The 56,606-nt window shown below is 70.5% G+C and carries 52 protein-coding genes, 2 tRNA genes and 2 pseudogenes (1 of these 56 running past the window's edge); 24 read left to right on the forward strand and 32 right to left on the reverse strand.

Features of this window, described 5'->3' with window-relative positions; genetic code table 11:
* A pseudogene (locus ABD908_RS10610) lies at positions 1-201 on the reverse strand (hypothetical protein); the annotation flags it as partial.
* Positions 198-596: a GntR family transcriptional regulator gene (locus tag ABD908_RS10615; RefSeq protein WP_344994908.1), complete on the reverse strand. Its 399-nt coding sequence runs from the start codon at positions 594-596 to the stop codon at positions 198-200. The gene ABD908_RS10615 and the pseudogene ABD908_RS10610, both read right to left, overlap by 4 nt.
* A gap of 79 nt (positions 597-675) precedes the next feature.
* Between ABD908_RS10615 and ABD908_RS10620 the strand changes: the two genes are divergently transcribed.
* The 3 genes from ABD908_RS10620 (at position 676) to ABD908_RS10630 (ending at position 2,755) form a co-directional block, all read left to right on the forward strand.
* Entirely contained in the window at positions 676-1,113 is a 438-nt protein-coding gene (locus tag ABD908_RS10620) for a nitroreductase family deazaflavin-dependent oxidoreductase (RefSeq protein ID WP_344994911.1), read from the forward strand.
* An 89-nt stretch (positions 1,114-1,202) separates the two neighbouring features.
* Positions 1,203-2,057: a TIGR02569 family protein gene (locus ABD908_RS10625; protein ID WP_344994914.1), complete on the forward strand. Its 855-nt coding sequence runs from the start codon at positions 1,203-1,205 to the stop codon at positions 2,055-2,057.
* A gap of 32 nt (positions 2,058-2,089) precedes the next feature.
* Positions 2,090-2,755, forward strand: a complete 666-nt coding sequence (locus ABD908_RS10630) for a sirohydrochlorin chelatase (RefSeq protein WP_344994917.1) — start codon at positions 2,090-2,092, stop codon at positions 2,753-2,755.
* Here ABD908_RS10630 and ABD908_RS10635 read toward each other — a convergent pair.
* Positions 2,721-3,026 carry an MGMT family protein gene (locus ABD908_RS10635; protein ID WP_344994920.1) on the reverse strand — a complete coding sequence of 102 codons (306 nt, stop codon included), beginning with the start codon at positions 3,024-3,026 and terminating at the stop codon, positions 2,721-2,723. The genes ABD908_RS10630 and ABD908_RS10635 overlap by 35 nt on opposite strands.
* 24 nt (positions 3,027-3,050) lie before the next feature.
* Between ABD908_RS10635 and ABD908_RS10640 the strand changes: the two genes are divergently transcribed.
* Positions 3,051-4,028 (forward strand): o-succinylbenzoate synthase, encoded by a 978-nt coding sequence (locus tag ABD908_RS10640; RefSeq protein ID WP_344994923.1) that lies wholly within the window; start codon positions 3,051-3,053, stop codon positions 4,026-4,028.
* Here ABD908_RS10640 and ABD908_RS10645 read toward each other — a convergent pair.
* From ABD908_RS10645 to ABD908_RS10670, 6 genes and pseudogenes are all read right to left on the reverse strand, one after another.
* Positions 4,007-4,645: a TetR family transcriptional regulator gene (locus ABD908_RS10645; RefSeq protein ID WP_344994926.1), complete on the reverse strand. Its 639-nt coding sequence runs from the start codon at positions 4,643-4,645 to the stop codon at positions 4,007-4,009. The genes ABD908_RS10640 and ABD908_RS10645 overlap by 22 nt on opposite strands.
* Positions 4,635-5,369, reverse strand: a complete 735-nt coding sequence (locus tag ABD908_RS10650) for an enoyl-CoA hydratase (protein WP_344994928.1) — start codon at positions 5,367-5,369, stop codon at positions 4,635-4,637. Before ABD908_RS10650 ends, ABD908_RS10645 begins: the two co-directional genes overlap by 11 nt.
* A gap of 33 nt (positions 5,370-5,402) precedes the next feature.
* Positions 5,403-6,329, reverse strand: a pseudogene (locus ABD908_RS10655) (oxygenase MpaB family protein).
* Positions 6,330-6,391: 62 nt separating this feature from the next.
* A complete protein-coding gene (locus ABD908_RS10660) occupies positions 6,392-7,648 on the reverse strand; it encodes an amidohydrolase (RefSeq protein WP_344994931.1) in 1,257 nt (418 codons plus the stop codon).
* Positions 7,645-8,421, reverse strand: coding sequence for an alpha/beta fold hydrolase (locus ABD908_RS10665; protein WP_344994933.1), 777 nt, complete (start codon positions 8,419-8,421; stop codon positions 7,645-7,647). The genes ABD908_RS10660 and ABD908_RS10665 overlap by 4 nt, the downstream gene beginning before the upstream one ends.
* Positions 8,422-8,787: 366 nt before the next feature.
* Positions 8,788-9,006 carry a hypothetical protein gene (locus tag ABD908_RS10670; protein WP_344994935.1) on the reverse strand — a complete coding sequence of 73 codons (219 nt, stop codon included), beginning with the start codon at positions 9,004-9,006 and terminating at the stop codon, positions 8,788-8,790.
* A 38-nt stretch (positions 9,007-9,044) separates the two neighbouring features.
* Here ABD908_RS10670 and ABD908_RS10675 point away from each other — a divergent pair, with 38 nt between their 5' ends.
* Positions 9,045-9,446, forward strand: a complete 402-nt coding sequence (locus ABD908_RS10675; protein WP_344994938.1) for an antibiotic biosynthesis monooxygenase family protein — start codon at positions 9,045-9,047, stop codon at positions 9,444-9,446.
* A gap of 47 nt (positions 9,447-9,493) precedes the next feature.
* Here ABD908_RS10675 and ABD908_RS10680 read toward each other — a convergent pair whose 3' ends face one another.
* Together ABD908_RS10680 and ABD908_RS10685 are read right to left on the reverse strand one after the other, a co-directional pair.
* Positions 9,494-10,663, reverse strand: a complete 1,170-nt coding sequence (locus tag ABD908_RS10680) for a beta-ketoacyl synthase N-terminal-like domain-containing protein (RefSeq protein ID WP_344994940.1) — start codon at positions 10,661-10,663, stop codon at positions 9,494-9,496.
* A 209-nt stretch (positions 10,664-10,872) separates the two neighbouring features.
* Positions 10,873-12,870 (reverse strand): sensor domain-containing protein, encoded by a 1,998-nt coding sequence (locus tag ABD908_RS10685; RefSeq protein WP_344995047.1) that lies wholly within the window; start codon positions 12,868-12,870, stop codon positions 10,873-10,875.
* Positions 12,871-13,524: 654 nt separating this feature from the next.
* Here ABD908_RS10685 and ABD908_RS10690 point away from each other — a divergent pair.
* Complete coding sequence (locus tag ABD908_RS10690; RefSeq protein WP_344994943.1) at positions 13,525-16,833, forward strand: ATP-dependent helicase; 3,309 nt, start codon at positions 13,525-13,527, stop codon at positions 16,831-16,833.
* Positions 16,826-20,206 carry an ATP-dependent helicase gene (locus tag ABD908_RS10695; protein WP_344994945.1) on the forward strand — a complete coding sequence of 1,127 codons (3,381 nt, stop codon included), beginning with the start codon at positions 16,826-16,828 and terminating at the stop codon, positions 20,204-20,206. Before ABD908_RS10690 ends, ABD908_RS10695 begins: the two co-directional genes overlap by 8 nt.
* Before the next feature lie 19 nt (positions 20,207-20,225).
* On the opposite strand, the gene ABD908_RS10700 is transcribed toward ABD908_RS10695, so the two are convergent.
* Entirely contained in the window at positions 20,226-20,615 is a 390-nt protein-coding gene (locus ABD908_RS10700) for a DoxX family protein (RefSeq protein ID WP_344994948.1), read from the reverse strand.
* Positions 20,616-20,716: 101 nt separating this feature from the next.
* On the opposite strand from ABD908_RS10700, the gene ABD908_RS10705 reads away from it, so the two are divergent.
* Positions 20,717-21,775 (forward strand): potassium channel family protein, encoded by a 1,059-nt coding sequence (locus ABD908_RS10705; protein ID WP_344994950.1) that lies wholly within the window; start codon positions 20,717-20,719, stop codon positions 21,773-21,775.
* A 35-nt stretch (positions 21,776-21,810) separates the two neighbouring features.
* Here ABD908_RS10705 and ABD908_RS10710 read toward each other — a convergent pair whose 3' ends face one another.
* Both ABD908_RS10710 and ABD908_RS10715 read right to left on the reverse strand, forming a co-directional pair.
* A complete protein-coding gene (locus ABD908_RS10710; RefSeq protein ID WP_344994953.1) occupies positions 21,811-22,323 on the reverse strand; it encodes a GntR family transcriptional regulator in 513 nt (170 codons plus the stop codon).
* Complete coding sequence (locus ABD908_RS10715; RefSeq protein ID WP_344994956.1) at positions 22,271-22,762, reverse strand: winged helix-turn-helix domain-containing protein; 492 nt, start codon at positions 22,760-22,762, stop codon at positions 22,271-22,273. The genes ABD908_RS10710 and ABD908_RS10715 overlap by 53 nt, the downstream gene beginning before the upstream one ends.
* 101 nt (positions 22,763-22,863) lie before the next feature.
* On the opposite strand from ABD908_RS10715, the gene nudC reads away from it, so the two are divergent.
* Entirely contained in the window at positions 22,864-23,781 is a 918-nt protein-coding gene (nudC, locus tag ABD908_RS10720; RefSeq protein ID WP_425584368.1) for an NAD(+) diphosphatase, read from the forward strand.
* Positions 23,782-24,290: 509 nt separating this feature from the next.
* On the opposite strand, the gene ABD908_RS10725 is transcribed toward nudC, so the two are convergent.
* The 4 genes from ABD908_RS10725 to ABD908_RS10740 all read right to left on the reverse strand — a co-directional run bounded on the left by ABD908_RS10725 (position 24,291) and on the right by ABD908_RS10740 (position 27,481).
* Positions 24,291-24,479: a hypothetical protein gene (locus ABD908_RS10725; protein ID WP_344994962.1), complete on the reverse strand. Its 189-nt coding sequence runs from the start codon at positions 24,477-24,479 to the stop codon at positions 24,291-24,293.
* A gap of 283 nt (positions 24,480-24,762) precedes the next feature.
* Entirely contained in the window at positions 24,763-26,001 is a 1,239-nt protein-coding gene (locus tag ABD908_RS10730) for a cytochrome P450 (protein ID WP_344994964.1), read from the reverse strand.
* Between the two features lie 14 nt (positions 26,002-26,015).
* A complete protein-coding gene (locus ABD908_RS10735) occupies positions 26,016-27,284 on the reverse strand; it encodes an NAD(P)/FAD-dependent oxidoreductase (RefSeq protein WP_344994966.1) in 1,269 nt (422 codons plus the stop codon).
* Complete coding sequence (locus ABD908_RS10740; protein WP_344994969.1) at positions 27,281-27,481, reverse strand: ferredoxin; 201 nt, start codon at positions 27,479-27,481, stop codon at positions 27,281-27,283. The genes ABD908_RS10735 and ABD908_RS10740 overlap by 4 nt, the downstream gene beginning before the upstream one ends.
* A gap of 143 nt (positions 27,482-27,624) precedes the next feature.
* Here ABD908_RS10740 and ABD908_RS10745 point away from each other — a divergent pair, with 143 nt between their 5' ends.
* The 3 genes from ABD908_RS10745 to ABD908_RS10755 are packed head-to-tail and all read left to right on the forward strand — an operon-like array spanning position 27,625 to position 30,082.
* Positions 27,625-28,209, forward strand: coding sequence for a hypothetical protein (locus tag ABD908_RS10745; protein WP_344994972.1), 585 nt, complete (start codon positions 27,625-27,627; stop codon positions 28,207-28,209).
* 29 nt (positions 28,210-28,238) lie between these two features.
* A complete protein-coding gene (locus tag ABD908_RS10750) occupies positions 28,239-29,420 on the forward strand; it encodes a sensor histidine kinase (RefSeq protein WP_344994974.1) in 1,182 nt (393 codons plus the stop codon).
* The gene (locus ABD908_RS10755; RefSeq protein ID WP_344994977.1) at positions 29,417-30,082 is read left to right on the forward strand and encodes a response regulator; all 666 of its coding nucleotides are present in this window, start codon (positions 29,417-29,419) and stop codon (positions 30,080-30,082) included. Before ABD908_RS10750 ends, ABD908_RS10755 begins: the two co-directional genes overlap by 4 nt.
* A gap of 3 nt (positions 30,083-30,085) precedes the next feature.
* Here the strand turns inward: ABD908_RS10755 and ABD908_RS10760 are convergent, their stop codons facing one another.
* Positions 30,086-30,313, reverse strand: a complete 228-nt coding sequence (locus ABD908_RS10760) for a mycoredoxin (protein ID WP_385924420.1) — start codon at positions 30,311-30,313, stop codon at positions 30,086-30,088.
* Positions 30,314-30,425: 112 nt separating this feature from the next.
* On the opposite strand from ABD908_RS10760, the gene ABD908_RS10765 reads away from it, so the two are divergent.
* From ABD908_RS10765 to ABD908_RS10785, 5 genes are all read left to right on the forward strand, one after another.
* Entirely contained in the window at positions 30,426-32,123 is a 1,698-nt protein-coding gene (locus ABD908_RS10765; RefSeq protein ID WP_344994981.1) for a GmrSD restriction endonuclease domain-containing protein, read from the forward strand.
* Positions 32,120-33,334 (forward strand): type II toxin-antitoxin system HipA family toxin, encoded by a 1,215-nt coding sequence (locus ABD908_RS10770; RefSeq protein ID WP_344994984.1) that lies wholly within the window; start codon positions 32,120-32,122, stop codon positions 33,332-33,334. The genes ABD908_RS10765 and ABD908_RS10770 overlap by 4 nt, the downstream gene beginning before the upstream one ends.
* Positions 33,335-33,368: 34 nt before the next feature.
* Positions 33,369-35,474 (forward strand): ATP-dependent DNA helicase UvrD2, encoded by a 2,106-nt coding sequence (locus tag ABD908_RS10775; protein WP_344994987.1) that lies wholly within the window; start codon positions 33,369-33,371, stop codon positions 35,472-35,474.
* Between the two features lie 151 nt (positions 35,475-35,625).
* On the forward strand, positions 35,626-35,829 hold the full coding sequence (locus tag ABD908_RS10780) for a hypothetical protein (RefSeq protein WP_344994989.1): 204 nt from the start codon (positions 35,626-35,628) through the stop codon (positions 35,827-35,829).
* A gap of 221 nt (positions 35,830-36,050) precedes the next feature.
* On the forward strand, positions 36,051-36,335 hold the full coding sequence (locus tag ABD908_RS10785) for a WhiB family transcriptional regulator (protein WP_344994992.1): 285 nt from the start codon (positions 36,051-36,053) through the stop codon (positions 36,333-36,335).
* Between the two features lie 69 nt (positions 36,336-36,404).
* Here the strand turns inward: ABD908_RS10785 and ABD908_RS10790 are convergent, their stop codons facing one another.
* From ABD908_RS10790 to ABD908_RS10800, 3 genes are all read right to left on the reverse strand, one after another.
* Positions 36,405-37,715, reverse strand: a complete 1,311-nt coding sequence (locus tag ABD908_RS10790; protein WP_344994995.1) for an ABC1 kinase family protein — start codon at positions 37,713-37,715, stop codon at positions 36,405-36,407.
* Between the two features lie 54 nt (positions 37,716-37,769).
* Complete coding sequence (locus tag ABD908_RS10795) at positions 37,770-38,732, reverse strand: hypothetical protein (RefSeq protein WP_344994997.1); 963 nt, start codon at positions 38,730-38,732, stop codon at positions 37,770-37,772.
* Between the two features lie 85 nt (positions 38,733-38,817).
* Positions 38,818-40,269 (reverse strand): zinc-dependent metalloprotease, encoded by a 1,452-nt coding sequence (locus ABD908_RS10800; RefSeq protein ID WP_344995000.1) that lies wholly within the window; start codon positions 40,267-40,269, stop codon positions 38,818-38,820.
* A 134-nt stretch (positions 40,270-40,403) separates the two neighbouring features.
* On the opposite strand from ABD908_RS10800, the gene ABD908_RS10805 reads away from it, so the two are divergent.
* On the forward strand, positions 40,404-41,429 hold the full coding sequence (locus ABD908_RS10805) for a YlbL family protein (protein WP_344995003.1): 1,026 nt from the start codon (positions 40,404-40,406) through the stop codon (positions 41,427-41,429).
* A gap of 40 nt (positions 41,430-41,469) precedes the next feature.
* Here ABD908_RS10805 and ABD908_RS10810 read toward each other — a convergent pair whose 3' ends face one another.
* A complete protein-coding gene (locus tag ABD908_RS10810; protein WP_344995006.1) occupies positions 41,470-42,090 on the reverse strand; it encodes a PPA1309 family protein in 621 nt (206 codons plus the stop codon).
* 153 nt (positions 42,091-42,243) lie between these two features.
* On the opposite strand from ABD908_RS10810, the gene ABD908_RS10815 reads away from it, so the two are divergent.
* The 3 genes from ABD908_RS10815 to ABD908_RS10825 all read left to right on the forward strand — a co-directional run bounded on the left by ABD908_RS10815 (position 42,244) and on the right by ABD908_RS10825 (position 45,912).
* Positions 42,244-45,234, forward strand: coding sequence for a UPF0182 family membrane protein (locus tag ABD908_RS10815; RefSeq protein ID WP_344995009.1), 2,991 nt, complete (start codon positions 42,244-42,246; stop codon positions 45,232-45,234).
* Positions 45,235-45,353: 119 nt separating this feature from the next.
* Positions 45,354-45,430: transfer RNA gene (locus tag ABD908_RS10820), tRNA-Met, on the forward strand.
* An 80-nt stretch (positions 45,431-45,510) separates the two neighbouring features.
* Positions 45,511-45,912 carry an acyl-CoA thioesterase gene (locus ABD908_RS10825; RefSeq protein ID WP_344995012.1) on the forward strand — a complete coding sequence of 134 codons (402 nt, stop codon included), beginning with the start codon at positions 45,511-45,513 and terminating at the stop codon, positions 45,910-45,912.
* Positions 45,913-45,979: 67 nt separating this feature from the next.
* Here the strand turns inward: ABD908_RS10825 and ABD908_RS10830 are convergent, their stop codons facing one another.
* On the reverse strand, positions 45,980-46,750 hold the full coding sequence (locus ABD908_RS10830) for an enoyl-CoA hydratase/isomerase family protein (RefSeq protein ID WP_344995015.1): 771 nt from the start codon (positions 46,748-46,750) through the stop codon (positions 45,980-45,982).
* Positions 46,751-46,856: 106 nt separating this feature from the next.
* Between ABD908_RS10830 and ABD908_RS10835 the strand changes: the two genes are divergently transcribed.
* Positions 46,857-46,930, forward strand: a tRNA-Met gene (locus ABD908_RS10835).
* 82 nt (positions 46,931-47,012) lie between these two features.
* Here the strand turns inward: ABD908_RS10835 and ABD908_RS10840 are convergent.
* From ABD908_RS10840 to ABD908_RS10860, 5 genes are all read right to left on the reverse strand, one after another.
* Positions 47,013-47,528 carry an O-acetyl-ADP-ribose deacetylase gene (locus ABD908_RS10840; protein WP_344995018.1) on the reverse strand — a complete coding sequence of 172 codons (516 nt, stop codon included), beginning with the start codon at positions 47,526-47,528 and terminating at the stop codon, positions 47,013-47,015.
* Positions 47,525-49,111, reverse strand: a complete 1,587-nt coding sequence (locus ABD908_RS10845) for an ATP-dependent DNA ligase (protein WP_344995021.1) — start codon at positions 49,109-49,111, stop codon at positions 47,525-47,527. The genes ABD908_RS10840 and ABD908_RS10845 overlap by 4 nt, the downstream gene beginning before the upstream one ends.
* Positions 49,112-49,304: 193 nt before the next feature.
* Positions 49,305-49,628, reverse strand: coding sequence for a transglycosylase family protein (locus ABD908_RS10850; protein WP_344995024.1), 324 nt, complete (start codon positions 49,626-49,628; stop codon positions 49,305-49,307).
* 504 nt (positions 49,629-50,132) lie between these two features.
* Positions 50,133-50,747, reverse strand: a complete 615-nt coding sequence (locus ABD908_RS10855) for a DUF3558 domain-containing protein (protein WP_344995027.1) — start codon at positions 50,745-50,747, stop codon at positions 50,133-50,135.
* Positions 50,747-51,133, reverse strand: coding sequence for a hypothetical protein (locus ABD908_RS10860; RefSeq protein ID WP_344995030.1), 387 nt, complete (start codon positions 51,131-51,133; stop codon positions 50,747-50,749). Before ABD908_RS10860 ends, ABD908_RS10855 begins: the two co-directional genes overlap by 1 nt.
* Positions 51,134-51,981: 848 nt before the next feature.
* Here ABD908_RS10860 and ABD908_RS27635 point away from each other — a divergent pair.
* A complete protein-coding gene (locus ABD908_RS27635; protein WP_425584369.1) occupies positions 51,982-52,281 on the forward strand; it encodes a DUF7373 family lipoprotein in 300 nt (99 codons plus the stop codon).
* Positions 52,282-52,372: 91 nt separating this feature from the next.
* Here ABD908_RS27635 and ABD908_RS10870 read toward each other — a convergent pair whose 3' ends face one another.
* The 3 genes from ABD908_RS10870 to ABD908_RS10880 all read right to left on the reverse strand — a co-directional run bounded on the left by ABD908_RS10870 (position 52,373) and on the right by ABD908_RS10880 (position 55,970).
* Entirely contained in the window at positions 52,373-53,611 is a 1,239-nt protein-coding gene (locus ABD908_RS10870; RefSeq protein ID WP_344995036.1) for an acyl-CoA dehydrogenase family protein, read from the reverse strand.
* Between the two features lie 36 nt (positions 53,612-53,647).
* Positions 53,648-55,024 (reverse strand): acyl-CoA dehydrogenase family protein, encoded by a 1,377-nt coding sequence (locus ABD908_RS10875; RefSeq protein ID WP_344995039.1) that lies wholly within the window; start codon positions 55,022-55,024, stop codon positions 53,648-53,650.
* 127 nt (positions 55,025-55,151) lie between these two features.
* Positions 55,152-55,970 carry an inositol monophosphatase family protein gene (locus ABD908_RS10880; RefSeq protein WP_344995041.1) on the reverse strand — a complete coding sequence of 273 codons (819 nt, stop codon included), beginning with the start codon at positions 55,968-55,970 and terminating at the stop codon, positions 55,152-55,154.
* A gap of 123 nt (positions 55,971-56,093) precedes the next feature.
* On the opposite strand from ABD908_RS10880, the gene ABD908_RS10885 reads away from it, so the two are divergent.
* Positions 56,094-56,606 carry the 5' portion of an ABC transporter permease gene (locus ABD908_RS10885; protein WP_344995044.1) on the forward strand. 462 nt of this gene lie beyond the right edge of the window, so only the first 513 of its 975 coding nucleotides appear in the window; it begins with the start codon at positions 56,094-56,096; its stop codon lies off the right edge, out of view.

Here is a 56,606-nt window from a genome sequence, read left to right on the forward strand (position 1 = left end):
GGAGGCGGCGACGACGGAGGCGGCGACCGTGGCCGCCGCGACTCCCAGGCGGAACCGGTGCACCCCGGCGCGCACGGCGGGATCGGCGGCGTGGGCGCGGGGGACGGACACGCCGAGCGGCACCGTCGCGCGGCTCAGTTGCGGAGTGAGGGCGAGTATGCCGCCGAGCAGGAGCGTGACGGCAACGGTGAGGTAGGTCATGGCGCATCCGTCCGTGTGGTGAAACCGCTTGTGATGCGGCCGCATTCGTCGGCCAGCGTGTCGTCCGCGAGTCCTTGCGCGGCGGCCTCGGCCAGTACCGTCGCGAGCCGGGCGCGCCATGCCGGCGTGAAGTCCGGGCGGGGCGGCCCGCTGCCGGGATCTCGTGCGATCACCGACCCGGACTTGCGCGTGGTGGCGACGAGTCCCTCCTCGCGCAGCTGGTTGTACGCCTTGGCGACGGTGGCGGGGTTGATCCCGAATGCCGCGGCCAGGGATCGGACCGGTACCAGCGCGTCCCCCCGCCGTAGCCGTCCGGCCGCGATGGACTCGACGATGCGGTCGCGGATCTGCTGGTAGATCGGATCCGGCGACAGCGGGTCGATGTAGATGTCCACGCTCCCCCCATCTGTATTACTAGTAATAGTACAACTGTAGCAAGGAATAACCCGGCTCCGGATGGTGGTTACGCGTGCCATGGCATTGACTGGTGAATACGCGGAGGAGAAGGCCGGCTGGGTCAAGGACCAGCTGGCGAAGATCGACGAGACGGGCACCACCGATTCTGTCGGGGTCGCGGGCCAGGCGGTCGTGGTGTTCACCTACCGCGGCCGCAAGTCCGGCAAGCTCTACCGACGCCCGCTCATGCGCGTGGAGCATGACGGCGTCTACGCCGCGGTCGCCTCGAAGGGCGGGGCGCCGCAGCACCCGACCTGGTACTACAGCTTCCTCGGCGACCCCGAGATCGACGTGCTGGACGGTACCGTCACCACGTCGGGAGTCGCGCGGGAGATCTCCGGCGCCGAGCGCGACGAGTGGTGGGAGCGCGCCGTCGCCGCCTACCCCCCGTACGCGGAGTACCAGACCAAGACCGATCGCCTGATCCCCATCTTCCTGATCGAGCCGGCGAAGTAACCGACGGCCGACGGAAGTAGGCGGATCGTTACCTTCCCTCGGGCGCTGCCTGGGGAGAAGGTGTCCGCCGACCGGTAGATTCGATCATTGTGAGCCCCGTCGAGCCCCCCGACCACGTGCTGTCGACCTTCGGTCTCGACGGTCCCGAGCCGATCGCGCTCGGATCCGACTGGGACGGGGGCTGGCGGGTCGGTGAGGTGGTGCTGTCCCTGGTCGCCGACCACGCGCGCGCGGCCTGGTCGGCGAAGGTGCGCGAGAACCTGTACGTCGAGGGGATGCGCCTTGCGCGCCCGTTCCGCGCCACCGACGGGCGGTACGTGGTGTCCGGGTGGCGCGCCGACACCTTCATCGCTGGCGCCCCCGAGCCGCGGTTCGACGAGATCGTGTCTCTGGCGAATCGGCTGCACGAGATGACCGCGAAGCTCGACCGCCCGCGCTTCCTGCTGGCGTCCCCGGTCGCGCCGTTCACCGACGTCGACATCTTCGGCTTCGCGGATCGCGCCGCGTGGGAGGAGCACCCGCTCACCGTCGCGCGCAAGATGGGGGCGCTCATCGACCTCTCGCCCGATGCCGAGCACTCCGTCGAGCTCGTCCGCGAGCTGGCCGCTCTACGCACGCCCGTCGCGTCGTCGCCGCAGCTGGTGCACGGCGACCTGTTCGGCACCGTCCTGTTCGCCGGCGCGGCTGCGCCCGGCATCACCGACATCACCCCCTACTGGCGCCCGGCCTCCTGGGCCGCCGCCGTGATCGTGGTCGACGCGCTCGCGTGGGGCGGCGCCGACGACGACCTGCTGGTGCGTTGGCGCGACCTGCCGGAGTGGCCGCAGATGGTGCTGCGCGCGCTCATCTTCCGGCTCTCGGTGCACGCCCTGCACCCGCGGTCGACCGCCGCGGCGTTCCCGGGGCTGCAGCACGCCACCGACCTCGTGCGGTGGTTGCTCTGAGCCGATCCGATTCGGCCGGACCCGATCGCATCATGGTGGCGCACGGCACCCGGTCGGTGCGCGGCGTGCAAGCCGTGGGCGACCTGGCCCGTGCTGTCGCACGCCGGGTGGGGACGGTGCGGGTCGCGTTCGTCGACGTGCTGGGCCCGTCACCGTCGGAGGTGCTGGGTGAGGGGGACGGCGCCGCCGTCGTCGTCCCCTGTTTCCTCGCGGCCGGCTACCACGTGCACACCGATCTGCCGCGCCACGTGGCGGCGAGTGGACGCCCGGAGGTGACGGTCACCGCCCCGCTCGGCCCCGACCCGCTGCTCGCCGACGCACTCGTGCGGCGGCTGCGCGCGGTCGACTGGCGTCCGGGGGATCGAATCGTGCTGGGCGCCACGGGATCCTCCGACCCGCGGGCGCGGGCCGACGTCGCGGCGATGGCCGCGCTGCTCGCCGAGCGGGTGGGCGACGATGTGGCGCACGGTTTCCAGGCCGCCGGCGAGCCGCTGGTGTCCGACGAGGTGGCACGGCTGCGGGCGGCGCCGAGACGGGTGTTCGTGGCGTCCTACCAGCTGGCACCCGGGCTGTTCCATGCGCGGCTGCACGACGTCGGCGCCGACGCCGTGACCGCCCCGCTCGGGGTGGCACCCGAGGTCGTCGAGCTGGTCGCCGCGCGGTTCACGGCGGTTCGGGCAGCCAGCGGACGCGCCTGAGCGGGATCCGGCCGTCGTCAGCGAGGACCCCCTCGGCGCGGAGCGCCGCGAGCTGGCGCGTCGCGATGTGCGGCGCCGGCCGGCCGCTCGCGAGGATCACCCGATGCCATGGCAGGTCCGCCGAGTCCGCACGCATGATCGCAGCGGCGATGCGCGGTGACGCGAGCCCGACGACCGCTGCGATGTCCCCGTAGGTCATGACCCGGCCCGGTGGGATCGACGCCACACACGCCCGCACCGCCTCCACGTCCCGGTCGGTGATCCGTCCCATGGTCTCGACCGTAGTCTGGACGTCATGCGGCTGGCGGACTTCGACGAGGTGCTGGTGTACGCGATTCCGATGCCGGCGCGGTTCCGCGGCATCGACGTGCGCGAGGGGATGCTGTTGCGCGGCCCGCTGGGTTGGGGCGAGTTCTGCCCGTTCGACGACTACGACGATGCGGTCGCCGCGGTGTGGATGGCGGCCGCGGTCGAGGCGACGCACACCGGCTGGCCGGCGCCGGTCCGGGACCGCGTCGAGGTCAACTGCATCGTCCCCGCGGTGGAACCCGAGCAGGCGGCGGAGCGGGTGCGGCGCTCGGGGTGCCGCACCGTCAAGGTCAAGGTGGCGCACGAGTCGGGGATCGCCGCCGACGTCGAGCGCGTGGCCGCGGTCCGCGACGCGTTGGGCCCGACGGGCGCGATTCGCGTGGATGCCAACGGCGCCTGGGGCGTCGAGGAGGCCGCCGCGAACCTCCGCCTGCTCGACCGCGCCGCCGGCGGGCTGCAGTATGCCGAACAGCCTTGTGCCACATACGATGAGATGAAGGTTCTGCACGGCCGCACCAGTGTTCCGCTGGCTGCCGACGAGCTGATCCGGCGCGCGGTCGACCCGTTCGATGCACGCGCCCGGGATGTCGCCGACGTGGCGATCATCAAGGCCACACCGCTGGGCGGGGTGCGCCGGGGGCTGGCCGTCGCGGAGTCGACGGGGCTAGCGTGCGTGGTGTCGTCGGCGCTCGAGACCAGCGTGGGCCTCGCGGCGCAGCTGCGGCTTGCCGGTGCGTTGCCCACGCTCGACCACGCCTGCGGCCTGGATACGCTGTCGCTCTTCGCCTCCGACGTCGTGGCCACCGGGTCGTCGCGGTCGGCCGGCGGCGTGATCGCCGTACCGGAGCGGGCGCCGTCGCCGGATCCCGCACTGCTCGAGCGGTTGCGGGCGACGCCGGAGCGGGAACGATGGTGGCGCGAGCGCGCCGAGCGGGCGCTGGCTCAGGCCGACCGGAGCGCGTGATAGACCGCGACGCCGAACAGCCGCCCCAGCTCGTCGACCCGCTGCTGTCCCTCCTGTGCGAGCAGCGTCCGGACCGCCGCCTCGCCCGAACTGACCCAGAGCTCGACGAGCGCGGGTAGCTTCCGGTCGGCGTCGGCGACGTCCCACGCCGTGAGCGTCGGGCGCAGCATCGCCGTGCATCGCGCGATCGCGGCGGCCCGGCCCCGACCGAACAGGTGCGCGACCTCCGTGTCGGGGTTGCTGTAGAGCAGTCGCCACGCCTGCGGCCGGGCCGCGACCGACCGCAGCAGCGTGGTGAACCCCTCGATGAACACGTCGGCGTCGGCGTACACCTTGCGCGGCGTCAGCGACGCGAGTACGGCGTCGCGGAGATGGTCCTCCTCCCGGTGGAGCAGATCGTCCAGCAGGGTCTTGCGGTCGGTGAAGCAGGCGTACACCACGGGCCGGGTCACCTGCATGCGGCGCGCGACCGCTGCGACGGTGACGGCGTCGACCCCGTCGGCGATCGCGATCGCCAGCGCGGCGTCGAGGATCTGCGGGCGGCGGCGGGCCGGACCGAGGTGCTCGGCGCGTCGGGCACGGGCGGGGGAGTGGGGGGCAGGGGCTTCAGCGGCCACGGAAGACCGGGTCACGCCGCTCGAACCGGGCCATCACGGCCTCCTTGAGATCCTCGGAGTCCCACACGGCGTGCAGACGCGCCTGCTCGGCGGCGGTCACCGTCTCGCGGGCGTAGTCGTTCTTGAACAGGGCCTTGTAGTTGCGCAGCGACAGCGGGGCCATCGCGGTCAGGCCGCGGGCGAACTCGAGCGCGGCCGCGCGGTCGCCGATCAGGTTGGCGAAGCCGAGCTGCTCGAGGGTCTGCGCGTCGTACTTGCGGCCGGCCATCAGGATGCTGCGGGCGTGGCCGCCGCCGACCAGGTTCTCGAGGCGACGCAGCGTCCACTTGTCGATGGTGACGCCCAGCTTGGCGGCCGGGATCGCAATCGTCGCGCTGGGGTCGAGGACCCGCAGGTCCGCCATCATCGCCATCTGCACGCCCGCACCCACCGCCGGACCGTTGAGGGCGGCGACCACGATCTGGTCGAGCTTCTCCGCCCGGACGTAGAAATCGATCACGTCGGTGGCGAAGCCCTTGTCCAGTACCGCCCCCGAGCGCAGGTCGGCACCGGCACAGAACGCGCTGCCCTGCCCGGTCAGCACGATGACGAAGGCCTCGTCGGCCACGGCGCGGTCGAACGCCGCGATCAGCCCGGCCAGCACCTCCGGGTTGAGGGCGTTGCGCGCCTCGGGGCGCTGGAATTCGATGATCGCGACCCTGTCGCGAAGCTCATAGCCGATCACACCGGCCGAATATACGCTCCCGTAGGAAGTGCGTCACACGGCCGCGGTCCTACGACCGTAGCGCTGCCTGGCCGCTGCGGGGGTGACGGTGTCGAGCCCGGCCGGCTCCGCGCCCTGAGCGCGGTGACGCCGCAGGATATCGGCGGTATGCGGGGCGAGGAGGCGGGTGAACGCGGCGGTGCCCTGTCCGTTGCGCAGGGCGAACGCGCCCATCGTCGCCCGGACCGGCAGGCGGTAGCCGCGGTCGATCACGCCCCACTGCTCGAAGCCGCCCATCTCGCGCATCCACGCGGGCAGAGTCGCGATGGTCGCGGGCGCCAGCAGCGAGCTGCCGATCCGCACGCGTGGACCGTGACCGTCGGTGCGCAGGAGGTAGTGCATCGCCCGCCGGCCGCGCTCGGTCAGGCACAGTGACGGCCGGACGTGAGCGAAGTACTGGCGGACCTCGTCGCGGGACGTCGGAACCGCCGCGGGATCGCAGGTCTGCAGCTCCGCAGCCACCACGCAGTCGCGCCAGTAGCGCGCCTCCTCGGAGGCGGAGAGCGGGCCGGGTCCGTACATCTCGTAGCACTTGAGGACCGAGTGCCAGCCGGTCACGTGGATCCACAGCTGAGACGCCGGGTTGTTGGCGGCGTAGCGGCGACCGGCGACGGGCTCGATGCCGGTCGCCTTCGCGTGCACGTCGGTCAGGTGCTCCGAGGCGCCCACGGCGGTCCGTCCGTCGGCCAGCGCGACCAGCAGGAAGTACGACAGCGTGCGGTCGAGCCGACCGAACGGGTCGGTCTAGATGCCGGCCGAGTCTGCCACCGCGGCGGTGAGATTCGCGTCGAAGTGCTCGAGCACCACCGACCGCTGGAATCCGATGATGGACGTGGGGGACGACCACACCCGCCACGTCGGCGAGTCCGGCCCGAAGAAGCCGAGGTCTGTGGTCCGTAGGGCGCCGGACGAGAGGTTCATGACCCGACGCTATCATCAATTGATACGCAGGTGTAGGAAAGTGTCGCCGGGCGGCCGCGCCCCTACAGCCAGGAGAGCGCCGCGACCACGAGCGCCTGCGTCCCGGTGTCCAGGGTGGGCTGCACGACGGGCGCGAACGTCGGCGCGTGGTTCGCCGGGATATCGCTGGCGACGGTGCCGGCGGCCATTGCCCGTGCGTAGGTGTCCCAATCGATTCCGCCGAAACCCCAGTACGAGTACGGCGCGCCGAACGCCTTCGGGATGTCGCCGAAGTCCTCGCTGGCGGGTACCTGCGGGAGGTCGATGGCGCGTTCGGCGAAGAACTTCGTGAAGGCATCCGCGACGCGCTTCGTGACGTCCGGGTCGTTGTCCGTGACCGGGAAGCTCTCGACCGGCTCGATGTCGGGCTCGCGCGGCGAGTCGGACGCCTGGCACTCGGCGACCACGATGCGCCGGATCGCAGCCAGGATCCGGGCGCGGGTCTCCTCGCTGTAGCTGCGCACGTTCACGTCCAAGACGGCGTGGTCGCCGATGACGTTCGCCTTCGTGCCGGACACGATCCGCCCGACGGTGACGACCGCCGTCTCGGTGGGCGACACCTCGCGGGACACGATGGTCTGCAACCGGATCACGATCATCGCGGCGAGCACCACCGGATCGACGCAGCGGTCCGGCATCGAGCCGTGGCCGCCGCGCCCGTACACCGTCACCCGCAGCACGTCCGACGCGGCGAAGGCCGGTCCGGGCCGTGTGGCGACGACCCCTGCGGGGCCCGGCACCACGTGCTGCCCGAGTGCCACATCGATGCGTCCGACCAGGTCGACGAGGCCGTCGTCCACCATGCTCTGCGCTCCGCCGCCCACCTCCTCGGCCGGCTGGAACACCGTGACCAGCCGCCCCGACCAGCGGTCGCGCGCGCTGGCCAGGAGCGCCGCGGCGCCGAGGAGGCAGGTCACGTGGGTGTCGTGGCCGCAGGCGTGCATGACGCCGTCGGTCCGGCTCGCGTAGTCGAGTCCGGTCTGTTCGGTGACGGGGAGGGCGTCCATGTCAGCGCGGAGCAGCACCGTCGGGCCGTCGCCGCTCCGGAGGATGCCGACGACGCCGGTGCCGCCGAGCCCCTCGTGCACGTCGAATCCGCTGGTGCGCAGTCGTTCTGCGACGATGCCGGCCGTTCGGGTCTCGTGGTGCGAGAGTTCGGGGTGTCGGTGTAGGTCGCGGTAGAGGTCCTCCTGCCAGCCGCGCACCGTCGGGAGCGCAGCGAGGACTTCGGTCGCGGCGGTGACGCCGGTATCGGTCCGATCCTGTTGTGCGTCGGTCACGATCTCGGTCCCATCAGTCGACGGAGGTGCTCGCCCGCGATCGTAGGCTGCTCCTGCGTCACCATGTGATCGGAATCCACCACGATCACCCGGGCGCTTTCGGGGAGCACGGCCACCACCGCGTCCGTGACGAACGGCGCCCGCGCCGCGCGCAGTACCGTCGTCGGGATCCCTGCGGGTGGCGGCACAGCCGGCCGCGCCAGCTCGCCCCACATCGCAGCCACCGCGGGGCAGGACACGTCCCACTCCCAGCGCCCCGTGTCGCGGCGCACGAGGTGCTCGGCGATCTCGGTGTCGAGCATCTCGCTCGGCACGTTCGCCCACGCGCCTGAGGTCTTGTCGTCCCGCGCCTCCTGGACCGAGCCGAAGTCGAAGTGGGCCACCGTCTCCTCGGCGATCGTCAGGCACATCGCCGCGTCGAGACCCTGCGCCGGGTCGACCAGCAGCAGCGCCGACACGAGGTCGGGACGCGCCTGCGCCAGCCGGCAGGCCAGCGCGCCGCCCAGCGAGTGGCCGACCACCGTGACCGGTCCGAGCGGCTCCTCCTCGAGTACCTCCACCAAGTCGGCTACCAACTGCTCGAAGTTCCACGGCGGCTCCCACGTCGACCGCGCATGGCCGCGCAGGTCCGGCGCCAGGACCCGCACGCCGCGCAACTCGCTGTCGGCGAACTCGCGCCAGCGTGCGCCGTGGCCGGTGACGCCGTGGATCGCGAGGACGACCGGGGTCCCGGCCGAGCCCTGCCAGGGCCCATAACGGTGGACGTTCAGCATGCGCGCACAGTACCCCTCTGCGGTCGGCCTACTTCGGGAAACATCCAGCGAGCAGCTGCTACTCGACTTTCCTCGTTCCCTGAACCGTCTCGGCAGGTCCGAAGACCTTCGGAGCTGCCCGACCGTCCCGATGACGGTCCTCGCCTCGCTGACGGTTCGTTTGAGAACCAACTCGCGCCGTTCGCCCGGCAGGTGGGTGAGGTTCAGCTCTTTCCGACTGGATATCGACGGAGCGCCCGATGATCGGGCAGTGTCGCCTGTGTCCCATGAGAACGAGAACGACGAAGACCATGACGATCGCATCCGGATCCGATGTCGCTGCACCGAGCCGATTTTCAGGCCGCATCCGAACACGCCGCAGAGCGCTTAGTCGCGGCCATCTCGAAGGGCGTCGACCGAATCCTCCGGCTCAGCCAGGAGGAGGCCGCCGCGGCGACGGTCCTGGCTCATCGAGCCGCGCATAATCCGGCCGAGCCCGCCGGCGCACGCGGGCTCGCCGTAGCAGTTGGGGAACGTGGACGCAACCGCGGGCGGCGGATCGCCGTCATCCACGCCGGTGGCAACGCGGATCTTCGCGTCCTCCACAGCGTGTTCGACGTGCATCCCGGGCCGGCGGCCGCCGCATGATCGTTGTCCTGATACGACTGCGGCTGCGTTCCGACGTCGACGTCGAGGCCCTTGCCCGGTGCGATTCCCGGATGACGGAGATCGTGTCGCGGATGCCGGGCTACCTCGGCAGCACGGTCTGGACCGATACCACCGGCGAGGATCAGGTGAGCATGATCCGCTTTTCAGACGAGGCGAGCCCCGCCGCCTGGCGCAACGACGCCGACCATGTGCTCGCCCAGATCCGGGGCGGGCTGACTTCTACGATCGGTACGAGGTCGAGGTATTGCAGCGCCAGCGCGATTACGTCGTCGACCGTGGCGTGGACGGCATCGACAGCTGATGCTCGTCGGCGCACGCGACCGGGGTCGGCAGCGCAGCGTTCGGTACCGGACTCGTGCACCCACTCCGCCGCCTGAGCCGGTCGGCGACCCAGGCGGCGTTGCGAGGTGGTGCGCGGTCCGTGCTATCGAGCGGGCGGTCCAAGCACGACGCAGGAGTTGTGTCCGCCGATGCCGAGTGACGACTTGAGGGTGAGTCCGTCGGTGGCGGGGGTGGGCCCGTCGAGTAGACGGGGGTGCCCGTCGGCGACGCGGTGTGGCGCGGGGATAGTGCCGCGGTCGTACGCGAGAGCGGACACGCTCGCTTCAAGGGTGCCGCTGGCACCGCCCTGGCAATGCCCGGCGAGAGGTTTCACGGAGAAGATCGCTGCCGCCCCGCCGAGGATCTCGGCATGCATGCGGGTCTCGGCGGCGTCGCACTGGGCGGTACCTGGTCCGTGAGCGTTGAAGTAGCCGATGTCTGTGGGCTGCACCCCCGCGTCGCGCAGGGCTTCGGCGGCGCACCGCATCACCTGCTCGGCGGAGGGGTCGATGTTCGTAGCGTGGTGGCCATCGTGGGACATGGAACCGCCGAGCAGCTGTGCGTATGGTTGCGCGCTGCGTCGGGTCAACACCATCGCGACGGATCCTTCGCCGAAGCCGAATCCCCGGCTGCCTTCTTGGAAGGGGCGGCACGCGTCGAGCGGGTCGATATCGGTGACTGCGACTCCCAGTTGGACGAACTCGGCGAGGATCTCGGGTGTGGCGAGCAGATCGGTACCAACCACCACGACATCGGTGGCATGACCATCGTTGAGCCAGGATCGGGCCTGGAGCAGGGCATTGCCGCCGCCGGCACACACTGCGGAGATGCTGTTGACTGGACCATGCCAGTCGTTGGCGCGCATCAAGTCCGACAGCGGTGTCGATGGTAATAGTTGAATGAACCCCCGTCTGTCGCGCCCGCGGCCGGCGCGAGAGTGCAGGTCACGCCAGACGTCGACGTCACCGGTCGCGGTGGCGTTGACCATGCCGACAACCGGGCCGGGAGTCCAGCCGCGGGCTTCGGCGTCGGCGACGGCCTCGGTGACCGCGATCCGCAGTGCGCGGGCGTATCGACTCTGCCCGTCGGCGGGGAGCATGTCCTCGGATATCCGGGCGAGCCAGGCGTCGGCCCCGTCCGGCAGGTAGCCGGGGTGTAAGTGCGCGGCGGGCTTGCCGGACATCAGCCCGTCCCACAGTTTCTCGCGGCCGACTCCGTAGCCGGTGACTGCGCCGATTCCGGTGATCTTTATCGGTGTGGTCTGTGTGTGCATTTTAGTGTATTCCTTTCCGGCCCCTGACGAACGGATTCCGCAGGGGCGCATCCCTGTTGGAATGCGCAGGAGTGTATGGGAGACCGCGGGGACACACCGGACCTCATATAGTCGGCTGCGTGCGCGGTCGGTCCGCGACGGTGTGTGTCGCGGAATGAGGGTCTCGGCCGAGCCTGGACTGCCTGGATCCGGTTGCGATGAAGGTGTGGCTAGTGGTTCGTGTCGCCCCGTCTGCGCAGGCTGATGACGTGGACCGGGTTGCCGTCGCTGTTGGGCAGGCGGGTCTGGTTCTTCGCCTGGTACATCGCCGCGTCGGCTTCTCGAAGGATCTCGGCGGCGGCGCGGGGCTCGCCGGGCGGGAGGACGACCACGCCGATGCTGGCGCTGATGTGGTGTTGCTCGCCGTGGTGGTACAGGGGACGGGTCAGCCGCGCCCTGAGGGCGTGGGCCCGTCGCTCGGCGTCGGCGACATCGGTGACACCGTCGGCGACGAGGACGACGAATTCGTCGCCGCCGACGCGGGCCACGCAGTCGCCGGTCCGTGCCCACACCCGGGCGCGGCGGCCGGTCTCGACGAGGACGGCGTCGCCGTGGTGGTGGCCGAAGGTGTCGTTGACCCGTTTGAATCGGTCGAGGTCGAAGAACATGACCGCGACCGATGCCCCGGTGCTCCGGGCGGTGGCCAGTGCGGCGTCGAGGCGTGTCTGCAACAGGTTTCGGTTCGCCAGCCCGGTCAACGGGTCGTGGCTCGCGTCGTACCTGGCCTGCTCGGCGGCGGCGTGTTGCACGGTGATGTCGGCGAAGGACACCAGGACAGGCGAGTGCGGGTCGTCCGGCTCGAGCAGCCGCACGCTGCCACTGATCCAGACCGCGTGGCCCCGGCGGTCGATCCGATACACCAGCCCGGTACGCGGAACGCCGGTGCGGAGAACCTCGGTCACGGGGTGAGTGTCGGTGGCCACCGGGTCGCCGCTGTGCTCGTGGAGACGGATCGACTGACAGAAGAACGGCTGGACGAGATCCTGATCCCGCACGCCGAGGATCCGCCGCGCCGAGAGATTCGCCCGGACCACCCGCGAGTCGCGGTCCACGACCGCGACACCCTCGTCGAGCGATTCGACGATCGTCTTCATCTCCCGCTCCGTGCGACGGCGCTCGGCCCGATCGGAGAGATCCCGCACAGCCGCCTGGATCGCCGGCCGACCCCGCCACTGGGTGCGGACGGCGACCACCTCCGCGAGAACCGGGGTGCCGTCCAGCCGTAGCAGGGTCGCCTCCATCGCCGGCGCCACATCGCCCACCTTCGTCAACGCCGCCACCCGCCGCTGCATCGCGGGGATCGCATCGGGGTGTACGAAGTCGGTGAGTGGGCGGCCCAGCATCTGCTCCTCGCTGGTGGCTCCGGCCATGACGACACCGGCCCGGTTCATCCGGACGATCCGGCCGTCCTGGTGCACGAACAGGCCGTCGAGAGTGTGCTCCACCGCCAGCCGGTGATCGATGCTCTCGGCGCGGTCGGTGAGATCCCGGACCATCACCCGGATCGCAGGCCGGCCCTGCCACTGGGTACGGACGGCAACCAGCTCTCCTGGAAACTGGGTCCCGTCCAGCCGCAACAATTGCAGCTCACGCTGCGGTGCAACGTCGCCGATCTCAAGCAGCATCGCCCGACGTTTCAAGGTCTCCGACACGGCGTTTGGATGCAAGAAATCGGCGATCTGCCGTCCGATCACGTCCCGATCGGTGGAGGCCCCCGCCATGTCCCGGGCAGCCCGGTTCATCCACACCACCCGATCGTCCTGATACACGAGCACCCCGCCCTGCGTGTGCTCCAACGCCAGTCGGTGATCGATGCTCTCGTCCCGGTCGGTCAGGTCCCACACCATCGACTGCGTCGCGATCCTGCCGTTCTCCCACAGAATGCTCACCGCGGCGATCTCCGCCCGGAACGCTGTCCCATCAGCCCGCAGCAGAATCGCTTCCCGCGGCGGCACGAAGCTGCCGAGCTTCTTCGCGGTGATCGGCACCCGGAGCGCGGGCGCCGACTCGGGATGGGCGAAGTCCAGGATGGGTCTACCCAACAGTTCCTTCTCCGACACGACACCCAGCAGATCGCACAGCGGCTCGTTCGCGTACACGATCCGACGATCGGACGGATCCTCCGGAGGTGCTTGGTGGACCAACAGACACTCGCGCGTGTAGCGCATCAGAAAACGCGAGTCCAGGAGATAGCTCGCGTCCGGCAGATACTCCGTGCCGTCAGCCGATTCCGTCGGGCGGTCGGGTCGCGCGCGTTCTACATCCACGCTCCCCGCCTCTCCGAAGTGCCGACCGTCGGCACCCGCGCTCGGCGAGATCCCGAGCAACCGATCACAAACCAGAAATTTATCAGCACCAATCGGCTGCGCAACTCGTAATCAACCTCACGGGCAGCCGGATAGGCAGACGGCGAGTGTCGCCGGAGCGGGACCGCTGTGGGAGCTGCCCGGGGAGTGGTTCGCGGTACGCGTCCCGACCTGCGTGCGGTATCGGAACAAGCGGTATCGGAACAAGCAGGGCGCCCGGCGCCGTCGCCGCCCGGCTCAGGTGAGTGTGCCGCCGCGGTCTATCCACCGACAGATCGTATCCACCTGCCGATCGCCCGGTGGCCGTCGCCCATGATCCAGGCGGCGACGGCGACGGACTCGGACGACGGTGACTCGCCGACGGTCGAAGCTGAGGTCGGGCTTCGACGCGGGTGGGCCCCGCACAGCGGTAGTGCCGCCTGCTGTTGGCGATGCTCGATGTCTGACCTGCGCTCGCCGATCCTGTCGTACCCGTGTGATCTGATTCGGGTAGATCGAGCGAGGGAGGTGGAGACGATGACAGGAGACACGGGCGCGCGGGAGGAGGGCGCGGCGCGGCACCGGCGGCCGCGCGTCACCCTCGCCTACCACCGTCCCGAGGCGCCGCCGCCGCGCGAGTGGGGCGGACCGGTCGCCGAGCTGATGGCCCCGGCCAGCGGAGCCCTGCCGCTCGACACCGGCGGGTGGTCGCCCTATCGGATCCGGGGAGGGCCTGGTACGGGCAAGACGTCGGCGCTGGTGGACATCGCGGTGGCCAAGCTCACCGACCCGCTCGTGGATGCGGAGTCGGTGCTGCTGCTGACCGGCAGCAAGCTCGCGGTCCAGCGGCTTCGGCGCGACGTCTCGGCACGCGTCCTCGCCACCGCGCCCGACGGTGGCCGCGCCCACGCCACGCACGAGCCGCTGGTGCGGACGGTGCACTCGCTCGCGTTCGCCGTGCTGCGACTGGCGGCGATCCGCAACGGCGAGCCGCCGCCGCGCTTGATCACCGGATCCGAGCAGGACGCGGTCATCCGGGAGCTGTTGCGGGGCAATGTCACAGACGGCGCATGGTGGTGGCCACAGCGGCTGCGCCCCGCGCTCGCGACGAACGGCTTCGCGGTGGCGCTGCGTGACCTGTTCGCGCAGGTTGCACAGCGAGGCATCGGGCCCGAGGAACTCGAGCGGATGGGGCGCGAGCACGAGCGCGACGAATGGGTCGCGGCCGCGCGCTCCTACCGCGAGTACCAGGAGACGACGCTGCTGCGGGGCTCCGTCGGGTCGGCCGGGCCGCAGGCGGTGGCTCCTGCCGTCGACGCCGCCGAACTGATCGATGCCGCGGTAACTGCGCTCGCCTCGGACGACGGCCTGCTTGCGCAGCAGCGCGAGCGCATCCGCTTCCTGCTCGTCGATGACGCGCACAACCTCGATCCGTTGGCGGCCGCCCTGGTGCGGCTGCTCGGCACGGGTACCGAACTCACGGTGATCGCGGGCGACCCGGATCAGGCGGTGTTCTCGTTCCGGGGTGCGGCCACCCGGTTCCTCCAGAGCATGGACGTCCAGCGCGGCCGGGACATTCTGCTGGAGCGTAGCTTCCGGTTCGGGGACGAGATCGCGGCCACAGTGAACCGCGTGTCCGCACGGCTGCCGCAGCGCTTCGCAGCCACCGCCGCCGAGCGCCGGCGCGCGGGCGATTCCGCGATCCGGGTCTTCTCGACGCCGGCCAAGGAGGCCGACGCGATCGCCGCGATGCTGCGTCGTGAGCACGTCACGCACGGGATCCCGTGGGCGGACATGGCGATCGTGGTGCGCTCGGTGTCCGCGTCGATCGCGCCGCTGCGCCGCGCGCTCGCCTATGCGGGCGTACCGGTCACGGTGCCGTCCGACGACGTGCCGCTCGCGCAGCAGCGCGTCGTGCATGCGTTGCTGCTGGTGCTGCGGATCGTGGGCGATCCGGGCTCGGTCGAGGCGCCCGACGCGCTCACCCTGCTGTCGGGCCCCGTCGGCGACGGTGACCCGCTCACCCTGCGCCGGGTCCGGCGGGCGATCCGCCGCGTCGACCCAGCCGAACAGCGTGGCTCTGCCCAGCTGCTGCGCGACATCCTCATCGGCGCCGTCGACTTCGCGCCGTACCGCGCAGCGCTCACGGAGCTCGAGGCCGAGCCGGTCCTGCGGGTCGCGAAGGTGGTGGCGGCGACGCGCGCCGCCGCCGGCTCCGTCGAGGAGGCCCTGTGGGCGGCGTGGGCGACCACGGGCCTCGCCACTCGATGGTCGGGGCTGGCGCTGCGGGGCGGGTCTCTGGGCGAGCAGGCCGACCGTGATCTCGATGCCGTACTCGGGTTGTTCGACGCCGCAGCCGATTTCACCGACACGCTGCCTACCGCGTCCGTCGCGCGGTTCGTCGAGTACATCGAGCAACTCCAGATCCCGCGCGGTCGCAACCGGACCTCGGAGGCCACCTCCACGGGCGTCACCCTGCTCAGCGTGCACGGTGCGATCGGCCGGGAATGGGAGGTCGTGGCGGTCGCCGGGTTGCAGGAGGGCCGCTGGCCCGACCTGCGGCTGCGCGGCGGGCTGCTCGGCACGCAGGACCTGGTGGACGTGCTCGACGGGCTGCCACCCGCGTCGCTGGCGACGGTGTCCCGGTCGTTGCCACTGCTCGCGGAGGAACGGCGGCTGCTGCTCGTCGCGTGCTCGCGGGCACGCACCCGGCTGCTGCTCACCGCGGTCGACTCGGCCGACGGCGACGGCGAGCTCGTGCCGTCGCGGTTCCTGCAGGGCCTGGCGCCCACGCTCGCGGACGACCCGGACACGTACACGCCCGCCGTCGAGACCGAACCCGTCGTCGCCCTCGATCTGCGCACGATGGTCGCGACCCTGCGCGCGGTGGTGTCGGAGCCGGACGGCGGGAGTCATAACCCGGACGAGAAGGCTCATGCAGCAAGACAACTCGCGCGTCTCGCGGATGCCGGAGTGCCCGGGGCGCACCCATCGTCGTGGTATGGATTTCCGGGCGCCAGCACCGAGGACCCGCTGTGGCGGCCCGAGGACGGCCCCGTCGTGCTGTCCCCGTCCAACGTCGAGGCCCTGGAGGCCTGCGCGCTGCGCTGGATGATCCAACGGTTCGGTGGCCGTGACGGCAACTCGACGCAGCAGGTGACCGGCAACCTGGTGCATACGCTCGCGCAGGCCGTGGCCGGCCGCATCCCGAAGGAGGAGGTCAGCGCGGCGCTCCAGAAAGTCTGGGAGCGGGTAGATCTCGACGCCGACTGGTTCGCACGCCGGGAACTCGCGCGCACCGAGGGGATGCTCGAGAACCTGCGCGCGTGGCTCGCCGCGACCCGCACCGACCTCACCGAGGTGGCGGTCGAGGTGCCCATCGACGCTGTCATCCCCGCCGGCGACACCGAGGGCCCCGACCTGCGGGTCCGCGGCCGCATCGATCGGCTCGAGTGTGATCCGCTCGGCCGGCCCGTCCCGATCGATCTCAAGACCGGACGCACAGTGCCCACCAAGGCGGATGCCGAGGCCAACCCGCAGTTGCGGACCTATCAGACCGCGCTCGCGCACGGCGGCGTGGACCCGGCCGTCGTCGATCCGGCGGCGGAGCCCGGCGGCGGTAGGCTTGTATACGTCGCCAAAGAGGCGAAGACCGGTGCGGCGGAACGTATCCAGCCCGCGCTGACGCCCGCCGACGTCGACGAGTGGCTGTCGGTGATGCGGCACGCGGCGCAGGCCACGCGGGGGCCTCGGTTCATCGCCACCCTCGGCCCGGTGTGCGCGCACTGCGATGCCGCGGCCTGCTGTCCCGCCGTCGAACGCGGACGGGCGGTGACCGATGACTGACCGTCGGACCGTCGGCTTCCCACACCCGCCGCTGATCTCCGCCGACCGTCTCGCCGAGGAGCTCGGCCAGGCGTTCGGTCCCACCGACGAGCAGCGCGACGTGATCGAGGCGCCGCTCGAACCGGGCCTCGTCGTCGCCGGCGCCGGCGCCGGCAAGACGGAGACGATGGCCGGCCGTGTCGTGTGGTTGATCGCCAACCGCTACGTCACGCCCGATCAGGTGCTCGGTCTGACGTTCACGCGGAAGGCTGCGCAGCAGCTCACGATCCGCGTCCGCAAACGGCTTGCGCGACTCGCCGCCGCACCGGTGGCCGACAGGCTCGACCCGAGCGGTGAGCTGCGGGTGTTACTGCGCACCGTCGAACCCGAGATCAGTACATATCACACGTATGCGGGTCGGCTGCTCGGCGACTACGGCATGCTGCTGCCCGTCGAGCCGTCGGTGCGACTGGTCTCCGAGACCGAACGCTGGCAGATCGCCTACGACGTGGTCACCGGCTGGGACGGCGAGCTGGACACCGACCGCACCCCCGCATCGCTCACCCAGTTCGTCCTCGGCCTGGCGTCCTCGCTCGCCGACCACCTGGTCGACCCCGAGCAGATCCTCGATGCCGACCGAGAGCTCGAGCGGCTCATCCTCACGCTGCCGCCCGGCCCGCGGCAGCGGCAGGCGGTGAGTCAAGCGCTCGAGAAGCAGGGCGACGTGCAGGTGGAGCGGCGCGAACTGATCCCGCTGGTCCAGGCCGTCGCTGCGGAGATGCGGGCACGCGAGGTACTCGACTTCGGCTCGCAGATGAGCCTTGCCGCGCGACTCGCGCTGGGGCACCCGGACGTCGCCGCGATCGAGCGACGCCGATTCGGCGCCGTGTTGCTGGACGAGTATCAGGACACCGGACACGCGCAGCGGGTGCTGCTGGCGTCGGTGTTCGGTGCGTGGCCGGGCTCGAGACGCACAGCGTCCGGGCCCGATGCCGAGCGGGTCCCGGCGGTCACAGCCGTGGGAGACCCGATCCAGTCGATCTACGGCTGGCGCGGCGCGTCCGCGGCGAATCTGCCCCGGTTCACCACCGACTTCCCGCTCCCGGACGGGCGCCCCGCTCCGCGGCGAGAGTTGCTCACCAGCTGGCGCAACCCGGAGGCGGCGCTGCGGCTCGCGAATCAGTCGTCGGCAGAACTGCGGGAGCGAGGCGTGCCGGTGTCTACGCTGCGGGCTCGACCCGATGCTCCCGAGGGGGATGTCCGGATCGCTCTGCACGCCACGGTGATCGAGGAGCGCGACTGGGTGGCCGACGCGATCGCGGAGCTGTGGCGCGAACGGATCCTGCTGGCGGCCCCGCCCCCGACCACAGCGGTGCTGGTGCGCCGCAACGCCGATTCTGCGGGGCTCGCCGCGGCGCTGGGAGAACGAGGGATCCCGGTCGAGGTCGTAGGCCTGGGCGGGCTGCTGCACACCCCGGAGGTACAGGACGTGGTGGCGTTGCTGCGACTCGCCACGGATCCGCTCGCCGGGACCGCGGCCATGCGCCTGCTCACCGGACCGCGGTGGCAGCTCGGCGCCGCCGACCTGCGTGCCCTGTGGGACCGGGCCGGGCGGATCGCGACGTCCGTCGGGCGGGCGACCGCCGGCACCGTCGGCACTCGGGAGCAGCTCGACGCCGCGCTCGATGCGACCCTGCCGGCGGAGCTGTTGGACGTGGCCGGCCTCGGCGATGCGATCGCGGATCCGGGCCCTGCGCACCACTATTCGGCCGTCGGTCTCGATCGGATCCGCTCCCTCGACCGGGAGGTGCGGCACATCCGACAGCGGCTCGGGCACCCACTGCCGGAGGTCGTCGCGGAGGCCGAGCGTGTGCTCGGCGTGAGCATCGAGACCCGCATCCGCGCCGCGCGACAGGTCGGCGGCGGTGGCACCGGCCGCGAGCATCTGGACGCGTTCGCCGACGTCGTCGTGTCCTACGCCGAACGGCCCAACGCCTCGCTGCCCGGCCTGCTGGCCTTCCTCGCGGCGGCCGAGGCCGTGGAGGGCGGGCTCGCGCCCGGTGACGTCGAGGTGGCCGCCGACCGCGTGCAGATCCTCACCGTGCACTCGGCGAAGGGCCTGGAGTGGGAGGTCGTGGTGGTGCCGCACCTGTCCGAAAGGATCTTCCCCTCGGGGCGGGCGCTGCCCACGTGGCTCTCCAGCCCGGCAGAGCTCCCGCCCGCGTTGCGCGGGGACGTCGTCGCCGAGCCCGGGCCCAACGGTGACGTGGACCCCGGTGCGGGGGAAGGGGTTCCGCGCGCCGAGTTCGGCGGCTGCGCCAACCGCAAGGACCTCGAGGAGGCACTGGAGCGGCATCGCGACGCGCTCAGGAGTCTGTCGTCGGACGAGGACCGGCGACTGTACTACGTGGCGGTGACCCGCACCGAGCAGGTGCTACTGCTGTCCGGGCACCGGTGGAGCGAGGACGTGAAGAAGCCGAAGGCGCCGTCGCGGTTCCTCGAGGAGGCGCGTGCCGGCGCACCCGACGCGGTCGAGGTGTGGGCGCCCGAGCCGGATGAGGACGCCGTGAATCCCCTCGAGGCCGAGCCCGTCACCGCGCCGTGGCCGCGGGACTTCCTCGGCGCGCATCGTCCCGCCGTGGACGCGGGTGCCGAGCGGGTGCTGGCGGAGCTCGCGACACCGGCGGCCCCGGCTGCGGGGGAGTCCGACCTCGATGACCCGCACGGCTGGGCCGCCGACGTGACCGCGCTGCTCGCCGAGCGCGAGCGCAACGCGGCGTTGGAGCTGGAGGTGGCGCTGCCGCACGATCTGTCCGTCAGCCAGCTCGTCGAGTTACGCCGCAGCCCAGCCCAGTTCGCGCAGCGGCTGCGTCGACCGGTGCCGTACAAGCCGAACCCGTACGCGCGCCGCGGCACCGCCTTCCACGCGTGGGTCGAGCGGCGCTACGGGGCGTCGCGCCTTCTCGATCTCGATGAGTTGCCCGGCGCGGCCGACTCCGGGGGCGACGACGAGAACCTGGCCCTGCTGCAGCGTCGGTTCGAGGAGAGCGAGTGGGCGGCCCGCACCCCGGTCGACATCGAGGTGCCGTTCGAGATCGCGGTGGCGGGCACGGTGCTCCGCGGCCGCATGGACGCCGTGTTCCGCGATCGAGCGGGCGGATTCACCGTGGTCGACTGGAAGACCGGCGCACAGCCCACCGAACCGGCCGAGCAGCGCGCCGCCGCCGTGCAGCTGGCCGCGTACCGCCTCGCCTGGGCGCGGTTGCACGGTACGTCTCTCGACTCCGTGCGCGCGGCGTTCTTCTACGTCCGGTCGGGCGAGACGGTCGCGCCCACCGATCTACTGGACCACGACGGGCTGCGCGCGTTGATCGTCGGCGCGGGCGCGGGGTGAGCCGGGGCCGGGGCCGCCGTCACTCGGGTTCGACGGTGGCGGGTCGAGCCCGAGCGATCCTCACCGCCGACACGATCATCGGGACCTGCAGGGGCAGACGGGCGTAGGCGCCGATACGCAGCGGCAGCGGCTTGCCGGACCACTGCTGCGCCATGTAGACGTTGGCCGGGAACACCGAGACGAACAGTGCGGCCGCGGCGACACCGCCGAGCCGCCGGGTGCGGGGCGCCGCGAGCAGCGCCGCACAGACGAGCTCCGCGACGCCGGAGAGCTGCGTCGCCTGGCGGGGCGTGATCGGCAGCTGCGGCGGCACGATCGCGTCGAAGGGCTTCGGTGCCACGAAATGCAGAACGCCCGTCGTCGCGAGGGAGCCGGCCATGCCGAGGGCGATCCGGTCGGTGGAGGTCATGTCGCGATTGTGGCAGATGCCGCGAAGCCGTGGCGGCGGCTGTCGGGTCGCCCGGTGCGGCTAGGCTCGCACAGATCCCATAACGGACGACTAGGCAGGAAATGGCAGCAACGAAGTTCCGGCGGCGGCCCAAGGCTGAGCTGACCGACATGCCGGACCACGCGCTCGTCGGCATCCTGCGGATACCCGCCGGGGACGCCAGCCCGTGGCGTGCCATCTCGATGCGCGTGCTGGTGGCGCTCGGGGCGCTCGCGCTCGCAGTCGCGGTCGTGTACATCGAGCGGGACGGCTACCGCGACACCGCCAAGAGCTACCTGACGCTGCTCGACTGCCTGTACTACGCCACCGTCTCCCTGTCGACGACGGGCTACGGCGACATCACGCCCGTCACCCAGAGCGCACGCCTGGTGAACGTCGTGCTGATCACCCCGCTCCGCGTCCTGTTCCTGATCGTCTTGGTCGGCACCACCCTGCAGGTCCTCACCGAGCGATCGCGGCAGGCGTTCAAGATCCAACGCTGGAGGTCCTCGGTGCACAACCACACCATCGTCGTCGGCTACGGCACCAAGGGCCGGACCGCCATCAATGCCATGCTCTCGGACGGAGTCGACGTCGGGAAGATCGTGGTGGTCGACACCGACACCGCGGTGCTCGAGGCCGCCGAGGTGGAGGGGCTGGTCACCGTCCGCGGCGACGCGACGAAGGCCGACGTGCTGCGTCTCGCGGGCGCACCCCGGGCCGGGGCGATCATCATCGCGGCCAACCGGGACGACGCCGCGGTACTGGTGACGCTCACGGCTCGCGAGCTCGCGCCGAAGGCGAAGATCGTCGCATCGATCCGCGAGGCCGAGAACGTGCACCTGCTGCGGCAGTCCGGGGCGGACTCGGTGGTCGTATCGTCCGAGACCGCCGGCCGCCTGCTCGGGATGGCCACCACTACACCGTCGGTCGTGGAGATGATCGAGGACCTGCTGTCGCCCGGGGACGGCTTCAACATCGCCGAGCGGGAGGTGACCCGCGTCGAGGTCGGCCGCTCGCCGCGGCACCTGCCGAACATCGTGTTGGGCGTCGTGCGAGCGGGGCGGCTGTACCGGGTCGACTCGCCCACCGTCGGTGTCGTGGAGGCGGGGGACCGGCTGCTGTTCGTCCGCGGCGGGTAGCCCGCGCGGCGGCTACTGCGGTAGCCGCACCACGTCTACTGCGGTAGCCCCACCACGTATTCGGCGCGATCGCCCCGAATGCGATGCGCGACGGTGGCGATCACGCGTCCGTGCTGGTCGGCGTTGTGGCCGCGCAGTTCGAGTTCGAGCAGTGCGCTCCCCACGGCGATGCCGAGCCACGCTGCGTCGTCCGGGGTTGCGGGGCCGGCTCGGAAGGCGCGCTCGGAGCGCCTGATGGACAGCTCGTGCCGCGCGCTCATCGCCGCGAACACACTGGTACTTCCGTCCCAGTCCAGGGGTGCGAGCGATGCTGGCAACGCAACCGTACCGACCGACCACGGTTCGTCCTCGAGATACCGGATGAAGCGGAACTCGACGGCGCCACCGTCGCAGTCGGGAAACCGCGCGCTGCGATCCGGCTCCACTCTGGTGATCGCCAGGACGCGATGGCGGACCGTGATCCCGCGGCGCGCCATCGACTCCGACAGGCTCGCCTCACCGTCGTCTATTCGGTGGCGCACCGGCGGCACGGCCACGAAGCTGCCCACCCCCGTGCTCCGTTCGTAGCACGCCGGCACGAGCGAGTTCCTCCAGCGCCCGCCGCATCGTCAGCCGGTTGACGCCGTATTCCGGCGCCAGCCGCGCCTCTGGTACGAGCCGCTCGCCGGGTGCCGGTTCCGAGTGGTCGATGCGGCTCCGCAGGTCCTCGGCGACCTGCCGGTACAGGGTTGTTCCCGGCCGCCCGGCCATGCGGCGCGGGCGGTCGGCGAAGGGGTTCGGATGCTGGCGTTGGGCCTCGTGTTCCTCGTCGCGATTGCCGCGGGTGCGCTCAGCGGCGTGGTCGGGACGGGCTCGTCGTTGCTGCTCCTGCCTGCCCTGGTGTGGCTGGACGGTCCCAGGGTCGCGGTGCCGGTGATGGGCATCGCCGCGGTGCTGGGCTCCATCGGCGCGCGCCACCTCGTGGAACGCATCGGCCGCCGCACCCACGGCGTCCTCATCGACCTCGTCCTCGCTGTCGGTGCGGCTGCCATGATCGTCGCGATGGCTCGTCAGCCGCGACCCGGAACCGTCCGCGGCCGCGGCCTAACATGGCGACCGTGCCCACCTTCGAACTCTCCTCGCCCCCGCTGCTGTCCCGGTACCACGTCGATCGTGCCGACGAACTCCGCGGCGACGCCGACGCGCTGGATTCGGCGTGGCCCGCCGCCGCGGTCGTGCGCGTCGACCGCCGTGGCCGGTTCCCGCTCGCCGAGAGTGGAGCCCTCGACTACGTTCCCGGCGCGGACGTCTCGACGCAGCGGCCCGACGACGCGGTGCTGGTGGGCCGCGTCGACGGCCGCCTGGTGTTCGCCGTGCGGGTGCCCGACGTCGACGGCGGATCGGCGGGCGACCTGCGGCTCGCCGGCCTGAGCCTTCCCCCCGTCGACGCGGCGGTGGTCGCTGCGTCGATCGCGATGCTCAACTGGCATGCGAGCGCAGCGTTCTCGCCTGTCGACGGCGCGCCGACGGTGCCCGGTCGCGGCGGCTGGGTGCGGGTGAACAGCGCGACCGGCGCGGAGGAGTTCCCGCGCACCGACGCGGCGATGATCACGCTGGTGCACGACGGTGCCGGCGCGGTCCTGCTCGGCAGGCAGGGCGTGTGGCCCGAGCGCCGGTTCTCGCTGTTCGCCGGCTTCGTCGAGCCGGGCGAGTCCCTCGAGCAGTGCGTAGCGCGCGAGCTGCGTGAGGAGGTGGGTATCGAGGCCACCGATATCGCCTACGTCGCCAGCCAGCCGTGGCCGTTTCCGCGATCGCTGATGCTCGGCTTCGAGGCGCGTGCGGATCGCGACGCGCCCCTGCAGTTCAACGACGGGGAGATCGCCGAGGCCCGATGGTTCACGCGCGCCGAGGTCCGCGCGGCCCTGGCCGCCGGCGATTGGGCCGACGAGGCCGCCGATTCGCCGCTGCTGCTGCCCAATTCCATCTCCATCGCCCGTGGCCTGATCGAGGCGTGGGCGGCGGTGTGACCTCCTTGTCAAGGGGCGGTGCGCCTTCCGGGTGAATCTGTGGATGAAGCCGATCCATCCACAGGAGTGCGCTCGAGCCCCGGGTGAGCGTGGTCGCGCGCGGCATCATCCGATCCATGGGGGAACCAGAGCTGGAGCGGCTCGCCGCGGAGGCGGGCGGCATCCTGGAGCGGGGCGCGCTGCTGGGAATCGGCATCGACGACGCGCGGATCAGGACGCTGGTGGCCGGTGATGCCTTGGTGCGGCTGTGCCCGGGGGTCTTCGCCACGTGCAGCGCAGACGAGGCGATCACGACGGCGGTGCAGGCCGGCGGAGTCGTCTCGTCGGTGTCGGCGCTTGCGCGCCACGGTGTCTGGGTGCCGCCGAGCCAGAGCCGGATCGTCCACGTCCGGCCGAACGGCTACCGGGGCAGGCCGTTCGCCGGCACCGCGGTCCACCGTTGTTCGGCGCTGGAGGCCGAGCGGTTGCCGGGGCCGCAGCACCACGTCGACGGTGTCGAGACGGCCGTCCTAGCCGCCACCCGGTGCCTCGACGGGGAGGAGCTCGTCGCTGTCCTCGACTCGGTGGTCAACAGGCGGCTCCTGACGCTCGCGCGGATAGAGGAACTGCTTCGAGGTCGTCCGCGCCGGGTGCAGCGTCTGCTGCAGATGGTGGACGGCGCCGCCGAATCCGGCACCGAGACCATCGTGCGACTCCACGTCCGAAGACGCGGTCTGGGATGCGATCGACGAGGACCGCGATCGCGACGTCGCCCTGCACACAGCCGGTTTCCTCCCGTTTCGCGCCTCGTACCGCCAGGTGTTCTACGCATTCGAGCGGGTGGCCGCCGCGATCGATGGCGTGGTCGCGGCCGGGGACCACCTGCGTGCGCCGGACATCGAGGTGACGCCGCTGAGATCGACAGAATAATTTCGCCTCTTCGGCCGAACCTGCAGGTCGCGGGATGGAGCGCGAAGAGATTCTGTCGATCTCAGCGACGCCTCACGTGGCATGCGCTGCGGGCTGCACCTCGTCGAACGCGACCCGCAGGGACGAGGGACCGCGCAGGGTCATGTTGGTGCGGTAGGGCGGGTCGGCGACCAGCCGAGGGCAGACGAGTCGGCCGGCGATCGCCGTGAGCATCGCCTGCGCCTCCATGCGGGCGAGCGCGGCGCCGAGGCAGTAGTGCAGCCCGCCGCTGAACGCCAGGTGCGCAGGGTCGGGGCGACCGGGGGCGAAGCTGTCGGGCTCGGCGAAGTGGCGGGGGTCTCGATTGCCGGCGGCGAGGAGTAGCGCGAGCCGATCGCCTGTGGACACGTCGACCCCGGCGACGCGTACCGGTGCGGTCGCGAATCTGCGCGTCATCTGCACCGGCGGGTCGTAGCGCAGCACCTCCTCGACCAGCGCGGGTGCGGTCTCGGGATGCGCCCGGAACGCGGTGAGGGCAAGGGGATTCCGCAGAAGCGCCAGCGTTCCGTTGGCCACCAGGTTGACCGTGGTCTCGTGCCCGGCGATGAGCAGCAGCCCCAGCGTCACGCCCAGCTCCAGCGCGTTCATCCGGGTGTCGGGGTCGCCACCGACCAACAGCGCCGACACCAGGTCGTCCCCGGGATTCGCGGCCCGCTCGGCGATCATCGGCATCAGGTAGGCCCGCCACTGCGCACGAGTCACGGCGAGGTCGGCGATCTCGGTCTCGCTCAGGGTGTCGTCCGGGTCGAGTCCGCGGGTGAGCCGCTCGGCGAACGAGTGGAACACCGGCTCCTCCGACCGCGGCACGCCGAGTAGCTCGCAGATCACACCCACCGGCAACGGGTACGCCAGCCGCTCGACCACGTCCACCTCGCGGACACCGTCGGCGGCGATCCGGTCGACGAGCTCGGTGACCAGCGCGTCGATCCGAGGCTGCAGGCCCATGATCCGCCTGCCGAACTCGCCCGCGACCTGCCCGCGCAGGGTGTCGTGGTGCGGCGGGTCGAGGGAGAGGAAACCCGCGCGGAAGGGCTTGCCGTCGGAGCCGCGCGGGCCGTCGGGGTCGGGCTCGATCGCGGGGTCCTGCACCGACATCCGCGGATCACGCAGCAGCCCGCCGATCTCGTCGAAGCCGGTCACCAACCACTCGTGCGGGCCGAGTCGGTGGACGGGCTCTCCGGTCAGCTGCGAGTACAGCGGGTACGGATCGGGGCGGTTGGCCGGGTCGAGGATCCGGGCGAAGATGTCGGGGGCTGTGGTCACACTGGTCATCGGGGCGGCTCTCGTCAGGCCCGCGCGAAGGCGGGCACGGGGTGGAAGGGGAGGACTTCGGCGCTCGCGGGGGCGTCGCCCGCGCCGATCGGCGGTGGAAACGGCGCGCGCTCGGCGACCAGGGCGGCATATCCGTCGAGCACGCGCGGAGAGTTCACGGCCACGGCGCCGACGGTGACGCCCGCCCGCCCGTAGACGACCACGAACGGGTCGCGGCGGCCCGTTGCGGTCGGCACGAACGAACCCTGCGTCAGCACGATCGAATCGGCGATGTGCGGCAGGCCGACGCTCTTGACGTTCATCCCGAACTGGTCGGACCAGAACGCCGGGAGCGCGGCACAGGGACGGGCCGAGCCGACGATCCCGCGCGCGGCGGTGTCCGCCGTCGCGACCGCGTTGCCCCAGTGCTCGAGCCGCATCGGCCCGGCCCCGAACAGCGGATGCTCCCAGCGAGCGACGTCGCCGATCGCGAAGACATCCGGCAGCGGCTCGCCGGCCGGATCCAGCGCGTGGCACGTCGGAGCGCAGTCGACGCCGTCCGGTCCGGCCGCGAGCCCGGCACCGTCGAGCCACGAGGTGTTCGGCTCCGAACCGGTGGCGGCGACCACCACATCCGCGGCCACCCGCGAGCCGTCGGACAGCGTCGCGACGGAGCCCCCGGCACCGTCGGGACCCAGCGCGACGACCGTGACGCCGGTCCGCACATCCGTGCCGCGCGCACGCTGTCGGTCGGCGATCGCCGACCCGACCGCGGTCCCGAGCGCGCCGGACAGCGGCGCCGGCCCGCGATGCACGAGCGTCACCTCGAGACCGCGGTCGCGGCAGCTCGAAGCGACTTCGCAGCCCGTGAATCCACCGCCCACCACCAGCACCCGGCGGGCGGGGGTCAGCGCTGAGCGCAGCCGCTCGGCGTCGCCGATCCCGCGCAGCAGGTGCACGTCCGGCCCGGCCCACGCCGGTCGCCGGGCCCGGACGCCGGTGGCGATCACCAGTCGGTCGTAGCCCACCGACCGGCCGTCCGCCAGCAGCACGGCGCCGGGGGCCAGCGCCGTCGCAGGCGCGCCCAGCAACCATCGCGTGTCTGCGCCCGACGGTGCCGGTAGCCACAGTCGGTCAGTCCCGAGTCGGCCGGCGAGCACGGCTTTCGACAGCGGTGGGCGGTCGTACGGTGCGTACGACTCGTCGCCCACCAGCACCACCTCGCCGGCGAGACCGTGTGCGCGCAGAGCTGTGGCACAGCGGACGCCGGCCAGCGACGCACCGACGATGACGACCCGCGTCACAGCGCCGCCGCCTCACCGAGTGTGATGGCGGCCATCGGGCATGCCACGGCGGCACGGAGCGCCGCGGCCTCCTGACCCGGGTCGGGCGCGTGGTCGTACTCGATGGACTCGGGCCCGGAGAAGTGGAAGACCTCGGGAGCCGCGTACACGCACTGGCCGTAGTTCTGGCACCGGTTGAGGTCGACGACGATTCGCATGCCTTCGACGGTAGGCGCGCCGGCTGCACAGGTCATGGGCCAGCGGGTGGAGATCGCTGCGTCCGGGTGGAGCCGGAATCTCCACCCGGATCTCCGCTTGTGGGACCAATACTCGACGGCGCCGTCGCCATAGCGTTTACGGCATGAACTACATCAAAGGTTTCGTCCCGTGGATCGCCTTCTCGGCCCTCTCGTCCGTCGTCGGTTGGCAGTGGGGCGCGCTCGTCGCGCTCGCCGCGACCGGCTGGGCGATCCTGCGCGACCGCCGCAGCGGGGTCACCGTCGACGCGCAGATCCTCGACCTCGGCTCCGCCGTGTACTTCGCAGCCCTCACCGCGGTCGCGTTCGCCGCGCCGCACAGCGTGCTCGAGCAGTACGACGGTGCGCTGTCGTCGGTGTGGCTGGCGGCGATCGCCTGGTTCAGCTTGGCCGTGCGGCAGCCGTTCACCGAGGGGATCGCCCGGCGGCAGACCCCGCGCGAGTACTGGGGAACCGCAGCGTTCCGCAAGGTCAACACCACTGTCACCCTGGTGTGGACGGCGAGCTTCACCGCCACCGCGTTCGCCGCGTTCGCTTGCGACGCCCTCGACGCGCCGACCCTGGTGCGCGTTGCCTACCAGGCAGTCGGGTGCGGGGTGCCCGCGTACTTCACGCACCGGTACGTCGCCCGAGTCCGGGCGGCCCGCGCCGCCCTGGAAGTACAGACCGCGATTCCCGCAGTGGCGTGAACCGGGCGGCGCAGCATATCGTCGCTCCGATGGCTACCGGCAGGCCCGACCCGACACCGCTCGACGGTGGTGGTCGGGCTTTGCGGGTGTTCAACGCCATCGGCGACCTCGGCACTCGCCCCTTGCTGGCGGTCGCGACGATCGTGGCCACCGCTGCACGCTGGCGGTACTCCGATATCATCGCGCCCGCGCTCGCCCTGCCGTTGTTCATCGTCACAGCGGCCCTGGCACTGATCGTGGTGACCCGCTGGAACCTCGTCGCGCAACGGTTCCAGGTCCCGCTGCTCATGGCGTACGCGCTCTGCGGCGCGGTGCTGCACCCGCTGGCACACGCGACCGTCGGCGCCGCGCTGTTCCCCTATCTCGCCTGCGGCGCGTGCGGCTTCCGGATCCGCTCCGTGCGGCTCGCGGTCGGCATCGCGGCGGTCGCCGCGGTGGTGTCCGCGGGCATGTTGTGGCTCGTGGGGCGCAGCTACGCCGACGCGGCGCAGCAGTGGCCGTGGTGGGTGGGCCTCACGGTGGGCCTGCCCGTGTACATCGGGATCGCGCGGCGTTACCAGTCGGAGGCGCTTGCGAGCGCGCGGCAGGCGGCGGTCGACGCGCGCCGGGCGGCTGCATCCGACGCGCACTCGGCGGCGCTGGAGGAGCGGGGCCGGATCGCGCGCGAGGTGCACGACGTGGTGGCGCATTCGCTCTCGGGCATCGCGCTGCAGCTCGATCTTGCCGAGACGCTCTACCGACGGGACCGTGGCGACGAGGCGATGGCCGCGGTGCACCGCGCCCGGACGCTCGCGGTGGACAGCATCGCCGAGACACGCAGCGCCGTGCACGCCCTACGCGACGGCGCCCCGCGGGTCGCCGACGCGCTGCACACGATGGCGGAGACCTACGGGGCGCGGCTCGAGATCGTCGGCGATCCGGCGGGCCTCGCGCCCGAGGCCGCGCACACGTTCGTCCGCGCGGCGCAGGAGGCGCTGACCAACGCGGCCAAGCACGCCCCGGGGGCCACCGTCGACCTCCGGTTGGAGGCGGCCGACGATGCGGTGACGCTGACCGCTCGGAATCCGCTGCCGCCCGGCGACGCGGGGAGCGCGGACCCGGGGATCGGGCTGGCCGGGATGACCGAGCGCGTCGCGCTGCTCGGCGGTAGCCTTCGGGCCGGGCCGACGATGTCCGGAACGTGGGAGGTGCGCGCGGTGATTCCCCGATGACGGTGCACGCTGGTCGCCCGATCAGGCTGGTGCTGGCCGACGATCAGGCGACGGTGCGTGACGCGCTGGCCGTGATGCTGGACCTCGATGACGACGTCGACGTGGTCGGAGCGGCGGCGAACGGTGCGGAGGCAGTCGAACTCGCCGGGAGCCGGAGCCCCGACGTGGTGCTGCTGGACCTCAACATGCCCGTGCTGGGCGGCGTAGCGGCCACCGAACGGATCCGTGCGGCGCACCCGGGCGTCGCGATCCTGATCCTCACGACGTTCGACGACGACGAGTCGATCCTGTCGGCGCTGCGCGCCGGGGCGGTGGGTTATCTCACCAAGGACGCCAACCGCGAGGCCATCATGCAGGCCGTGCGCACGGCCGCCGCGGGGCAGACGGTCCTCGATCCGGCGGTGCAGCTGCGGCTCGTGGCGCTGGCCACGCGCAACACCGCGCCTGCTGTGCGCGACGCGGGGCCGGCCGCGCCCGGCGTGTCGTTCACGACCCGCGAGCAGGAGATTCTCGAGCTGATCGGCCAGGGGCTACGCAACGGTGAGATCGCCGAGCACCTGGTGATCAGCGAGGCCACCGTCAAGACCCACATCAACAACCTGTTCGCCAAAGCAGGCTTCCGCACCCGCGCCGACGCCGTGCGGTACGCGCTGCGCGGCTGAGCGCTACAGCTGGGCGAGCTTCTTCTTCACGTCCGCGGCCGACGGGTTGGTGGCGGTGGTGCCGTCGGGGTACTTGACTGTGGGAACCACGTGGTTGCCGCCGTTCACGCTCCCCACGAACTCCGCCGCCGACGGCTCCGCCTCGATATCGATCTCGTCCCACTCGATGCCCTGGGCCTTCAGGCCCGTCTTCAGGCGCGCGCAGAAACCGCACCACGAGGTCGTATACATCGTCAGCTTGCTCACGGCCGTACTCAACCACGGGGCGTCGTGAATTCTTCCCATGCGGTCGGGTCGCCTGTACATCTGCGGCGTTGTCGGTAGTGCCGCCTACGATCGGGGCATGGCAGACGACAGGACCAACTCGCGGCCAGAGGCGTACACGATCAGCGAGTTGTCGGATTACGCTCGTTCGGGACGGATTCGCGTACCTCGCTTCCAGCGTGCGTTCCGCTGGACGGTCACTGACGTCATCGAGCTGTTCGACAGTATTCGGCGAGGCTACCCGGTGGGCAATGTGCTGCTGTGGCGGCGGCGCGCCGAGGCAGATGACGTGGTGCTGGGCGGTCTCGCCTTCCATGCGGGGGTGCGCGAAGACGCCCTGTGGGTGGTCGACGGCCAGCAGCGGATCACCAGCCTCGTCAACGCTGTCGCCCCAGAATCGTTCGCGAACCCCTCGTTCGCCGTGTCGTATGTGCCCGAGACCGATCGCTTCGTCCGTGCAGCCGATGTTCGAGCCCAGATCGCGGTTCCGTTACCTGATCTCTTCAGCATCACGCGTCTTGTGCAGTGGTTGCAAAACAACCCGGAGGCAACTGATCGCGCCGAGCAGTTGCAGTCCGTGACTACAAGGTTGCGTGACTTCACGTTGCCCGGAACTGTCATCGAGAGCACGGACGAGGGTGAACTCCGGCGGATCTTTGACCGGGTTAACAATGCGGGCAAGCGGCTGACGGCCTCCGAAGTGTTTGACGCGATCAACCGCGCCGACGGCGCCGATGGCGAATGGTCCACGAGCTCGATCGCAGACCGGCTTGCCGCGGCCACCACGTTCGGGCGACTCTCCGAACAGCTCGTTTACCAAGCGGTTCTCGTGCGGCGTAACCCCGATATCACCCGGCGGGCGCAGCGTGAGTTCGAGCCTGAACGTAGCAATTCTATGGATTTCCCCGATGAGGACCAGGCTGCAAGCTTCGCGGCTACGGAGGCTGCGCTGCGCTTCGCCATCGGCTTTCTGGATAGCGAGGTCGGCGTACCCCACATCGCGTTCCTTCCGCAGCAATTTTTGATGCTGACGGTGACGCGCTTCTTTGCGCATTTCCCTGAACCACAAGACCGCACCCGGCAGCTGCTTGCGCAGTGGTGCTGGCGTGCGGCTTCTCGTGCTCGGCGTATCGGACTGACTGGAGACACGTCGACGGTGCGAGCCCTCGCCCGTCGGATTCATCCGGGGGACGAGTTCGGATCGATCCAGCGCCTGCTTGACGCAGTCGTGGCCGGCGACGACGAAGTGGTCACGGACATCGACGCAGCTGCGTTCCGAACGAATCAAGCCGCGAGCAAGATCATGCTGTGCGCATTGTGGTCGCACCGACCACGATCACTCCATACCGGGGAGCCGTTGACGGCCGCCGATCTCGACGCAGCCTTGGGAGAAGACGACACTCCCGCCCAGGTCGTGTGGGAGATCGCGCCGCGTCGCAGACTCTCTTCGCAGCATCGTAATTCGGTCGGTAACAGGATTATTCTCACTCCAGACGATCTCTGGCCTGAGGAGTGGTTCGACACCGCGCTCGATACACAGAATATGCCTGGTGGTCCGGACATTGGTGCGGTGCTCGCCTCGCACCTATTGCCCACTGACGCCCCGATGACCTTCCGAAATGCACCGGAACTAGCAGTCGAGCAGCGGGAGCGGGCGGTTGCGAAGACAGTGCGGGACTTTATTCAAGTCCGGACCGGCGCAGGGTTCCCCGATACGCCCCCGTTGTTGGCACTCGATCTAGACGAGGAGTTCGCCGGCGGAAGGCCAGACGCGTGACCGGTCTGCCCGAGCGCTGGCACGAGGTCCGTCTCGGCCCCGACCGTATCGGTGACATCGTGCAGCGCGGTGACGTCACGCGCTTCTTGTTTGCCGATGACTACTGGGATCGTGCGAACCGGCGTGTCCTGGGCGTGTGGTTTGAGGATCACCCTGGTGCGTCACCTCGGAGCGCGCTCCGGCTCCCTCAGTGGTTCTCGAACCTCCTGCCGGAGGGACGATTACGCGACTGGATCGCGCGGGAGCGGCGCGTTTCTGCGCAACGGGAGATCGAGCTCTTGCTTCAGATCGGCCACGATCTCCCGGGGGCAGTCACCGTCATCGAGGGCGGGACTGCGCGCGAATGGACCGAAGACGAGGTCGCGCCTCAGTGGGACGATGAGGCGCCTGGGCCGTGGAAGTTCTCCTTGGCGGGTGTCGGCATGAAGTTCTCAATGGTCCAGGCCGGCGACCGGCTGGTGCTCCCGGCACGGGATGTGCTGGGGCGGTGGATCGTGAAACTGCCGGATACCGGCTTCGCGGACATCCCAGCCAACGAAGCGGCGATGATGTCGCTGGCCGAGCTGGCGGGCCTGGATGTGCCGGAGCATCGGCTGGTACACCGTGATGAGCTGGGGCCGCTGCCGCCGGGTGCGTGGCAGGCGTCCGAAGCGCATGCCTACGCGGTCCGACGGTTCGATCGCGCGGACGGCGAGCGGATACACATCGAGGACTTCGCACAAGTCCGCGGGAAGTACCCGGGTGACACCGAGAAGTATCAGGGAACATTCGAGACGGTCGCTGCACTCTGCTACCGCGGCACCGATCTGCGGGCGCTCCGGGAGTGGGCGCGCAGGGTCGCATTCAATCTCGCGATCGGGAACGGCGATGCGCACCTTAAGAACTGGTCCTTGATCTATCCGGACGGCCGGCACCCCACGTTGTCGCCTGTATACGACCTGGTATCGACGCGATCGCATCTACCGGACGACGACCTGGGGCTGAAGTTCACGGGAACCAGAAACGTCGACCGAGTATCGCCGGGTGGCTTCGCGGTTGTCGAAGGGCGGCTCGGGGTGGATGGCGGTGGACTCGAGGAGATCGCGGCAGAGACGGTGCGGGCTGTGATCGAGAACGCGCCAGGCGTCGCCGACCGCTACCCGGTGGTATCAGGCACCGTCGACTGGGTCGTGGATAACGCACGCCGCGTAAAACGACAGCTTAGGTTCTGAATACTTGTCGTGCCCCGGTGGAATACTCGACCCTATGAGCGAAACGGTGGCACTGGACCCGGAGCAGACCGAAGCGGTGCTGGCGCCGCGCGGTCCCGTCTGCGTCCTGGCAGGCGCCGGCACCGGCAAGACCCGCACCATCACGCACCGCATCGCACACCAGGTGGCATCCGGCCACGTCGCGGCCGGCCAGGTCCTCGCGGTCACCTTCACCTCCCGCGCGGCGGGCGAGATGCGTGCGCGGCTGCGCTCGCTCGGCGTGGGCGGCGGTGACGGTGCGCCGGGCGTCCAGGCCGTCACGTTCCACGCCGCGGCGATGCGGCAGTTGCGGTACTTCTGGCCCCGCGCGGTGGGCGACACCCGCTGGCAGCTGCTGGACAACAAATTCCCCGTCGTCGGCCGCGCGGCGCGCGACTGCGGGCTGCGGCCCGAGACCGACACCATCCGCGACCTGCTCTCCGAGATCGACTGGGCGAAGGCGTCCGAGGTCACCCCCGAGATGTACGCCGCCAAGGTGGTCGAGGTCGGGCGCACCGCGCCGCTGGCGCCGGGCACCGTCGCCGACGTGTACGCCGCGTACGAGCGCCGCAAGACCGATCAGGACGGCAACCGCCTGCTCGACTTCGACGACCTCATTCTCATGACCGCGGCGATCCTCGATGACAACCCCCAGGTCGCGGACGAGTTCCGCGACCGGTACCGCAGCTTCGTCGTCGACGAGTACCAGGACGTCACGCCCCTGCAGCAGCGGCTGCTCAACGCCTGGCTGGGGGAGCGCGACGACCTCACGGTGGTCGGCGACGCCAACCAGACCATCTACTCGTTCACCGGCGCCAGCCCGCGATACCTGTTGGACTTCACGCGCCGCTTCGAGGACGCCACCATCGTCCGGCTGCAGCGCGACTACCGCTCCACGCCGCAGGTCGTGGAGCTGGCCAATCGGGTGATCGGTGCGGCGACCGGGCGGGTCGCCGGCACGCGGCTCGAGCTGATCGGGCAGCGCCCGGCCGGGCCGCGCCCGCGGTATCAGGAGTGCGACGACGAACCCGCCGAGGCCAAGCTGGTCGCCGAGCGGATCACCGAACTGCTCGCGGCGGGTGTCCCCGCCTCGGAGATCGCGATCCTCTACCGCATCAACGCCCAATCGGCCGTGCACGAGAACGCGCTCACCGAGGCCGGTATCCCGTATCAGGTGCGCGGCGGAAGCTCGTTCTTCGAGCGGCCCGAGATCGGCCAGGCGATCCGCGAGCTGTCCGGTCAGGCGACCGAATCCGGCACGGTTGGGGGCGACGAGCTGGTCGAGCTGGTGTCCGCGACGCTGGAGCGGCTCGGCTTCACCGCCGAGCCGCCCGACGGCGCCCGCGCCCGCGAGCGGTGGGAGTCGTTGCGGGCGCTGGTCGAGCTGACCCGCGACCTGCTGGCCGAGCGTGGCGGGCTCACGCTGGTCGAGCTGCTGGCCGAGCTCCGCTCCCGTGCGGACGCCAAGCACCCGCCGACGATGCAGGGCGTCACGCTGTCGTCGCTGCACGCCGCGAAGGGCCTCGAGTGGGACGCGGTGTTCCTGGTCGGCCTCACCGAGGGCTCCGTCCCGATCGCGCAGGCCATCGCAAAGGGTGAGCAGGAGCCCATCGAGGAGGAGCGCAGGCTGCTGTACGTGGGCGTCACCCGCGCCCGCGAGCACCTGCAGCTGTCGTGGGCGCTCGCCCGCAACGAGGGCGGGCGGCGCGGCCGCAAGCGCACGCGGTTCCTCGACGTCGTCTCCGCGGAGGCCGACGGTGACCGGCGCGCCCCGGCACCGTCGGGCGCGGGCCCGAGCAAGGGCCGCCGCCGCACCTCGGACACCTGCCGCGTGTGCGGCACGATCCTGGACACCCGCGAGGAGAAGCTCCGGTCGCGGTGCGACGACTGCCCGTCCGATCTCAACGACGAGCTGCTGGTCGCGCTCAAGCAGTGGCGCACAGGGCAGGCGAGCGAGCAGAAGATCCCGCCCTACACGATCTTCTCCAACGCGACGCTCTTCGCGATAGCGGAGCACCAGCCCCGCACCCGCACCGCGCTGGTCCGGATCAACGGCATCGGTGCGACCAAGGCGGACAAGTACGGCGACGAGGTGCTCGCGCTGGTCCAGGAGCACGTCTGAGGCGGAAAACCGCAGGTAGAAAATAGGTTGTGCGGATTACTACCGCGCGCCTACTGTGGATGACACCGCACGGGACGACGCGCCGGCCGACTGACGGCCGCCGCTCGCCGAAGCCGTGATGACCGTACGCACGAAAGGAGGCATGAAGAAAATGAACAACGCACTTGCAGCCAAGCAGTTCACCGTCACCGAGGGGGCAGCCGCAGCCGCAGCCGTAGCGCTCGTTCGACGCAATGCCTCCGACTCCGTGTACCCGCCCCGGATGCCACAGCTGTGGCAACTGCGGCACCGGTCGATCATCGGCATCGAGCGAGAACTGCAGTCGCGTCCCGTGTTGGAGTCGCGTCAGGGGTGAGCCCCCGACGCCCGGGGTGATCCAGCCCCCGGCCTCTCCCCACGGAGTCTGCGTCAGCGCGGACCCGTGGTTTCTCGGGCCACGACATCGGCACCGTCGCGCCATCGGCGCGGGGCCGACGAAGCCCGCCTCCTACACGGTTCGCGCACCTCCGTATCCATTCGTGCGCCTCACCGGCGCCAGAGAACAGGCCACCCCCGACGGGGTGGAAGGTGAACGAAGTGTCAACCATCCTGGACGACCAAGCTGTCGTCCCAGAAGTCCGCAGCATCAACGAGATCCCCTGCCGCGCAGGCGATCCTGATATGTGGTTCGCGGAGACCCCGACCGACCTCGAGCGGGCCAAGAGCCTGTGTGCGGCGTGCCCGGTGCAGCGTGCCTGCCTGGCAGCGGCGCTCGAGCGCGCCGAGCCCTGGGGCGTGTGGGGCGGCCAGATCTTCGACCAGGGTGTCGTGATCGCCCGCAAGCGCCCGCGCGGGCGGCCGCGCAAGAACGCGGCGGCGTGATGCACGCGCGTCGCCCGACATGAGCGCCGTCTCCGCATCCGCGGGGGCGGCGCTCATGTGTGCGAGGCGTCAGTCGTCGAGCTGCGGCGTCCAGCGCTCGACGATGGCGCGGTAGGGCGCCTCCGCGTCCATCTGGGAGCAGATGCCCACCATCCCCAGCAGTACCCGGAACAACATCACATACTCCGCCGGCAGCGACAGTTTGCGGCCGGTCTGGAACTGCTCACTGCGCACGTCGGTCGCGGTGTTCGCGACCCGCATCAGCCACTGGCGCGTGAAGTGGAAGCTCTCGGTCCGCAGCGGGTCGACGTACGGGGCGAGGTATCTGCGGATGTCCTCGGGCGTGATCTCGAGTCGTGGCGGAATGAAGCCCTGGCTGCGCAGCAGCGGGAACAGCGCGTCGTAGTCCTCGTCCCGTGCCAGCCGAAGGATCCGCCCCACCGCCGGCGGGATGCCGCCCGGGTACTCGGCCACCGCCCCGAAGTCGAGCACTATGAGGCGGCCGTCGTCGGCCACGAGGAAGTTGCCCGGGTGCGGGTCGCCGTGCAGCAGCCCGGCGCGCGACGGCGCGCTCACCTCGAACTCCGTCAGCTTGGCGGCGACGTCGTTACGCTCGGCTTGCGTGCCGCCGGTGATCACCTCGCGCAGCGGTCGCCCGGTGACCCATTCGCTCACGATCACCTTGGGCGCGCTCGCTACGACCCGCGGCACCAGAACCGCGGGATCGCCGGCGAACGCCTTCGCGAACTTGCGCTGGTTGGTGGCCTCATAGCGGTAGTCGAGCTCCGCCTCGGTCCGGTCCGACAGCTCCTCGACCAGCGACTTCACATCCGCGCCAGGCGTCAGCGGCCGGAGCACCGCCGACAGCCGTCCGAGCGCCTTCAGGTCGGCGCGCAGCGCCTCGTCGGCGCCGGGATACTGCACCTTGACGGCCACGTCGCGCCCGTCGGCCCACACGCCGCGGTGCACCTGGCCGATGCTGGCGGACGCGGCGGCCGTGTCGTCGAACGAGGTGAACCGCTCCCTCCACGTGCTCCCCAGCTGTTGGGCCAGCATGCGGTGCACGGTGGCGGTCGGCATCGGCGGGGCCTCGTTCTGGAGCTTGCCGAGCGCCTCGCGGTACGGCTCGGCGAACTCCGGCGGCACGGCCGCCTCCATCACGCTCATCGCCTGGCCGAGCTTCATCGCCCCACCCTTGAGCTGGCCGAGCACCTGGAACACCTGCTCCGCGGCCTTGGCCTGCAGTTCGGCGTTCACCTCGTCCCGGTCGGCGCCGGCGATGCGCTTACCCCAGCCCTTGGCCGCGCGACCGGCCATCCCCAGCGGCAGCCCGGCCAGTTTGGCGGTGCGCCGCGCGCTGCCACGCGTGATCTCCGACATGGCGTGTCGAGTCCTCCCTCTTCCGCGAGGCCAGGCCCCGGAGAATGCTCTCGCTCAGCCGCGTCGGTGCGCCGGGGCACGCCCGCACCCGCAGCCGGGGTGCATCGCCCAGCGCCGGGTGGCCACACCGCAGCGGCCGGTGTCGATCTCCAAGGTACAGCCGAGCGACTCGGGCGCTGCCGTGGCGGCGGGCGCCACGGTGAGTGCGGGGCGGGCCGCCACGATCCGGTCGACCTGGCCCGCTGCGACGGCCGCGGTGAGACGCACCGTCGGCCGTGACGCCCGGCCCGGGCGCCCCGTCAGCTGACACGCCACCGTCGGCCATGCGGGGTCGATGTCGGCGCGGGCCCGGTCGAGGCACCGCAGGCACGGCGAGACCCCCGGTAGCACCAGCGGGCCCACCAGTCCCGCACCGTCCCGCAGCCGCACCGGTAGGTGCGCGACCCGCGCACGCATCAGGCGCTGCGCGAGTACGGGATCGACGACGATCGCGTCGGTCAGCAGCACGAGGTCCACGACTCGATCGACGGGGTCCCACGCAGGCGAGGTGACGACGGTGACGCGTACCTGCGGCCGTTCGTCCAGCTCGGCGAGCAGCGCATCGGCGACGGGACCGCGGCCGTGTACGTGCACGTGCAGCGGCGTCGGGTCCTGCCACCACTCGATCGCGCCCGCCGCGTCCAGCGCGGTGACCAGTTCGGCCGTCTCGTCGGGGGAGAGGCCGGAGTCCGCGGCGCGGCGCAGCAGCTCGTCGTAGCCGCGGTAGGTCTGCAGCCAGCGCACCAGTGCCGCCGCGGCGTCGGGCGCCAGCCAGGGTGGCACGGCCAGCAGGGGCGCGCCGTCGCCAGACACGCCGATCTGCACGAAGGACGGCGGCCGCACGACGACGGTCGCGTGCGGCGCCACCCGCAGGCGACGCCGAGCCCCGCCGGGCCCCGTCGCGCGGCCGGCGCACATCGGTGCGCGTTCGGCGCCGTCGGGCCCGGACGTGCCGACACCGTCGGACAGAACTGTCATACGCGCACTATCGCACGCGCTCACGCCCGGAACGCCGCACAGAACTCCCGCTATCCACAGGCTGCGGTGCCTGTGGATAGCGGTATCAGGACTGGTCGCCGGGCTTCTCAGGCCCGTCCGCGTCGCCCTTGTCTGGATCGCCCTTGCCCGCCGAGCCACCGGCCTGCTCGGCCTGGATCTGCCGCTCGAGCTCGGCGATCGGGTCGTCCAGCGACGAGCCGCCCACGATCCGGTCGATGAAGCCGGCGGGGGAGTCGATGTCGTGGGCGTCGGGTATGAGATCGGGGTGCGCCCACACGCCGTCGCGCTGCTCGAGCGACGTGGCGTCGAGCAGTCGCTGCCAGAGCGTGGCCGCCTCGCGGACCTTGCGGGGCCGCAGCTCGAGGCCGACGAGCGTCGCGAACGTCTGCTCGGCCGGCCCGCCCGATGCGCGCCGGCGGCGCATCGTCTCGCGCAGCGCATCCGCGCCGGGCAGGCGTTCGGACAGCGCCGCATGTACCACCGTCTCGACCCAGCCCTCGATCAACGCCAGCAGCGTCTCCAGCCGTGTGAGCGCCGCCTTCTGCTCAGGGGTGGCCTGCGGCTCGAGCGCCGCAGACTGCTCCGACATCAGCCGCTCCAGGGCGGCCGGATCGGCCAGCGCGCTGGGGTCGAGGTTCCGAGCGAGCTCCTCGATGCCGGACATGTCGAGGTGGATGCCCTGTGCGTACTGCTCGACGCTGGCGAGCAACCGCTGCCGAAGCCACGGCACGTGCGAGAACAGCCGCTGGTGCGCCGCCTCGCGCGCCGCGAGGAACACGAGGATCTCCTGGTCGGCCTGCTCGAGGTCCTTGCTGAAGGTCTCGATCGCCTCGGGCAGCAGCGCGAGCGCGTCCACGGGGCCGAGCGGCAGCCCGATGTCGGTGGAGGTGAGCACCTCCTTCGACAGGTGCCCCAACGCCTGACCGAGCTGCGTGCCGAAGGACATGGACCCGATCTGGGAGAACATGCCCATCATCGGCGCGGCCATCTCGCGCGCCTCCTCGGGCAGCCCGCTCACCCACATGCCCGACACCTTCTCGGCCACGGGATTGCACAGCCGCTTCCAGGTGGGCAACGTCTTCTCGAGCCAGTCCACCGGCGTCCACGCCTCGGTCTTCTGCGGCCCGGCGGGTAGCACCGTGGCCTCGTCGAGCCACAGCTGCGCGAGGTGTACGGCGTCGCCGACGGCCCTGCGCTGGCCGTCCGACACCGGCGTGTGCCGGCCCAGCGTCTGCCGCGCGAGCTGCGAGGCGAGCTGGTAGTTCACCGGGTCACCGGTTGCGGCACCCGGATTGGCCATCGCGCCACCCATGCCCGAGATCATCTGCCCGAGCTGGCTGAGCATGGCACCCAGCTGCGAGGGATCGAACGGCTGGTTCGGGTCGGCATCGAAGCCGCCGAATCCGAACGGGTTCTGCGGCTGCCCGGACCGGCCGCGCGCCTCCTCCTCGCGGCGCCGGCGCTCGGCGTCGTCGGGGTCGTCGCCGGCGGAGAACCCGAAAGGCACGTCGTTCATACCGTCCACGGTACTTGCCGCGTCCCGAGCCCGCGTCGCTCCGCGTCACGCTTTGGGCGAACACCGGAGGTCCGGGAGCGCGGGACTCTCCGGGCGGACACGGGCAACACAGCGTACGTCGTTACTCTGGCCGCGTGAAGAACCGCGGAGTGATCGTCCTGGTCGCGCTGGTGCCGTTCCTGGTGCTGATACTGGTGGGGATGACGGTGACGGTGCCGTTCGTCGCCGTCGGACCCGGCGCGACCGCCGACACCCTCGGGAAGTACGAGGGCAAACCGGTGATCACCGTGAGCGGTCACGCGGTGCGCAAGCCGTCGGGCGAGCTGATGCTCACCACCGTCAGCCTCAACGACGGACTCAACCTATTCGAGGCGCTCGGCTTCTGGCTCAGCGGCGACCACCAGATCGCGCCGCGCGAGGAGTACTTCCCGCCTACCCAGACCCGCAAGCAGACCGATGAAGCCAGCCGCGAGCAGTTCGTCGGGTCGGAGGCCTCAGCGACGGTCGCCGCCCTCCAGTACCTGTCGATCCCGACCGCGCCGGGCGTCGACTCCGTGCAGGTCAAGGGCCCCTCGGACGGCAAGCTGCAGCCGCAGGACGTGATCACCGCGGTGGACGGCAAGCGCATCACCGCCGTCGCCGACATCGCGGCGGACGTCTCGGCGCATGCACCGGGCTCGACGGTGACGCTCACCGTAGCGCGCGAGGGCGCCACGATCCGGGTGCCGATCGTGCTCGGTGCACGATCGGACGACCGGTCCAAGGGGATGCTCGGCATCGAGGTCGGCCCGGTCCCGGCAGACTCGAAGCTGGACATCGGCTTCGACGTACAGGACATCGGCGGACCGTCCGCCGGGCTGATGCTCGCGTTGGGGCTCGTCGACATGCTGGGGCCCACCGACCTCGCGGGGGGCAAGACGATCGCCGGCACCGGCGAGATATCCGAGGACGGCACCGTCAGCCCCATCGGGGGGATCACGCACAAGCTGCTCGGTGCTCGGCGCAAGGGCGCCACGGTGTTCCTGGTGCCCGATCAGAACTGCGCGGAGGCCAAGACCGACGTTCCCAAGGGGCTGGAGCTGGTGCGCGTGAAGTCGTTGACGGACGCCGTGTCGTCGCTCGCGCTGGTGCGGGCCGGCAAGCCGGCCCCGGCCTGCTGACAGAGGCCGCGCGCTACCGGTCCGGCCTGCCGGCCCGGATCTAGTCCTCCCGGTCGAGGGTCGCGAGCAGCCCGTCGATGAGCCCCGGTGCCATGTCGTCGGCGCGCAGGATGTCCTCGTGCGCGAACGGGTCGTCCTCGTCCTGCGGGCGGAGCTGCAGCAGGGTGATCCGCTGCCCGTCGCGCAGGACCGCCGCGCACATCCGGGCGTGCCGGCGGCCGGGGTGCTCGTGTGCGACCTCGCGCGCTGCCCGGTCCGCGTCGGACGGATCGCTGCCGGCCGGGTCGGATCGATGCAACTCGGCCAGGAGAGCGCCGTCGAGATCGGCCTCCGCATCGGGCGGCAGCACCAGGACCTCCTGCACGAGCGCGCACCCCACCACCTCGTCGGGCCAGGTCGTGGTGCCGAGGACGTGGTCCAGCTCGGCGCTGGCGCCCGCGGGGTCACCCGGCAGGGGCTCCTGCTCGATCAGGGTCAGCTCGGTGCCGTCGTCGAGCATGTCGGCCCACTCGGGCTGGCTCTGGGCGAGCAGAGAGGTGGGGACGAGCGCGAACAGCTGCGGCGGCTGGCCCCATCCGCGCGGGTCGACGAACTCCATGGCCTCTGCGGCCGCCCGGCCCAGGGACGCCTCGCGATAGGTTCCGAAGTCGCTGTGGGTCACGCGGCAATCTTCGCACCCGGTAGCCGAAGTCCGGCGCCCGCATCGGGTGGGGCGGCCCGCCGACGTCCGGACGACGGCCCGCCACCGTCATCCGGACTGGACACCGAGCGCCCGTAACCGGAATCGGACAGCGCGATCCGTACAGTGGAGCGCGTGAGCAATCGTGGTGCGACGTCGATCCCGTCGCTCTCCCGCCGGGCCAAGATCCTCATCGCGATTGCGGTGGTGCTTCTTGCGGTCCTTCTGATCGGTCCCAAGTTCGTGGACCTCTATACCAACTTCCTCTGGTTCGCGTCCGTCGGCCATGCGTCGGTGCTGCGGACGGTGGTCCTGTCGCGGCTCGTGCTGTTCTTCGTCGCGGGCCTGTTCATGTGGCTCGCCACGTTCCTCGGCCTCTGGCTCGCGTACCGGGTGCGGCCCGCGTTCCTGCCGTCGCCCACCGACGACCCCGTCGTCCGCTACCGCGCGGTGGTGACCAGCAGGATCAAGACGTTCGGGCTGATCCCGTCGATCCTCGTGGGCCTGATCGGCGGCATCTTCGGGCAGGCGTCCTGGCGCACGGTCCAGCTGTTCCTGCACCGCGTGCCGTTCGGGATCCAGGATCCGCAGTTCCACAAGGACATCGGCTTCTACGCGTTCACGCTGCCGTTCGTGCACCTGGTGCTGACGTTCCTGTTCGCCGGGCTGATCGTGTTGTTCCTGGCCAACCTCGTGGCTCACTACGTGTTCGGCGGTATCCGGCTCGCGGGCCGGGAGGGGCGGCTCGCGCGCGGCGCACGGATCCAGCTGGCGACCATCGCCGGCGCGTTCCTGCTGACCAAGGCGGCGGCGTACTGGTTCGACCGCTACGACCTGGTGTACTCGGAGCGTTCCCGGATGTTCACCGGCGCCGGCTACGCGGACATCCATGCGGTGCTGCCCGCGAAGGCGATCCTCACGGGCATCGCGGTGATCTGCGCGGGTGCGTTCTTCGCCGGGGTCGTGATGCGCGACCTCCGAGTGCCGGCCATCGCCACCGTCCTCATGCTGTTCTCGTCGCTGGTGGTGGGCTTCGGCTGGCCGCAGGCCGTGCAGTACTTCTCCGTGAACCCCAGCCTGGAGAAGGAGACGCCGTACATCCAGCGCAATCTCGAGGGCACCAAACAGGCGTACGGGTTGACCGACATCAAGTATGTGCGCGACTTCGGGAAGGCGAGTAAAGACCAGCTGCAGACCATCACGCCGGCCGACAGCGCGTCGCTGCAGAACGTCCGCCTGCTCGATCCGTCGGTGGTGTCGGATGCATTCAGCAAGCGCAACGAGCTCAAGCAGTTCTACACCGTGCCCGAGCAACTGGCCGTCGACCGCTACGTCACCGATGGCAAGCTGACCAACTACCTGGTCGCGGCGATCGAGCTGGATCCGAGCAAGACGCCCACCGACTGGGCCAACCGGCACCTGGTGTACACCCACGGCAACGGGTTTCTCGCGGCGCCGGCGGGGCAGGTGAACGAGGTCCTGTCCGACGCCGGGCAGGCGAACCTCGGGTCGGCCGGCGGCCTGCCGGTCATGACGACCAACGGCATCCCGGTCTCCACGGCACCGGGCGCCCAGAAGCAGATCACCGTCACCCAGCCGCGGATCTACTTCGGTGAGGTGATCGGCTCCGACCCCGACTTCTACTCGATCGTCGGGGGTGCGGGCGAGCCGCGCGAGTACGACAACGACCGCGACCACACCTCCTACGACGGTGCCGGCGGGGTCTCGATCGGTAGCTGGTCGCGACGGCTGGCGTACGCGATCAAGTTCGGCGAGCGGAACCTGCTGTTCAATCGCGATATCGACAGCAAGTCCAAGATCATCTACCTGCGCGACCCGCGTGACCGCGTGCGACAGGTGGCGCCGTTCCTGACCACCGACACCAAGACGTACCCGGTGATCGACCAGGCCACCGGCCACATCGTGTGGATCGTCGACGGCTACACGACCCTGCCGAGATACCCGTACGCGGAGCCCACGCCGCTGGCGAATGCGACCACGAAGCCGGATCAGGAGCAGCAGCCGCAGAGCGCTCTGCCCAGCAGCACCCGCACCCAGCCCGACGAGCAGATCGGGTACATCCGCAACTCGGTCAAGGCCACCGTCGACGCGTACGACGGCACGGTGCACCTGTACCAGGTCGATGATCACGATCCCGTGCTCAACGCCTGGAAGAAGGTGTTCCCCGGGGTGATCGAGCCCAGTTCGGCCATCCCCCCCGCGATCGCGGACCACTTCCGCTATCCCGAGGACCTGTTCGAGGTGCAGCGCTTCCTGCTGCAGAAGTACCACACCACCAACCCCACGAGCTTCCGCCAGGGCAACAACCTCTGGCAGATGTCGGACTCGCCGGATCGGACGCCGGACCAGGGCTCCGCGCAGGCGCCGTACTACTCGGTGGCGTCCAATCTGCAGAACGGGGATGGCTACTTCCAGCTGTCGTCGCTGATGCAGGCTCGTGATCAGGACTACCTGGCAGCGCAGATGTCGGTGTCGTCGTCGCCGTCGACGTACGGCCAGATCACCCTCCGCGAGTTCGTCAAGGGCGGGCTGGTGCCGGGGCCCAAGGCCGCGGCGGGGCTGATCAACGCGTCGGCGCCGATCACCAACGACCGCGCCAACATCACCGCGATCAACCCGCGGTACGGCAACATGCAATCGATCGTGCTCAAGGACGGCGGGCTCGTCTACCTCTGGCCGATGTACGCGAGCACCGGCGAGAAGGACCCGCCCAAACTGATCAAGGTGCTGGCGCTCAACCCGGTCACCAGCACTGTGGGCTACCAGCCGACGGTGGCGCAGGCGCTAAAGCAGGCGGGCTACCTGGGCGTCGACTCGGCGCTCGGCTCCGCGGCGACGGGCGTCGCCGGGGGACCGGCGGAAGGTGTCGCGCCCGCGCAGACCCCGGTGCCGGCACAGGCCGGCGGCACCCCGACGGCGACGGTGCCGGGCGCTGGTGACTCGCCGGAGGTGCGTGCCGCCGTCAAGGCCGTGTCGGACGCGTGGGCGGCCGTGGTGGCCGCGCAGAAGTCCGGCGACCAGGTGGCGATCGGCCAGGCGATGGACAAGCTCGGCCAGGCCGTCGCCAAGCTGACGGCGGCCGAGAGCGCGCAGGCGCCCAAGTGACGGGTACGACGGTGCCGGGCCGGCGGCCCGGCACCGTCGGCGGCCGGCGGGCCCGAAACCCCCTGTGTTCAGGCGATTTGGAATTCATCGTCCCGCTCACGTAACGTTGTGATCACCAACGCGGGGTGGAGCAGCTCGGTAGCTCGCTGGGCTCATAACCCAGAGGTCGCAGGTTCAAATCCTGTCCCCGCTACCACGTGAGAAGCCCTCGGCAGCGACGCTGCCGGGGGTTTTCTCGTCGTTCACCGGGTGCTGGTGATGATGTGGAGGAGGGCCGTGCACGCGTATACGCATCACGTCCGGTACCACGAGGTGGACGGCCAGGGCTTCCTGTTCAACGCTCGCTACCTGGAGATCGCCGACGTCGCGTTCACCGAGTACCTGCGGCTGCTCGGCTGGACGTACCCGGAGTTCGTGGCAGCGGGCGCCGATCCATCGGTGGTGTCCGCGAACCTCACGTTCTCCGCGCCCGCCCGATTCGACGACTCCCTCGACGTGGACGTCGCGTGCGTGCGCGTCGGCACCTCGAGCTTCGAGCTGCACATAGCGATCACCCGTGCCGGCGCCGCCGTGGCGCGCGTCGAGTCGGTGTACGTCAACGTCGACACCGGCACGGCCTCGTCCCGGCCGCTGCCCGCCGACGTCGCCGCGCGGCTGCGGTCCTCCGCCGCTCGGTAACCGCTACATACGCTCGGTAACCGCTACATAGTCGACGGGCCGGTTCACAGCGCCACCGGAAAGGCGGTCACGCGCCGCGTTTCGCCACGAATCGGTCGATGAGGGCCGTGGCCTCCGGCGTGCCGGATGCGTGGGCGACGGCCGCGGCCTCGATGTCGAGATGCTCGCCCAGCGTGTGAGCCCAGGATGCGCGGATCAGCCGGCGGGCGGCTCCGAGCGCATGTGCCGGCCGACCGACCAACGCGGCCGCGGCCGCGCGCGCCGACGCGGCGACATCGTCGTCGTCGCACACGGTCGACACGATCCCGAGCGCCTGGGCGCGCTCCGCCGTCAGCGGCTGCGACGTGAGGATCAGCTCGAGCGCCCGGCGCTGCCCGACGATGCGGGGCAGCAGCCACGACTGGCCACCGTCGGGCGTGAGGCCCACCGACGTGTAGGCCGTCACGAACTTCGCGGATGCACCGGCGACCACGATGTCCCCACCGAGTACGAACGACAGTCCCACCCCGGCCGCCGCGCCCTGGACACCGACGACCACCGGCTTCGCCAGCGCGTCCAATGCTCGGACGGCGTCATGCGCAGCGCCGGCGAGCTCAGCGAGGAACGTGGGGCGGTCGGCGGCCGCGGCCATCGCCGCGAGGTCTCCGCCGCCGCAGAATCGGGGTCCCGCGCCGAGCAGGAGCACGACATCCACGTCGTCGTCCGCGGCGACGCGCTCGACGGCGGCCAGCAGCGCCTGCGCGGTCGCCAGGTCGATCGCATTCGCCTCCTCGGGCCTGTTGAGCGTGAGCTCGGCGATCCGGTCGGTGACGGTGTACTCGACGAGATTTCCGGTCACGAGGTGCCTCCTGGTGCGATGCGGTGTTGACGGGCTGTCGTTGGAGCCGACTGTATCGCGCCGATTTCCGGTGACGGCTGTGACTCGTGTACCGTGGATCAAGCAACGCGGGGTGGAGCAGCTCGGTAGCTCGCTGGGCTCATAACCCAGAGGTCGCAGGTTCAAATCCTGTCCCCGCTACTGAAAACCGAAGGCCCCCGGAGATTTCCGGGGGCCTTCGATGTTCGGTGCGGGCGTTCCGCCGAACCTGCCCTCGTGACGCCTAGTACGGTGGGCGGCGCAATCGCTGTTCCAGCCTCTCCAGCAGTCCGTCGTCGAAGGCGACGATGCGCGCCTCCTCGACATCGCACATCGTGGCGGTCAACGTCTCCACGGCAGCGTCGATCGCGTCGTCCGCCGGCCACCCGTAGATGCCGGAGCTGATCAGCGGGAAGGCGACAGTGCGTGCCCCCAGATCGTCGGCCACCTCGAGCGCTCGCCGATAGCAGGACGTCAGCAGCGTCCGATCGCGTTCACCCGCCCGGAAGTTCGGACCGACGGTGTGGATCACCCAGCGAGCAGGCAGGTCGCCGGCGGTGGTCCAGCCCGCATCGCCGGTGGCGAGTCCGCGGGGGAACCGCACGATGCAGTCGGCGAGCACGGCCGGGCCGCCGGCGCGGTGAATGGCGCCGTCGACGCCGCCACCGCCGCGCATCCGCCGGTTGGCGGCGTTGACGACGGCGTCGACGTGCTGCGCCGTGATGTCGCCGCGTACGGCGGTGACCGTGGGAGTGCTCATCGCCTGATCGTCGCACCGCCGTCGGTCGCTCCGGGACCGTTCGGGAGCAGCGCACGGACGGCGTCGATGGTGTCGGCCTCGGCAGTGTCCTTGTCGGGGCGGTACCGCAGCACGCGAGCGAACCGCAGCGCCACGCCGCCCGGGTAGCGGCGGCTCACCTGAACACCGTCGAGCTCGATCTCCACCACGATCTCCGGCCGCAGGTACACAGTGTGCTGATCGCGGGCGCGCTCGTGCCGCGGGAACTCCTCTGTCTGCCACGCGAGCAGCGCGTCGGTGAGGCCCTTGAACGTCTTGCCCACCATTATCGGGTCTCCGCCGTCGGGGTCCCGGGCGCCCAGGTGCAGGTTGGAGAGCAGCCCCATGCGCCTGCCGTAACCCCACTCGGCGCCGAGCACCACCAGATCGAGTGTGTACGCCTGCTTCACCTTCAGCCACGACCTGCCGCGTCGCCCCGCCGCGTACGGCGCGTCGAGCGCCTTCACCATCACGCCCTCGTGCCCTGCCGCCAGCGCCGCGGCGAGGTGGTCTGCCGCGGCCTCGGGTGTGGGGGAGACCAGGGAGGGGATCAGATGCTCGCCGGCAACGGCGGCGAGCGCCGCTCGGCGCGCCGCGAGCGGTTCGTCCAGCAGGTCTCGACCGTCGAGTTCGAGACAGTCGAAGAAGAAGGGTCGCAATATGTCTCGCGCCTTCTCGACGTCGAGCGCGGGGCCGGAATCGGCTCGGTCGCCCGCCGCGCCGAATCGGCTCATCGTCTCCTGGAACGGCCGCGGCCGCCCCGAATCGGTGAGCGCGAGCGTCTCGCCGTCGAGAACCACACTGGTGCAGGACAGTCCGCGAGCGAGCTCGATGATCTCGGGCACGGTCGCGGTGATGTCACGAAGCGTCCTGGTGAACACCCGGACCTCGGACCCGTTGCGGTGTACCTGGATCCGGGCACCGTCGAGCTTGTATTCGACGCTCACCTCGGGGCCGAGGTCGGCGAGAGCAGCACCCAGATCCTCCGCGGGGGACGCCAACATCGGGGACACACCTCGTCCGACCTCGAGCCGGAACCGGGCGAGGGCGTCGACGCCACCGTCGAGGGCGGCGACCGCAGCGTCCGGGAGTGAGCCCGACAGCATCGCCGCGCGCCGCACCGCGTGGAGTGGAACGCCGGCGGCCGCAGCGACGGCCTCGGTCATGACCCCGGCGAGAGCGCCCTGCCGCAGCTCGCCGCCGAACAGCCGGACGAGGAACTGCTGCTCGCGTTCGGTCGCCGCGCCGAATATGCCGGACAGCAGGGCTGTGCGCCGATGTTGCGACCCCACCCCGACGGTGTCCGCCAGCTCGGTGAGGGTCGCATCCACCCCGTGCACCGTCAGCGACGACACCGCAGCGGGCTCGGTATCGGCGCGCATCAGCGTGCGCCAGCCCGTGCCGATCCGGCCCTGGGGGAGGTCGCCCGCCAGCCACGCGACCACGACCGCAGCCTCCACGGCGTCGGCCTCGCCGAGCAGGCTTGCGAGCGCTGCGATCTTCGCCTTGCGCGACCGTGTGCCGCCCACCTCGGCGGACACCTCGACGACCCGGTTGATCAGCACGGACCCATTCTGGCTCACGGGTACGACGACTTCGGTGAGTCGGGTGAGCACCTGCCACGTGGCCGGCGTGCCGGGACCGTGCGCGTCGACCGTGAGGTGGCGTCATAGACGACGCCAGGGGCGGCCGGGACTCGAGGTCCCGATCGCCCCTGGCGTCGCTATGAAGATGTGGGCGTGAGAGCCCTGGCTGGTGTCAGCCGCGCGAGCCGCACACGGGCCATGCGCCACGGCCCTGCGTCGCGAGGACGTTCTCGGCGACGTGGATCTGCTCGGCACGCGAGGCCTGCGACGGCGAGCCGCTGCCGCCGTTGGCGTACCAGGTCGACGGGGTGAACTGGAGGCCGCCGTAGTAGCCGTTGCCGGTGTTGGTCGACCAGTTGCCTCCCGACTCGCACGCGGCGATCGCGTCCCAGTCGACGGTGTCGGCGTTGGCGGCGCCGGCACCCAGAGCGATCGGAGCACCGATCAGCGCGCCGGAGACGGCCATCATGCCCAGGGTCTTACGGATGTTCTTCAAGGGGATTCCTTTCGCCGTGCGCGCGCCACCGACCAGGCCCTGACGGGCCGAGCGAGGGGGAAGTGAATGGTGGATCGTGCCGTCTCTGTCGGGCACGCCAGTGGGAGTGGCGCAGAAGATCTCTCCCGAGATCGCCACCGCAGGAGGAGATCGTCTGATCTCTCGTCCTGCGTGTCGGCACCGGGCGGCTCATAGGCGCTCGCCCCAGCGGTGCCGATCCCACTTCACACGCGGGTTCGCGGATTCAGTTGTTGTGTCCCGGCTAGCGGGTTGACCAGAACGCTAGAGGCTTCGAGGCGACATGTCATCCCGGTCGAGGGGTGGTAGCAGTTTGGTAACAGCTTGGTCACGACAACCTGTGATAAACATAGGCGCAGGTCAACGGCGGTATCTGGCAGGATGCTTCGAATAGCCATCTACCTGCGGTTTGTGGTGGACGTCACCGTGAAAATGTGACGTCCGGCACCTCCTTCGGTAACGGTTAGGTGACGCTGTCCCGGGTTTTCACGGCGCCCTGGCGGCTGCCATCGATGCGAATCGGACCACCCACGCGCACTCCTCATCGAGGCTTCGGCCTGTGCGTTGGGGGTATGCGGTGATGAGAGTGACTACGAGTGCGCGCTGGGACTCGAACGCCGCCCCGCATGTGTCGTCGTCGCCGGTCGCTACCGCGATGCGCCGCCCGTTGACGATCGTGTCGGGACTCCACCGTTTGTCGCGTTGCAGTCGCTTGTAGCGGTCGAGGCCGGCAGGATTAGTCACGAACTGGCTGGGTCCGGCGTCACCACGTTTCCAATGGCAGCCGCGGATATTGGGCGAATCGTGGCCAGCGGCGTCGCTCACCGACGCGGGGTCGATTCCGATCGAACGAAGCTCCGCGGAGGAGTATGCCGTGCACGGCTCGAACGATGAGCCATCGTTGCGATGGTTCCAACGTTCGGTGAAGGTCACCGCGAATGGCAGCGGTGGCGAGCCTGCGGTTTGCGATGCCACGGCAGACCCCTTCGCGGCGATCGGCTCACCAGGGATCGTAGTCGTGCAGCCGCCGACCGTCGCGGTGAGAACGACGCAGACCGCAAGCTGTGCCCCTCTAGGCGGATGGCGAGGATAAGTGCTCATCAATTCGCCTGTGTGGAATGCTGTGCAGCATAATAGATCTGGGTGTATCCGACCTTCTCCGTATCTGCCAGCTCGGTGTGTACTGCGCGCAGGCCTTCGGCAATTGCGCGTGAGGCGTCGGCTTGTGAAATCAGTGCTGCGCGGAGTGACTGGGGCCCTGCTGTTGCCGACGCTCGATAGTTCGTGGTGACGGTCCGCCCTTCGACGGTATCGCCGAGTGCGTTCTTCCATCCGACTTCGCGCAAGCCGTCTGCGGCGCGGTCCAACCTCTCCGCATGCCGTTCGTGTGCTCGTGCGAGTTCCTCGATCGGGTCACCGTCGAGCAACATCCCGCGCCGCCCGGCGATGCGCTCGTGCGCAAGCTCTCGCATCTCGTCGAAATCCATACCCCGCCCCGTCCGGTGTCGCGCCGGGGCGTGCATCCTCGTCCATCCCCGTCATCAATTAGACGCATCAGCCCTGCGGGCGGTTCCAAAGCGGCCGAGGAGACCGGCCGTCGGGCGATCCGGTCGACTGCAGGAGGATTCGAGAACTGATGCTGCAGAACATGTCTCAGTGACAAGGCCGCGGTTTGACGACCTGATGAGGAGCCCGCGGCGGGCGCGGCGGAAGCGCGGGTGGAGTGGATAAGCCGAACACGACCGGCGCGCAACTCGAAGAAGTTAGGTTCCACATCATGAATCGCAACGGGTGGCGGGGCCTTCGGACGGAGCGTGCGGCGATGGGCGCGTGCGGCGTGGCTGCGGTGGTGCTCACGGCGGCGTGCTCATCGACCGCCGGTACCCCCACCGCTGAGACGAGCGCCGCGCCGCACCTCGACGTCGGTCCTTCCCGACCACCGCCAGGGTCATCGTGTCGCCCACCACAGGAGGCGGCGGGAAGGCGCTCGAACTCCAACGGATGTTCCCGACGATGCCTGTCGTCACCGACATCGTCCCGACGATGAAGTGCATCGACGCGGTCCGCAATGCGGTCGGTGCGGAGGTGTCGGACAGCTTCGGTAGCGGGGTCGGACAGGCGCTTGCGGCAGCGCCGCTCGGGATCAGCATCGACTACCGAGACAAGCTCGATTCGATCGGCGACCACGAGTTCATCGTCGATCTGGCGGGGATGCCGTCCGTGGAGGCGGCGGCCAAGGCGGTCGCCGATCCGCGGGTCACGGAACTCGATGCGCCGATCTCGGGCGAGAAGCCGGAGCCCAAGACACCGGTGACGATTCCCGGCCGGCGTCGACGTGATCGGCCTCGGTGCGAGCAACGCGTACCGCACGCGGGACGCCGCAGGCGCAAGCCTGCTGGCGGGCCGATTCGCGACCGAGCAGGCCCAGGACGTCCCGGGCGGCTCCGCTTGGTCCGTCGATGGTGTCCCGAACAGCCGGTGCTACACCGGGAAGGACAGTGACTCCGACCCCGTCGCCTACTGCGTGGTCCCCGTAGGCCGCTACGTCGCCGAGTACACGTCACCTCAACCGACGAAGACGAAGCAGGCCGTCTCCGCTGCGTACCTGATCCTTCGCGCCGCGACCCGAGGCTAGCGAAACAAGGCCGATGTCGGAACCTTTGCGCCCGTACTGCGCCCTCAGACGCCCGCATATCAGCAGATCGGGCGCAAAGGTTCCGCTCACATCACTTGAGCTGCGCGCTGGTCAGATCCAGCGTGCGGCGGGCGATGATCAGCTGCTGGATCTGCTGTGTGCCCTCGAAGATGTCCAGGATCTTGGAGTCGCGGGCCCACTTCTCGAGCAGCGTCCGCTCGGAGTAGCCGACGGTGCCGGCCAGCTCGACCGCCTTCAGCGTCACGTCTGAGCCCACCCGGCCGGCCTTGGCCTTCGCCATCGACGCCTGCATCGAGTTGGGCAGCTTGTTGTCGGCCATCCAGCCGGCCTTCAGCGTGAGCTGGAACGCGGCCTCCCAATCGGATTCGAGCCGGATGAACTCGGCGGCGGCGTACGACTGCGCGTTGATCGGCAGGTCGTAGTCGATCACCACACCGGCGTCCTCGAGCACCCTGCGGAGCTCCTCGAGCGAGGCCCGAGCGCAGCCGATGGCCATCGCGGCGACCAGGGGGCGGGTGTTGTCGAAGGTCTGCATGACCCCCGCGAATCCCTTCTCCACGTTGATCTCCGCGCTGCCCAGGATGTTGTCCAGGGGGATACGCGCGTTCTCGAATCGGATCTCGGCGGTGTCGCTCGCCTTGATCCCCAGCTTGTGCTCGAGGCGGGTCACGGTGACGCCCGGATGCTCGCGAGGCACCACGAACGACTTGATCGCGGCGCGGCCCAGGCTCTTGTCGAGCGTGGCCCACACGACGATGTGGTCGGCGCGTCCGCCGGAGGTCACAAAGATCTTGGTGCCGTTCAGCACCCACTCGTCACCGTCGCGCACGGCGGTCGTCGACACGGCCGCCGAGTCGGAGCCGAAGCCCGGCTCGGTGATCGCCATCGAGGCCCACACCTTGCCGAACCGCTCCAGCTGCTCGTCGGTCGCGACAGCCGCGATGGCCGCGTTTCCGAGGCCCTGATACGGGAAGGCGAGCATCAGACCCACGTCGCCCCAGCACATCTCGATCGCGTTGATGATCGACTCCATGGTGCCGCCGTTGCGACTGGCGGTGGGGTCGACGGTGGGCTTGGGCTTGGGCTTCTCCGCCTCGTCGGTCTTGCGATCACCCGACGAGCCCGACGGTGCCTGCCCGGCGGCGGCCAGCCCGTCGTACAGGGCGGACGCGGTGTCGAGCTCCTTCGGCGGCTGATGCTCGGCGAGGTCGTACTTGCGGGCGATCGGGCGGAGGACCTCCGCCGCCGCCTGGTGGGTCAGCTCCACCGACGCCTTGAGCTTCTTGGGGAGTTCCAGGTTGATTGTCATGAGTCAGAAGTCTTTTCGTGAGAAGTGAAGGGGCGACTACAGCACCACGATGCCCTCGGCGACGCCGACGGCACGCAGATCGCGGTACCACCGCTCCACCGGGTGCTCCTTGGTGTAGCCGTGGCCGCCGAGCAACTGGACACCGTCCAGCCCGATCCGCATCCCCTTGTCGGTGGCGAACTTCCGGGCCAGCGCGGCCTCGCGGCCGAACGAGAGTCCCTGCTCGGCGCGGGACGCGCCGCGCCAGACCAACAGCTCGAGGCCGTCGACCTCGGTGGCCATGTCGGCGACGGAGAACGCCACCGCCTGCCGGTATGCGATGGGCTCGCCGAACGCCTCGCGCTCCTTGACGTAGGGGATCACGTAGTCGAGCACGGCGCGGGAGGTGCCGAGCGCCAGCGCGGCCCAGCCGAGGCGCGCGAGTCGCACGACGTCGGTGTAGTTGCGGGCTGCGGTGTCCTTGTCGACCTCGCCCAGCAGGGCGGCGTCGGGGACCTTCACGGTGTTGAGGTTGAGTCGGCCCAGGGCCGCGGCACGTAGGCCCATGCTCGGGTCGCCCTCCACGACGACGCCCTCGGAGCCGGACTCGACGATGAACAGAGCGGGCTTGCCGTCGAGGTCGGCACCCACGATGAACAGCTCGGCGGAGCCGGCGTCGGGCACGAGCGCCTTGACGCCGTTCAGGATGTACCCGCCTGCGGTGCGGGTCGCCTTGGTGGACAGCGTGAACGGGTTGAACAGTGCGCCCGGCTCCGCGAGCACCACGGAGGACTGCGGGACCTTCTCGCCGGCGAACTCGGGCAGGTAGGTGCGCTGCTGGCCGTCCGAGCCGAACTGCGCGAGCGTCACCGCCACGCCGCTCGGCGCGAGGATCGGCAGCGCCAGACCCATGTCGCCGTATGCGAGAGCCTCGGCGACGAGCGCGTTGGTGACCACGCCGCGGTCGCTGCCGGCGCCCTCGAGTTCCTCCGGGATGTTGATGAGCGTGATGCCCAGCTCGGCGGCGCGGGCGACCAGGGACTCGGGCGCCTTCGCGGCCTCGTCCGCGTCGTGGGCCGCGGGCCGGATGATCTCGGCGGCGAAATCCTTGATCGTCGAGACGATCATCTTCTGGTCGTCGTCGGGCGTGAGGTCGTAGTTCGACCGCGCGCTCGACCGCAGGCGCTGCGGCTTACCGGCCGTCTGCACCTTCTTGAAGGTGCGGTTGGCGGCACCGAGCGCCTTGAATCCGTGCTTGGTGCCTTCGAATGCTGCCTTGTTGACCAGGTCCGTCAGCCCGCGCTTCTGCACGAACGGCGACTGGACGATGGCCATCAGGCCGCGGATCAGCTGGCCCGTCGGGTTGCGGGGGATCGGGTTCTTCCCGACGGCGCTGGTGTCGCGGGGATCGGTTGACGTGCTCATCTCCACCATCTGTTCTCGTGTGGCACGCCGCCGGGGAGCAACGTGGGCTCCGCCGGCGTCCGCCAACTTACTCTTGAGTCAGGACCAACCTTACTCCCGAGTAAGATCGCTGTCACGCACCGGATCGGATCGCTGGTCAGTCCCCGGCGAGACGCTCCACCGCGACCGCGTGGAGTGCTGGGTTCGCAGCCAGCGCCGATCCGTTGTGCGGGCCGGGCCGGCCGTCGACCGACGAGAAGACCCCGCCGGCCTCCCGCACCAGGACGTCGAGTGCGGCAAGATCCCACAGCGACACCTCGGGCTCGACGGCCAGGTCCACCGCACCCTCCGCGACCAGGCAGTAACTCCAGAAGTCGCCGTAACCGCGCAGCCGCCACGCCTCGTCGGCCAGCGCCAGGAACCGCGTCCGGCCGGCGGGGTCCCAGTAGGCGAGGTCCGAGACCGAGATGCTCGACGACGCGACGTCGCCCACCGCCGACACCGCGAGGCGGCGCGGCTCGCCACCGTCGAACACCGCGAACGCGCCGAGCCCGGCGGCCGCGTACCACCGTCGGCGCAGGGCCGGCGCGGACACGACGCCCACCACCGGGACGCCGTCCTCGAGGAGGGCGATCAGCGTGGCCCACACCGGCACGGCGCGGACGTAGTTCTTGGTCCCGTCGATCGGGTCGAGTACCCACTGCCGCCCGCGGAACACGGCCTCCCCACCGAACTCTTCACCGAGCAGTGCGTCGTTCGGCCGCGCGGCCGCCAGCCGCTCGCGCAGCGTGGTCTCGACGGCCAGGTCGGCGTCCGACACCGGGGTGAGGTCGGGCTTCGAATCGACCCGCAGGTCGCGCGCCCCGAAGCGCGCCGTGGTGATGGTGTCGGCGGCATCCGCGAGCGCCAGGGCGAGTTCGAGATCGGGGTTGTGCTCTCCCGCGTCTCGGGTGGACGACGGTGCGGTGCTCGGCATAGGTTGCACCGTAATGCAGCCGGGTCCGGCACACTGTGACCCGTGCCCGGCCCGTGGGTCGGAGCCGGACTTCGAGGACAGACGAGGGCCGCACGTGGCCGAGGGAGAGGACTGCCGCCGACGATGACGGGCTATCTCCTACGCAGGCTGCTGAACTACATCGTCCTGCTGCTGCTCGCCACGTTCGTGACGTACATGCTCGCGTCCGCGACGTTCCAGCCGCTCGCGTCGCTGCTCGGCCGCAATCCGCCGGTCCCCGCGGCGGCGATCGCGGCCAAGCGCGCGGCGCTCCACCTCGACGACAACCCGGTGCACCGCTACTTCGTGTGGCTGTGGGGGGTGTGCCATGGCGACTTCGGACAGACGGTGGCCGCGGGCAGCGTGACCGACGAACTGTGGCAGCGCCTGCTGGTGAGCCTGCGCTTGGTCACCGTCGGCACGGTTCTGGGCGCGGTCCTGGGAACGCTGCTCGGCGCGTACTCGGCGGTACGCCAGTACAAGCTGTTCGACCACCTCGCGACCGCCGCCACCTTCGTGCTGCTGTCCCTACCGGTCCTGGTGCTCGCGCCCATCGTGAAGTGGCTGGCCGTCCAGTTCAACCAGGGCGTCGGGCACACCGTCATCCAGTTCACGGGG

This window comes from Tsukamurella soli, from assembly GCF_039541155.1.
GTDB classification, from domain to species: Bacteria; Actinomycetota; Actinomycetes; order Mycobacteriales; family Mycobacteriaceae; genus Tsukamurella; species Tsukamurella soli.

Bases quoted from the DNA above. Each gene is read 5' to 3' on its own strand.
- ABD908_RS10620 (WP_344994911.1), top strand. From the start codon at position 676: ATGGCATTGACTGGTGAATACGCGGAGGAGAAGGCCGGCTGGGTCAAG.
- ABD908_RS10630 (WP_344994917.1), top strand. From the start codon at position 2,090: ATGGTGGCGCACGGCACCCGGTCGGTGCGCGGCGTGCAAGCCGTGGGC.
- ABD908_RS10635 (WP_344994920.1), bottom strand. From the start codon at position 3,026: ATGGGACGGATCACCGACCGGGACGTGGAGGCGGTGCGGGCGTGTGTG.
- ABD908_RS10640 (WP_344994923.1), top strand. From the start codon at position 3,051: ATGCGGCTGGCGGACTTCGACGAGGTGCTGGTGTACGCGATTCCGATG.
- ABD908_RS10665 (WP_344994933.1), bottom strand. From the start codon at position 8,421: ATGCTGAACGTCCACCGTTATGGGCCCTGGCAGGGCTCGGCCGGGACC.
- ABD908_RS10675 (WP_344994938.1), top strand. From the start codon at position 9,045: ATGATCGTTGTCCTGATACGACTGCGGCTGCGTTCCGACGTCGACGTC.
- ABD908_RS10680 (WP_344994940.1), bottom strand. From the start codon at position 10,663: ATGCACACACAGACCACACCGATAAAGATCACCGGAATCGGCGCAGTC.
- ABD908_RS10685 (WP_344995047.1), bottom strand. From the start codon at position 12,870: ATGCGCTACACGCGCGAGTGTCTGTTGGTCCACCAAGCACCTCCGGAG.
- ABD908_RS10690 (WP_344994943.1), top strand. From the start codon at position 13,525: ATGACAGGAGACACGGGCGCGCGGGAGGAGGGCGCGGCGCGGCACCGG.
- ABD908_RS10695 (WP_344994945.1), top strand. From the start codon at position 16,826: ATGACTGACCGTCGGACCGTCGGCTTCCCACACCCGCCGCTGATCTCC.
- ABD908_RS10700 (WP_344994948.1), bottom strand. From the start codon at position 20,615: ATGACCTCCACCGACCGGATCGCCCTCGGCATGGCCGGCTCCCTCGCG.
- ABD908_RS10705 (WP_344994950.1), top strand. From the start codon at position 20,717: ATGGCAGCAACGAAGTTCCGGCGGCGGCCCAAGGCTGAGCTGACCGAC.
- nudC (WP_425584368.1), top strand. From the start codon at position 22,864: ATGGCGACCGTGCCCACCTTCGAACTCTCCTCGCCCCCGCTGCTGTCC.
- ABD908_RS10730 (WP_344994964.1), bottom strand. From the start codon at position 26,001: ATGACCAGTGTGACCACAGCCCCCGACATCTTCGCCCGGATCCTCGAC.
- ABD908_RS10740 (WP_344994969.1), bottom strand. From the start codon at position 27,481: ATGCGAATCGTCGTCGACCTCAACCGGTGCCAGAACTACGGCCAGTGC.
- ABD908_RS10745 (WP_344994972.1), top strand. From the start codon at position 27,625: ATGAACTACATCAAAGGTTTCGTCCCGTGGATCGCCTTCTCGGCCCTC.
- ABD908_RS10750 (WP_344994974.1), top strand. From the start codon at position 28,239: ATGGCTACCGGCAGGCCCGACCCGACACCGCTCGACGGTGGTGGTCGG.
- ABD908_RS10755 (WP_344994977.1), top strand. From the start codon at position 29,417: ATGACGGTGCACGCTGGTCGCCCGATCAGGCTGGTGCTGGCCGACGAT.
- ABD908_RS10760 (WP_385924420.1), bottom strand. From the start codon at position 30,313: ATGTATACGACCTCGTGGTGCGGTTTCTGCGCGCGCCTGAAGACGGGC.
- ABD908_RS10765 (WP_344994981.1), top strand. From the start codon at position 30,426: ATGGCAGACGACAGGACCAACTCGCGGCCAGAGGCGTACACGATCAGC.
- ABD908_RS10775 (WP_344994987.1), top strand. From the start codon at position 33,369: ATGAGCGAAACGGTGGCACTGGACCCGGAGCAGACCGAAGCGGTGCTG.
- ABD908_RS10780 (WP_344994989.1), top strand. From the start codon at position 35,626: ATGAACAACGCACTTGCAGCCAAGCAGTTCACCGTCACCGAGGGGGCA.
- ABD908_RS10790 (WP_344994995.1), bottom strand. From the start codon at position 37,715: ATGTCGGAGATCACGCGTGGCAGCGCGCGGCGCACCGCCAAACTGGCC.
- ABD908_RS10795 (WP_344994997.1), bottom strand. From the start codon at position 38,732: ATGACAGTTCTGTCCGACGGTGTCGGCACGTCCGGGCCCGACGGCGCC.
- ABD908_RS10800 (WP_344995000.1), bottom strand. From the start codon at position 40,269: ATGAACGACGTGCCTTTCGGGTTCTCCGCCGGCGACGACCCCGACGAC.
- ABD908_RS10840 (WP_344995018.1), bottom strand. From the start codon at position 47,528: ATGAGCACTCCCACGGTCACCGCCGTACGCGGCGACATCACGGCGCAG.
- ABD908_RS10855 (WP_344995027.1), bottom strand. From the start codon at position 50,747: ATGAGCACTTATCCTCGCCATCCGCCTAGAGGGGCACAGCTTGCGGTC.
- ABD908_RS10860 (WP_344995030.1), bottom strand. From the start codon at position 51,133: ATGGATTTCGACGAGATGCGAGAGCTTGCGCACGAGCGCATCGCCGGG.
- ABD908_RS10870 (WP_344995036.1), bottom strand. From the start codon at position 53,611: ATGACAATCAACCTGGAACTCCCCAAGAAGCTCAAGGCGTCGGTGGAG.
- ABD908_RS10875 (WP_344995039.1), bottom strand. From the start codon at position 55,024: ATGGTGGAGATGAGCACGTCAACCGATCCCCGCGACACCAGCGCCGTC.
- ABD908_RS10880 (WP_344995041.1), bottom strand. From the start codon at position 55,970: ATGCCGAGCACCGCACCGTCGTCCACCCGAGACGCGGGAGAGCACAAC.